Source organism: Alteromonas sp. KS69, assembly GCF_003989595.1.
Taxonomy (GTDB): domain Bacteria; phylum Pseudomonadota; class Gammaproteobacteria; order Enterobacterales; family Alteromonadaceae; genus Alteromonas; species Alteromonas naphthalenivorans.
This window is the reverse complement of record NZ_PYHU01000005.1, coordinates 173015-230685: the sequence shown is the minus strand read 5'-3', so window position 1 is coordinate 230685 and position 57671 is coordinate 173015. Positions and strand designations below refer to the sequence as shown.

Annotated in this window: 51 protein-coding genes and 2 tRNA genes (2 of these 53 running past the window's edge); 31 read left to right on the top strand and 22 right to left on the bottom strand. The window is 43.4% G+C overall.

Going from position 1 to position 57671, the window contains the following annotated elements; all coding sequences use genetic code 11:
* The 8 genes from C7Y69_RS04345 to C7Y69_RS04310 form a co-directional block, all read left to right on the top strand.
* Positions 1-261, top strand: partial view of a transposase gene (locus C7Y69_RS04345; protein WP_041452569.1) — the 3' end only. The gene continues 687 nt to the left of window position 1, outside the view; 261 of the gene's 948 nt are visible here — the last part of the coding sequence; its start codon lies off the left edge, out of view; its stop codon occupies positions 259-261.
* Between the two features lie 362 nt (positions 262-623).
* The gene (locus tag C7Y69_RS04340; protein WP_013784993.1) at positions 624-1880 is read left to right on the top strand and encodes an efflux RND transporter periplasmic adaptor subunit; all 1257 of its coding nucleotides are present in this window, start codon (positions 624-626) and stop codon (positions 1878-1880) included.
* Between the two features lie 18 nt (positions 1881-1898).
* Positions 1899-2633 (top strand): ABC transporter ATP-binding protein, encoded by a 735-nt coding sequence (locus tag C7Y69_RS04335; RefSeq protein WP_013784992.1) that lies wholly within the window; start codon positions 1899-1901, stop codon positions 2631-2633.
* A 1-nt stretch (position 2634) separates the two neighbouring features.
* Positions 2635-3948, top strand: a complete 1314-nt coding sequence (locus C7Y69_RS04330) for an ABC transporter permease (RefSeq protein ID WP_126871921.1) — start codon at positions 2635-2637, stop codon at positions 3946-3948.
* A 10-nt stretch (positions 3949-3958) separates the two neighbouring features.
* Positions 3959-5167 carry an ABC transporter permease gene (locus tag C7Y69_RS04325; protein ID WP_126871920.1) on the top strand — a complete coding sequence of 403 codons (1209 nt, stop codon included), beginning with the start codon at positions 3959-3961 and terminating at the stop codon, positions 5165-5167.
* Positions 5168-5189: 22 nt separating this feature from the next.
* Positions 5190-6533 carry a sigma-54-dependent transcriptional regulator gene (locus C7Y69_RS04320; protein ID WP_126871919.1) on the top strand — a complete coding sequence of 448 codons (1344 nt, stop codon included), beginning with the start codon at positions 5190-5192 and terminating at the stop codon, positions 6531-6533.
* Positions 6530-7918: a sensor histidine kinase gene (locus C7Y69_RS04315; protein ID WP_013784988.1), complete on the top strand. Its 1389-nt coding sequence runs from the start codon at positions 6530-6532 to the stop codon at positions 7916-7918. Before C7Y69_RS04320 ends, C7Y69_RS04315 begins: the two co-directional genes overlap by 4 nt.
* Before the next feature lie 275 nt (positions 7919-8193).
* Complete coding sequence (locus C7Y69_RS04310) at positions 8194-8319, top strand: DUF3149 domain-containing protein (protein ID WP_013784987.1); 126 nt, start codon at positions 8194-8196, stop codon at positions 8317-8319.
* A gap of 84 nt (positions 8320-8403) precedes the next feature.
* Here C7Y69_RS04310 and smrB read toward each other — a convergent pair whose 3' ends face one another.
* Complete coding sequence (gene smrB / locus C7Y69_RS04305; RefSeq protein ID WP_013784986.1) at positions 8404-8997, bottom strand: endonuclease SmrB; 594 nt, start codon at positions 8995-8997, stop codon at positions 8404-8406.
* 88 nt (positions 8998-9085) lie between these two features.
* Here smrB and prmB point away from each other — a divergent pair, with 88 nt between their 5' ends.
* The 4 genes from prmB to C7Y69_RS04285 all read left to right on the top strand — a co-directional run bounded on the left by prmB (position 9086) and on the right by C7Y69_RS04285 (position 13096).
* Positions 9086-10021: a 50S ribosomal protein L3 N(5)-glutamine methyltransferase gene (prmB, locus tag C7Y69_RS04300; RefSeq protein WP_013784985.1), complete on the top strand. Its 936-nt coding sequence runs from the start codon at positions 9086-9088 to the stop codon at positions 10019-10021.
* 9 nt (positions 10022-10030) lie between these two features.
* Entirely contained in the window at positions 10031-11149 is a 1119-nt protein-coding gene (aroC, locus tag C7Y69_RS04295; RefSeq protein WP_013784984.1) for a chorismate synthase, read from the top strand.
* Positions 11150-11263: 114 nt separating this feature from the next.
* The gene (locus C7Y69_RS04290; RefSeq protein ID WP_013784983.1) at positions 11264-12439 is read left to right on the top strand and encodes an MFS transporter; all 1176 of its coding nucleotides are present in this window, start codon (positions 11264-11266) and stop codon (positions 12437-12439) included.
* A 192-nt stretch (positions 12440-12631) separates the two neighbouring features.
* On the top strand, positions 12632-13096 hold the full coding sequence (locus tag C7Y69_RS04285; protein ID WP_126871917.1) for a hypothetical protein: 465 nt from the start codon (positions 12632-12634) through the stop codon (positions 13094-13096).
* Positions 13097-13194: 98 nt separating this feature from the next.
* Here C7Y69_RS04285 and C7Y69_RS04280 read toward each other — a convergent pair whose 3' ends face one another.
* The 4 genes from C7Y69_RS04280 to sodB form a co-directional block, all read right to left on the bottom strand.
* A complete protein-coding gene (locus tag C7Y69_RS04280) occupies positions 13195-14709 on the bottom strand; it encodes a SpoVR family protein (protein WP_126871916.1) in 1515 nt (504 codons plus the stop codon).
* A 3-nt stretch (positions 14710-14712) separates the two neighbouring features.
* Positions 14713-15999, bottom strand: a complete 1287-nt coding sequence (locus C7Y69_RS04275) for a YeaH/YhbH family protein (RefSeq protein ID WP_126872076.1) — start codon at positions 15997-15999, stop codon at positions 14713-14715.
* Positions 16000-16042: 43 nt separating this feature from the next.
* The gene (locus C7Y69_RS04270) at positions 16043-17965 is read right to left on the bottom strand and encodes a PrkA family serine protein kinase (RefSeq protein WP_126871915.1); all 1923 of its coding nucleotides are present in this window, start codon (positions 17963-17965) and stop codon (positions 16043-16045) included.
* A 241-nt stretch (positions 17966-18206) separates the two neighbouring features.
* On the bottom strand, positions 18207-18788 hold the full coding sequence (sodB, locus tag C7Y69_RS04265; RefSeq protein WP_013784978.1) for a superoxide dismutase [Fe]: 582 nt from the start codon (positions 18786-18788) through the stop codon (positions 18207-18209).
* Positions 18789-19298: 510 nt separating this feature from the next.
* Between sodB and C7Y69_RS04260 the strand changes: the two genes are divergently transcribed.
* The 4 genes from C7Y69_RS04260 (at position 19299) to C7Y69_RS04245 (ending at position 24284) form a co-directional block, all read left to right on the top strand.
* Positions 19299-19649, top strand: coding sequence for a Grx4 family monothiol glutaredoxin (locus C7Y69_RS04260; RefSeq protein ID WP_013784977.1), 351 nt, complete (start codon positions 19299-19301; stop codon positions 19647-19649).
* 293 nt (positions 19650-19942) lie between these two features.
* A complete protein-coding gene (locus C7Y69_RS04255) occupies positions 19943-22504 on the top strand; it encodes a TonB-dependent receptor plug domain-containing protein (RefSeq protein WP_126871914.1) in 2562 nt (853 codons plus the stop codon).
* Between the two features lie 147 nt (positions 22505-22651).
* Positions 22652-23212, top strand: coding sequence for an RNA polymerase sigma factor (locus C7Y69_RS04250; RefSeq protein ID WP_013784975.1), 561 nt, complete (start codon positions 22652-22654; stop codon positions 23210-23212).
* A 1-nt stretch (position 23213) separates the two neighbouring features.
* Entirely contained in the window at positions 23214-24284 is a 1071-nt protein-coding gene (locus tag C7Y69_RS04245) for a FecR family protein (protein ID WP_126871913.1), read from the top strand.
* Here C7Y69_RS04245 and C7Y69_RS04240 read toward each other — a convergent pair.
* Positions 24260-24499 carry a hypothetical protein gene (locus C7Y69_RS04240; RefSeq protein ID WP_126871912.1) on the bottom strand — a complete coding sequence of 80 codons (240 nt, stop codon included), beginning with the start codon at positions 24497-24499 and terminating at the stop codon, positions 24260-24262. The genes C7Y69_RS04245 and C7Y69_RS04240 overlap by 25 nt on opposite strands.
* Positions 24500-24734: 235 nt before the next feature.
* Between C7Y69_RS04240 and C7Y69_RS04235 the strand changes: the two genes are divergently transcribed.
* Complete coding sequence (locus tag C7Y69_RS04235; protein WP_041452975.1) at positions 24735-27569, top strand: TonB-dependent receptor; 2835 nt, start codon at positions 24735-24737, stop codon at positions 27567-27569.
* A gap of 94 nt (positions 27570-27663) precedes the next feature.
* On the opposite strand, the gene C7Y69_RS04230 is transcribed toward C7Y69_RS04235, so the two are convergent.
* Positions 27664-27858 carry a bacterioferritin-associated ferredoxin gene (locus C7Y69_RS04230; RefSeq protein ID WP_013784972.1) on the bottom strand — a complete coding sequence of 65 codons (195 nt, stop codon included), beginning with the start codon at positions 27856-27858 and terminating at the stop codon, positions 27664-27666.
* A 251-nt stretch (positions 27859-28109) separates the two neighbouring features.
* On the opposite strand from C7Y69_RS04230, the gene C7Y69_RS04225 reads away from it, so the two are divergent.
* Positions 28110-28715 (top strand): peroxiredoxin, encoded by a 606-nt coding sequence (locus tag C7Y69_RS04225; RefSeq protein WP_013784971.1) that lies wholly within the window; start codon positions 28110-28112, stop codon positions 28713-28715.
* 178 nt (positions 28716-28893) lie between these two features.
* Here the strand turns inward: C7Y69_RS04225 and rnt are convergent, their stop codons facing one another.
* The gene (gene rnt, locus C7Y69_RS04220) at positions 28894-29550 is read right to left on the bottom strand and encodes a ribonuclease T (RefSeq protein ID WP_126871911.1); all 657 of its coding nucleotides are present in this window, start codon (positions 29548-29550) and stop codon (positions 28894-28896) included.
* Between the two features lie 316 nt (positions 29551-29866).
* Here rnt and C7Y69_RS04215 point away from each other — a divergent pair, with 316 nt between their 5' ends.
* Positions 29867-30673, top strand: a complete 807-nt coding sequence (locus C7Y69_RS04215; protein ID WP_049791830.1) for a flagellar protein MotY — start codon at positions 29867-29869, stop codon at positions 30671-30673.
* A gap of 93 nt (positions 30674-30766) precedes the next feature.
* On the opposite strand, the gene glpQ is transcribed toward C7Y69_RS04215, so the two are convergent.
* Together glpQ and gloA are read right to left on the bottom strand one after the other, a co-directional pair.
* Positions 30767-31789: a glycerophosphodiester phosphodiesterase gene (gene glpQ, locus C7Y69_RS04210; RefSeq protein ID WP_013784968.1), complete on the bottom strand. Its 1023-nt coding sequence runs from the start codon at positions 31787-31789 to the stop codon at positions 30767-30769.
* 50 nt (positions 31790-31839) lie between these two features.
* On the bottom strand, positions 31840-32226 hold the full coding sequence (gloA, locus tag C7Y69_RS04205) for a lactoylglutathione lyase (RefSeq protein WP_013784967.1): 387 nt from the start codon (positions 32224-32226) through the stop codon (positions 31840-31842).
* A gap of 555 nt (positions 32227-32781) precedes the next feature.
* On the opposite strand from gloA, the gene C7Y69_RS04200 reads away from it, so the two are divergent.
* The 4 genes from C7Y69_RS04200 (at position 32782) to C7Y69_RS04185 (ending at position 36943) form a co-directional block, all read left to right on the top strand.
* Positions 32782-32994 carry a cold-shock protein gene (locus C7Y69_RS04200; protein WP_013784966.1) on the top strand — a complete coding sequence of 71 codons (213 nt, stop codon included), beginning with the start codon at positions 32782-32784 and terminating at the stop codon, positions 32992-32994.
* Positions 32995-33160: 166 nt separating this feature from the next.
* Positions 33161-33349, top strand: a complete 189-nt coding sequence (locus tag C7Y69_RS04195) for a hypothetical protein (protein WP_013784965.1) — start codon at positions 33161-33163, stop codon at positions 33347-33349.
* Between the two features lie 189 nt (positions 33350-33538).
* Positions 33539-35206 (top strand): diguanylate cyclase, encoded by a 1668-nt coding sequence (locus C7Y69_RS04190; RefSeq protein ID WP_126871910.1) that lies wholly within the window; start codon positions 33539-33541, stop codon positions 35204-35206.
* A 540-nt stretch (positions 35207-35746) separates the two neighbouring features.
* Positions 35747-36943 carry an alpha/beta hydrolase-fold protein gene (locus tag C7Y69_RS04185; protein ID WP_244360031.1) on the top strand — a complete coding sequence of 399 codons (1197 nt, stop codon included), beginning with the start codon at positions 35747-35749 and terminating at the stop codon, positions 36941-36943.
* A gap of 69 nt (positions 36944-37012) precedes the next feature.
* Here the strand turns inward: C7Y69_RS04185 and C7Y69_RS04180 are convergent, their stop codons facing one another.
* Positions 37013-38413: a M20/M25/M40 family metallo-hydrolase gene (locus C7Y69_RS04180; protein WP_063458284.1), complete on the bottom strand. Its 1401-nt coding sequence runs from the start codon at positions 38411-38413 to the stop codon at positions 37013-37015.
* Between the two features lie 333 nt (positions 38414-38746).
* On the opposite strand from C7Y69_RS04180, the gene C7Y69_RS04175 reads away from it, so the two are divergent.
* A complete protein-coding gene (locus C7Y69_RS04175; RefSeq protein WP_013784961.1) occupies positions 38747-40825 on the top strand; it encodes a S9 family peptidase in 2079 nt (692 codons plus the stop codon).
* Between the two features lie 147 nt (positions 40826-40972).
* Here the strand turns inward: C7Y69_RS04175 and C7Y69_RS04170 are convergent, their stop codons facing one another.
* From C7Y69_RS04170 to C7Y69_RS04125, 10 genes are all read right to left on the bottom strand, one after another.
* Positions 40973-41866, bottom strand: a complete 894-nt coding sequence (locus C7Y69_RS04170; protein WP_126871909.1) for an alpha/beta fold hydrolase — start codon at positions 41864-41866, stop codon at positions 40973-40975.
* A 266-nt stretch (positions 41867-42132) separates the two neighbouring features.
* Positions 42133-42774, bottom strand: coding sequence for an endonuclease III (gene nth / locus C7Y69_RS04165; RefSeq protein ID WP_126871908.1), 642 nt, complete (start codon positions 42772-42774; stop codon positions 42133-42135).
* 97 nt (positions 42775-42871) lie between these two features.
* A complete protein-coding gene (locus C7Y69_RS04160) occupies positions 42872-43564 on the bottom strand; it encodes an electron transport complex subunit E (RefSeq protein WP_126871907.1) in 693 nt (230 codons plus the stop codon).
* Positions 43561-44229 (bottom strand): electron transport complex subunit RsxG, encoded by a 669-nt coding sequence (gene rsxG, locus C7Y69_RS04155; RefSeq protein WP_013784957.1) that lies wholly within the window; start codon positions 44227-44229, stop codon positions 43561-43563. Before rsxG ends, C7Y69_RS04160 begins: the two co-directional genes overlap by 4 nt.
* Complete coding sequence (gene rsxD / locus C7Y69_RS04150; RefSeq protein WP_013784956.1) at positions 44230-45318, bottom strand: electron transport complex subunit RsxD; 1089 nt, start codon at positions 45316-45318, stop codon at positions 44230-44232.
* Positions 45315-47915: an electron transport complex subunit RsxC gene (rsxC, locus tag C7Y69_RS04145; protein WP_126871906.1), complete on the bottom strand. Its 2601-nt coding sequence runs from the start codon at positions 47913-47915 to the stop codon at positions 45315-45317. The genes rsxD and rsxC overlap by 4 nt, the downstream gene beginning before the upstream one ends.
* Before the next feature lie 3 nt (positions 47916-47918).
* Positions 47919-48488 carry an electron transport complex subunit RsxB gene (rsxB, locus tag C7Y69_RS04140; protein ID WP_013784954.1) on the bottom strand — a complete coding sequence of 190 codons (570 nt, stop codon included), beginning with the start codon at positions 48486-48488 and terminating at the stop codon, positions 47919-47921.
* Positions 48488-49069, bottom strand: a complete 582-nt coding sequence (gene rsxA, locus C7Y69_RS04135; protein ID WP_013784953.1) for an electron transport complex subunit RsxA — start codon at positions 49067-49069, stop codon at positions 48488-48490. The genes rsxB and rsxA overlap by 1 nt, the downstream gene beginning before the upstream one ends.
* A gap of 213 nt (positions 49070-49282) precedes the next feature.
* A tRNA-Asn gene (locus tag C7Y69_RS04130) sits at positions 49283-49359 on the bottom strand.
* A gap of 28 nt (positions 49360-49387) precedes the next feature.
* Positions 49388-49464: transfer RNA gene (locus tag C7Y69_RS04125), tRNA-Asn, on the bottom strand.
* Between the two features lie 1171 nt (positions 49465-50635).
* Here C7Y69_RS04125 and C7Y69_RS04120 point away from each other — a divergent pair.
* From C7Y69_RS04120 to C7Y69_RS04100, 5 genes are all read left to right on the top strand, one after another.
* Positions 50636-51925, top strand: a complete 1290-nt coding sequence (locus tag C7Y69_RS04120) for an MATE family efflux transporter (RefSeq protein ID WP_083820195.1) — start codon at positions 50636-50638, stop codon at positions 51923-51925.
* Between the two features lie 28 nt (positions 51926-51953).
* Positions 51954-53969, top strand: a complete 2016-nt coding sequence (gene uvrB, locus C7Y69_RS04115) for an excinuclease ABC subunit UvrB (protein ID WP_013784951.1) — start codon at positions 51954-51956, stop codon at positions 53967-53969.
* Positions 53970-54138: 169 nt separating this feature from the next.
* Positions 54139-55065, top strand: a complete 927-nt coding sequence (locus tag C7Y69_RS04110; RefSeq protein ID WP_057793076.1) for a LysR family transcriptional regulator — start codon at positions 54139-54141, stop codon at positions 55063-55065.
* Positions 55066-55092: 27 nt separating this feature from the next.
* On the top strand, positions 55093-55509 hold the full coding sequence (locus C7Y69_RS04105) for a hypothetical protein (protein WP_312847913.1): 417 nt from the start codon (positions 55093-55095) through the stop codon (positions 55507-55509).
* Positions 55506-55913 (top strand): hypothetical protein, encoded by a 408-nt coding sequence (locus tag C7Y69_RS04100; protein WP_126871905.1) that lies wholly within the window; start codon positions 55506-55508, stop codon positions 55911-55913. The genes C7Y69_RS04105 and C7Y69_RS04100 overlap by 4 nt, the downstream gene beginning before the upstream one ends.
* Positions 55914-55929: 16 nt before the next feature.
* Here the strand turns inward: C7Y69_RS04100 and queC are convergent, their stop codons facing one another.
* A complete protein-coding gene (gene queC, locus C7Y69_RS04095) occupies positions 55930-56586 on the bottom strand; it encodes a 7-cyano-7-deazaguanine synthase QueC (RefSeq protein WP_013784947.1) in 657 nt (218 codons plus the stop codon).
* Positions 56587-56703: 117 nt separating this feature from the next.
* On the opposite strand from queC, the gene queE reads away from it, so the two are divergent.
* Entirely contained in the window at positions 56704-57354 is a 651-nt protein-coding gene (gene queE, locus C7Y69_RS04090) for a 7-carboxy-7-deazaguanine synthase QueE (protein WP_126872072.1), read from the top strand.
* A gap of 31 nt (positions 57355-57385) precedes the next feature.
* Positions 57386-57671, top strand: partial view of an amino acid ABC transporter substrate-binding protein gene (locus tag C7Y69_RS04085; RefSeq protein ID WP_126871904.1) — the 5' portion only. The gene runs 575 nt beyond the window's last position; 286 of the gene's 861 nt are visible here — the first part of the coding sequence; it begins with the start codon at positions 57386-57388; its stop codon lies beyond the right edge, outside the window.

Sequence of the window (57671 nt, the reverse complement as noted above, 5' to 3'; positions counted from 1 at the left end):
GATTCACAAGATAGTAAGGTAAAAGGCTTACCTTTTCGGTTAGATGATTATTTGCAGTTAGTCGATCAAACCGGTAGACAGCTAAGAAGTAACATCAAAGGAGCGATCCCGCGAAATTGCGAGCCTATTTTATCCCGTACTGGTTTAACACAAACAGATTGGTCAGCCGTTGTAAGCTCTATTGAGAGTAACTTCTCCAGTAAGATAAGCTTGGCACTGGTAAAACGAAAAACTGGATTGAGCCCTCAATTAGCCTGCTGAACTTGAATTCGCTATCCCAACTTATGTAATTCAAATCAATAAGTACTGAGGGAGTTAATGCCTGTTTTTTAGTAACCTCAGTAATTCTTCTGATATTAAACGCCACATTTAACCAACCCGTCCGCACAGTATAACCGGACAGAAAAAAGTGTCCGTTCGGACACTTTAATAACCGTTTATCTAATAAAGTCATTATTAATCATTCAGTTAACTTTTGGCGCGTTATTCGTAGTACTAGTTTACACTCCTAACAGAAACTAGATGAATATGTTGCTTTTTCACTTTATCAGCCTACCTATTGTTATTTTTATTATTGTAGTGTTGCTCGCTAATTTTGAGTCAGTAAGTCATGAGGATGTCTTATGATTCAGGATACTAGTAGTCAGGATACCGTTGTTGTAACGCAGCCGTCGCGAAAAAAATGGGTGGGTGTCTTAGCTATACTCTTAATAGTGGGTGTCTTCGGATATTTTTTTCTTTTTTCTAGCTCAACCGCCGGTCTATCTAGCAGTCGTGATTCGCTAAAATTCAGTGTAGTAACAAAAGGCGAACTGATTAGGGATATCGTCACCACTGGCAGAATAATCGCTTCAAATGCCCCGCAATTGTATAGCCCTGAGCAGGGCTATGTACTTTTAAAAGTAAAGCCCGGAGACTCGGTAGAAAAAGGGGATATTGTAGCAATAGTCGATTCTCCCGAACTGCAGAATACTATGAAGCAAGAGCAATCCGCGCTAGCAAGCTTGAAAAGTGATCTTGCTAGGCAAGAGCTTGATGTACGTAGACAGGCACTGTTATTAAACAAACAAGCTGATATTGCTAACGTAGAATTGGTTGCCGCCCAGCGAGAAGAAAAAAGAGCAAAATTGTCAATTAAAGATCACCTCATAAGCCAGATAGATTTAGAAGAGGCGCTAGATAATTTAGCCAAAGCACAAGTGACTTATAAGCACGCCATTAGTGAAATTGAACTAGCAACAGACACGTTAGCCTTTGAGCTTAAGACCACGAAAGAGAAGGTCGCCAGGCAAGCTCTAGTTGTTGATGACCTTACCCGCCAACTTGCCGATTTAACTATTAAAGCCAGCGTGTCTGGTGTCGTGGGGAATGTACTGATTCAGCCGAATGCGCTTGTGGCCAAAAATGAGCCATTAATGAAATTGGTAGATTTAACGGCTTATGAAGCTGAGCTAAATGTTGCTGAAAGCTACGCAAATGAGTTGGGGTTAGGGATGAGTGTTGAATTAAAAGTGGGTGTCCAAAAAGTGATTGGCACACTGGCTTCAATATCCCCAGAAGTTGTCGATAGGCAAGTTATTGCAAGGGTACGCTTCCCTGAAAACAGCGTGCAATCAATTCGTCAAAATCAGCAGGTGTCAGCACGAATATTGTTAGAGAACAAAAGTGATGTACTCAAGGTAGAACGTGGGAGTTTTCTTCAAGCAGGAGGCGCAACGGCCTATTTAGTTACCGGTGATCTGGCCGAGCGAATAGACATTCAGATTGGCGCAACTAGCATCCGAGAAGTCGAAATTCTCAGCGGCCTGGAAGAGGGTGATCAAATAATAGTTTCAAATTACGAACAGTTTAATCAAGCGTCTACAGTACTTCTGCGCTAATAAAAAGGATAAATAGCAATGTTAACCATGAACAACGTAAGCAAAATATATCAGACGAACAGTGTACAAACTCATGCGCTAAGAGATTTTTCGCTAACCGTAAATGAAGGCGAGTTTATTGCGGTAACAGGGCCTTCTGGCTCTGGGAAAACAACATTTTTAAACATTGCTGGTTTGCTGGAACCGTTCACATCAGGCCAATATACCTTAGATGGCGTGGATATCGGTGGATTGTCAGATAATCAAACTGCCGACTTAAGAAACCAAAAAATTGGTTATATATTTCAGGGTTTCAATCTAATACCTGATTTGAATTTATATGAAAATGTCGAAGTGCCCCTGCGTTATCGGGGCATTGCCGCAAAAGAGCGTAAAGTAAGAATTGAACAATGTTTAGAGCAAGTTGGTTTGGCCAGCCGAGCTAAACATTTACCGCAACAGTTGTCTGGCGGGCAACAGCAACGTGTTGCAATCGCACGAGCTCTTGCGGGCAAGCCTCGTTTCTTACTTGCCGATGAACCTACGGGAAATCTGGACAGCCTGATGGCCCGCCAAGTTATGGAGCTACTTGAAGAGATAAACAAAAATGGCGCCACGATTGTAATGGTAACCCATGATGCCGAATTAGCGCGCCGAGCGCCTCGGAATATTCAAGTCGTAGATGGGCAGTTAGCCGACTTTACCTTATATCAGGGTAAGCCGTCTTTAGCAGCCACCCTCGACAATAAAACCGTTGTTGCGTCAGGAGTGTAATATGTTTCTCCACTATATTGATTTAAGTTGGCGAAGCATAAAACGCACGCCCGTCATTAGCTTTTTAATGGTGTTTGCCATTGCCATTGGTATAGGGCTTACTATGACCAGTCTGTCAGTTTATCACATGATGTCGATGGACCCCATTCCCCACAAAAGCAGCGCGATTTATTATCCTCAGCTAAATATTATGGACGATGGTCGTGAGTGGCATTCATCTGACAACCTGCCGTATCAACTTACTTATCAAGATGCCGTTAATCTGTACAACGCAGACATTTCAGTCCCCAAGTCACCTAGTTTTAGAAGTGGCTTCTCTGTACACCTAAATTCGCCCGACGTTAAACCTACCATGGAGCCCGCGCGAATGGTGAATAGAGAGTTCTTTTCTATCTTCGACCGACCTTTTATTTATGGCGCACCTTGGTCTTTACACTCACAAGACACCCATGAATATGTAGTGGTGATATCAGAAAAAATTAATAACCGTTTATTTGCAGGTAAAGACTCGGTTGGCCAACATATTTACCTTGATAATAACAGTTACCGAATTGTGGGTGTCTCAGCCAATTGGGACCACCATGTGAAGTATTATGACGTGAACAACGGTGCGTTTAACTCCTCTGAACAGCTCTATATTCCTTTCGCTATTGGCGCGCTGGAAGAAATTACCACCTGGGGAAACTTAAACGGGTGGAAGCATGAGGGAATTAAGAACTATCAAGATTTAATGCATTCAGAACATGTGTGGATTCAATTTTGGGTACAGTTGAATACGGAAGCAGAGAAGCAACAATTCGCCAATTTTCTTATGACTTACATGGAAGATCAAAGAGAAAAAGGCCGCTTCAACCGAGAAACGTTGGAATACAAGCTTCGAAACGTGACGGAATGGCTGGAGTACAACTCAGTGGTATCTGAAGACAATCGTATTCTGGTGGGGTTGAGTTTTATGTTTCTATTAGTGTGTGTGTCCAACATTTTAGGGTTGCTGCTGGCGAAGTTTTTAAAGCGGGCGCCAGAGGTGGGTGTCCGGAGGGCACTCGGTGCCAGTAAACGTCATATATTTGCCCAGCATATTGTCGAAGTGTCGGTGATTGGGCTAGCCGGTGGCTTGTTAGGAATTGTGATTGCGCAAATTGGGTTATGGGGAATTCGGGTGACCAACAGCTATTATGATGCCCTAGCAACTATGGATGTCTCAATGTTACTCGCTGCGCCAATTATCGCCCTTGTGGCCAGTTTCTTGGCTGGATTGTACCCAGCTTGGTTGGTGTGCAGAACACAACCCGCTATCTACTTAAAAAGCCAATAAGGAGCAGGCTATGTTAGACATTAAACCTATCTTCAATGCAATACGCCGTTCCAAAATTGGCGCCGTGCTTCTGTTACTTCAAATAGCGCTTACCATGGCGATTGTTAGCAATGCTGCATTTATGATTAATGATCATGTTTCGTATCTTCGCGAAGATACAGGGTTCCCAGAAAAGGAAATTTTTAGCTTGTCGGTTATGACATTCGGGACAGACCGCTCCCTCAGCCAACAAGCAGAACTCGATGAAACAATGATTCGAAGCCTCCCTGGCGTAATTGACGCAAGTTTAGTTCAAGCAGTGCCTTTGTCAGGCGGTGGTTCTACATCATCAGTGAGGTTGAAGCCATCTCCAGAGAAATCTAAATCCATCAGCGTGCCTTATTATTATATGGACGAACATGGTTTAAATACCTTCGGTATAAAACTTTTAAAAGGGCGAAACTTTAGGCCAGAAGAGGTTATTGTTGGTAATGACTTCACCGGTAACGGCCCCAACACAATTATTGTCTCTCAAGCCTTTGCCGAAGCATTATTTTCCGATGGTGGGGCGCTGGGAGAAACGGTTTATCTTAAAAATAGACCCCTTGAAATTATCGGAATAGTGGGAACAATGAAAAGCCCTTGGCCTAATGGTATGCGAGATAAAACCACGGCTATTGTGCCGTTTATGGATGTCCAAAATTATCAACATATCCTAGTTCGTACAGATAAAACTGAACGAGCTAACATCATGGCGAACATTGAACAGAATATGTTGGACGTTTACGATAAGCGGGTCATTATTAATGTGGATGGGCTAGATAAAACCAAAGAAAACTATGACGCCACCGATGTGCTCATGATGCGTATGTTGATTGTACTTGTTGTTATTCTTCTACTGGTGACTGCACTTGGCATATTCGGGCTTACGCAATTCAACATTAGCAAACGCACAAAACAAATTGGTACCCGGCGAGCGTTAGGGGCAAGAAAGTCTGCTATCGTAAGGTATTTTTTAGTTGAAAATACCATGGTCTGTATAGCGGGTTTAGTGATAGGGGGATTAGTGGCAGTGGTTTTAGGTGATGTAATGATGAAATCCTACTCTATTTCATCATTAGAACCGGAATTCATTTTGGGTACTGCCGTGTTCATTTTTGTAATGAGCCTACTGGCCGTTATTGTTCCCGCCATGCGAGCCGCTAATATTTCACCCAGTATTGCTACTCGCAGTATATAAGTCGTATTTAAGAAGTGTAGACATGACCAAAGTCTTAATTGTTGATGACAACGCCGCTGTATTAGAGGCGTTATCACTATTGCTAGAAATTCATGGTTACGAAGTGGTGACAGCCACAACGCCAAAAGCGGCGCTGCAGATAGTCAATTACCAAGCTATCGGGCTAGTGTTGCAAGATATGAACTTCAGTGCAGACACAACCTCAGGCGAGGAAGGGCGCGAGCTCTTCTTCGCGCTGCGTCAGTTAAATCCGCTATTACCCATTATTCTCATCACGGCGTGGACAGAGCTAGAACAAGCGGTAGAGTTGGTAAAAGCAGGCGCAGCTGACTACATTCCAAAGCCGTGGGATGATAGTAAGCTTATTACCACCATTAAAAACCTCGTGGCGCTAGGGCAAGCCGCCAGCCAAAATAGAGTGTTGAAGCAACAAGCGGCAAATTTTGACAATACCCGCCAAGCAGCCGTAAGTATTGGGTTGGTGTACGAAAGCGCAGCCATGCAGCGGGTAGTAGATATGTCGGTGCAGGTGGCTAAATCTGATGTACCGGTACTCATCACTGGGCCTAATGGAAGCGGAAAGGAAAAGATTGCAGAACTCATTCAATCTCAATCACCCCTTAATCAGTCAGCATTTGTGAAGGTAAACGCGGGCGCCCTTCCTCAAGAGCTTATTGAAGCAGAGCTCTTTGGCGCAGAAACCGGCGCGTTTACCAGCGCTAACAAAACGCGAATTGTCCGTTTTGAAGCCGCCCACCAAGGAACCTTGTTTTTAGATGAAATCGGCAATTTGCCGCTGTCAGGCCAGGTCAAATTATTGCGCGTATTGCAAACGGGTGAATTTGAAAAGCTAGGGTCGGTGAAAACACAAAAAACAGACGTAAGGATAATATCGGCCACCAATTCTGATTTAACTCGCGACATCGCAAACGGCGCATTTCGCGAGGATTTGTTTTATCGCCTCAATGTCATCGAAATTAATGTGCCGCCCCTTAATGAGCGAGGAGATGATGTGTTGGCCTTAGCAAAGCATTTTTTACCAGGTCGAGATATTAGCCTCACTGGGCAGCAGGCGCTACAAGCCTATGCGTGGCCAGGAAATGTGCGTGAGCTTGAAAATGTATGTCGACGAGTCAGTATATTACATCCAGATGGTACGCTGGATGCTGATGACTTCGGTTTACCCTCTATTAGTGGTGAGGTGAATACAGAGCGAAAAGGCGGAAAAGAGCCCAGCAAATCAGAGATTGAGGCGGCGCTTACAGAATTTAACGGCACTATATCTAAAGTGGCAAGGTACTTAGGGTTATCAAGACAAGCGCTTTACCGCCGGCTAGATAAATATGGAATTGATTATAAATCGTGAGGTTAATTAAAAATAAGCTTCGGGTCGCTGCGCTTTGTGCCACAGCAATAGGTATGGCGCCTATGTTGTATGTAAGCGACCTGTCGGTTGTTCAAAAAGCTTTGCTTGTCCTTGTGTCTTTATGCTTATGTGCACTTGCAGTCAAAGTCTGTACAGCGCCAATAAACAAACAATTAGAGGCGCTTAAAATAGGTTTGCTCAATTTTAAAGACGGTGAGTTTTCGTCAACACTGGCTTGTAAAACAAGCGACGAGTTTAAAACCTTATTCCAGCTTTATAACGATACCGCAGAAACCCTTCGCCGAGAAAAGCAGTGGTTGTATCAACGAGAGCTAATGCTAGATAAAGTGCTGCATAGTTCACCTGACGTTTTATTATTAGTGAACGATCAGAAGCATGTGGTGCTAAGTAACCGCCAAGCCTGCGAGTTCTTCCATCCAACGACTAGGATGGAGGATACTGGCTCTGAGGAAAATGGCGCTGGTGCAAATAAGTTGGGCGCCAGTAGGTTGGGTGCTAGCAGTTCGGGTACCAGAAGCTTGGAAGGTTACACCCTCGGCACTTTACTTAACAATAAACCAGACACGCTAAAAGATGTTTTGCTAGAAAATCGAGAAGGGCTATTCACTTTGCCTCAGGGGGCTAGCGGCATTCAAACATGGCATATGTCTACAGGAACGTTTTTATTAAATAACCAAACTCACCGACTGTATATTCTTAAGCAAATGACGCGAGAGCTTAACCGACAAGAAGTATCGGTGTGGAAAAAGGTAATAAGAGTAATTAGTCACGAGCTCAATAATTCCTTGGGGCCTATTTCTAGCCTATTACATAGCGGCCAAATTGTAGGCCAACAAAATGGTGATGCCCGTCTGGTGCGTGTGTTCCATACTATTGAAGAACGTATCGCCCATTTAAACCAATTTGTTCAAGGGTATGGAAGATTTGCAAAATTGCCTCCACCAGTTTTAGCAACAATTGATTGGGATAAAATAACGGCGCAACTCAGCAATCAATGTGACTTTAAGTTAACCATGCAAGAGGCTGTTGAGGTGAAAGCCGATGCAGTCCAATTAGAGCAGCTATTAATTAACTTACTTAAAAATGCCCATGAGTCGGGAGGCGACCCACAGGATGTGGAGCTCGTCATTAAACAAACGGCTTCTCAAGTTATTATTGAAGTACTCGATAGCGGAAAAGGCATGACGGATAGCGTGATGACGAATGCGCTGGTTCCTTTTTATTCCACTAAAGCTAATGGGAGTGGATTAGGGTTAGCGCTATGCCGAGAAATAACGGATGCGCATAATGGCCACTTAGTAATTCAAAACCGAAAAGATAAGGGATTATGTGTGCGTTTTATTATTGATAAAACGACAAAGTAGCAGGCAAAAAAATAGGGGAACAGACGGGCGTCTGCTCCCCTTACGACGCTAAGCCAAGACCGTTTTTAACCTACGTCGAACAGGCATGTACAATGTATTGCAAATGAGAATGATTTGCAATGGCATTATGGGTTATTTTTAATTTTTTTATACATTGATCTCGATCAACTTCTCTACATCCCTCCTATTTACCGTATTTCAGACTTGATCCAGATCACAAACCTTCGCCAAGAAATCGCTATCATTACCTTATTAACCCTGTGAGGAGAAACACTATGTTACTAAGTATGATTTCAGATCCCGTTGTATGGGGCTCGCTTTTAGGTATTAGTATTATTATTGGAATGGGCGTGTTTTATACCTACCTATTTATGCACAACAGCGCAGAACTTGATAAGTAAAAATTGTTTTGCCTGTAAGTCGCGGCGTTTGACATGAATTAGGTAAATGATAGGTCAAAAACTCAGTAACGATAACTACGTTCACTATCGCTTATATTCTGGCGTGGGCACATCTAGCAACACAAGCAATGCCGCTTGTCCGCCGTATTCAAGTGGTGCTTGATGGAAAGCATTCACGTGTGGATGCTGTATTAAGTAGTGGGGGAGTGCATTTTTTAAAACGCCCTGTCCAAACCCGTGCATAATAGAAACACAATCTACCGACTCTTTTCGGGCGGTATAAATTAATGAGGCTATTTCTGTTTTTGCCATTTCTCGGGTCATACCGTGCAAATCCAGCAGAAACTCAGGGGAATAGTCTCCTCGTCTAAGCTGTTTTAGTACATGTGTTGGCACGCCTTCTCGGCAATACCGCATGGGGCCTTCTTGCGGAAGTACGGCTTGGTACATATCGGAAAAACTAAAACTCGCCGCTACTTGCTTACTGCCTTTTAGGTCTTTAACCCCTGCTAATTGCTTTTTCTTTTCAAGGGCGACTTTCTTATTCGGAACAATCTTGTCCTGCTCCATGGGCTTTACACCTTGCACAGCATCAGCAAATGAGAAGGTATCTTCAATCACTTTTAGCTTCTCAATGCCTTTTTTCATGGCTTTTAGTTCTTTTTTAAATGCTTTCATTATGAACCGATATGCAAATTAACGTGGGCGCAGGCGTTATCTTTGGGTATGATACCAGCTTTCATATTCCTGATGTACCCAAGCTCTTATGACCGACAAGTTTTACTTAGAAGAAGCCATCGAAGATTTACACAGCATACTTGATATGATTCGGTGGGCTACCAGTCGATTTAACGACGCCGCCCTCTATTTTGGTCATGGTACCGATAACGCTTGGGATGAAGCATTAAGCCTTACCATGCAAGCGCTACACTTGCCGCATTCGTTATCTGAGCATGTTGGCGACAGCATGTTGTCATCAAGACTCACAAAAAGTGAGCGCGAAAAAATTGCTGAGCTTGTTTTAAAACGAGTTCAAACCCGTATGCCTCTGCCTTACATTACCAACGAAGCTTGGTTTTGCGGCATGCCATTTTACGTTGATGAGCGCGTGCTTATCCCTCGCTCTCCGTTTGCAGAACTGATTCAAAATAATTTTGAGCCCTTCGTTAAAGAAGCACCGTCGCATATTTTAGATATGTGCACAGGGGGTGGTTGTATTGCTATTGCGCTTGCGCATGCGTACCCCGACTCACAGGTTGATGCGGTAGATATAAGCGAAGATGCCCTTGAAGTGGCCGATATTAATATTCAAGAGCATCAATTAAGTCACCGTGTTTACCCTATTCATTCTGATTTATTTACTAATTTAACCGGGCAGAAGTACGATTTAATCGTATCAAACCCACCTTATGTTGATGCTGAAGACATGGCCGACTTACCTGATGAATATCATCACGAGCCCGAGCTTGCATTAGCAGCCGGAGACGACGGGTTAGAACTTGTGGATATTATGCTGCGTGAAGCACCACAATACCTAACCGATAACGGCTGGTTGTTCATTGAAGTGGGTAACAGCGAAGTGCACATGGACACTCGTTTCCCAGGCCTTGAAGTCATTTGGCTTAGCTTTGAAAATGGCGGGCAGGGGATATTTGCCGTGAACAGCTCAACATTAAAAAACTATTTTAACAGCAAGGATTAATTCTCGATTATGTCAGGCAACAGCTTTGGAAAACTCTTCACCGTTACCACATTTGGAGAAAGCCACGGTATCGCCATTGGCGGTGTTGTTGATGGTTGCCCTCCTGGCCTCACGTTAAGTGAAGCTGATTTACAGGGCGATTTAGACAGACGTAAGCCTGGTACATCCCGTTATACCACCGCCCGTCGTGAAGATGATGAAGTGCAAATTTTGTCTGGCGTGTTTGAAGGAAAAACGACGGGTACCAGTATTGGTTTGTTGATTAAAAACAAAGATCAACGAAGCCAAGACTACTCAAATATTGCCGACCGTTTTCGCCCAGGCCATGCCGATTATACCTACGATCAAAAGTATGGTTCACGTGATTATCGTGGTGGTGGTCGCTCGTCTGCCCGTGAAACTGCGGTACGTGTTGCTGCGGGTGGTATTGCCAAAAAGTATTTAAAAGAAGTGCATGGCGTTGAAGTACATGGCTACCTTTCTCAATTAGGGCCTATTAGCGTTGAAAACGTTGACCATGCGGTGACGAATACCAATCCTTTTTTCTGCCCTGATGAAAGCAAACTCGAAGCGCTAGATGAATACATGCGCGAGCTAAAGAAATCTGGCGATAGCATCGGTGCTAAAGTTTCAGTCGTGGTAAAAAACGTACCAGTGGGTTTGGGCGAGCCAGTATTCGATAGATTAGATGCCGATATTGCGCACGCTATGATGGGCATTAATGCGGTTAAAGGCGTAGAGATTGGCGACGGTTTTGAGGTTATTAACCAAAAAGGCAGTGAGCACCGAGATACGCTTTCACCTGAAGGTTTCCAATCAAACCATGCGGGTGGCGTATTAGGCGGTATTTCAACAGGACAAGATCTTGAAGTACATATGGCACTTAAACCAACATCTAGTATTTCAGTGCCAGGTAAAACCATCAACAAGCAGGGTGAAGAAATCGAAATCATCACCAAAGGTCGTCACGACCCTTGTGTCGGTATTCGTGCGGTGCCTATTGCTGAAGCGATGATGGCGATTGTATTGATGGATCACTACTTGCGTCACCGTGCGCAAAACGCTTCTGTGGTATCGACTACCGTAGCTATTGCAGGTCAGGCAGGTCAGGCAGGTAAAGCTGAATAAGCGCTAACTAAGCGATAAGAAAACAGCGCGTCAGTATAATATACCATCCAGCTTATCCCCTTCATACGCCACAGGTAACGTTACCTGTGGCGCTATCGCATACGGAGTTGTGCAGTGCCATTCGCTAAATTGCCTTTTGCTAACCATAAATCACTCATTGTTCTCGCGTTAACCTATTGGCTGTACTTTGGTCAGTTAGGTGTTTTGGTCCCTTACTTGGGAATATTTCTCGATGGTCGTGGTTTTAGCTCTGCTGAAATAGGGGAGCTTTTTGCAGTGATAACCCTTGCACGTATTTTAGGGCCAGGAATATGGGCGGGCATTGCTGATAAAAAAGGCAACGCGGTGAGTGTGTTAAGGCTGGGTAGTTTTCTTACCGTGGCAACTTTCTGTTCCGTATTCTTGTTCGAAGGATTTTGGGGGCTTACCCTTTCTTTCGGCTTAATGATGATGTTTTGGACCGCGGTACTACCTCAATTAGAGGTTATCACCATGAAGTCAGTAGAAGGCACTAAAGCCAGCTACGGGCTTATAAGGTTGTGGGGAAGCATTGGCTTTATATGCTTAACGGTAGGTGTAGGTAAAGCCTTAGATAGCTTTTCTACTGAAACGCCAGTAATAGCGAGTGTGGGCGTGTTATTGCTGTTGTTCGTGACCACGTTATTCATTCAAGCGCCTAAAGCCAGTGCCGAGAAACACACGGCCGTAGGCAGTATTTGGCAGTACGCCAAACAGCGCCCGTTTGTAGTTTTCATCTTTGCTTCTATATGCTTACAAATTAGCTTCGGAGCCTATTACGGCTTTTTCGCGTTGTATATGCGCGACCTTGGCTACAGCGGTCAGCAAACTGGTTTATTTATCGCCCTGGGCGTACTGGTTGAAGTGGGTATTTTTCTTATTGCTAGCCGTTTAACTGCACGTTTTGGCGTGTGGAATCTGTTATTCGCCAGCTTGTTATTAACCGCACTGCGTTGGTACGCATTAGCATCTGCTGCCGATAGCATGGCGGTGATATTACTCAGCCAAGTTATTCATGCACTCAGTTTCGGGTTAACCCATGCGGTGTCTGTGCACTTCATTCATCAATTTTTACCACCTGCATTTCACAGCCGAGGTCAAGCCATTTATATTAGTGTGGCATTTGGGTTCGGTGGTGCGTTCGGTAACTATATGGCAGGGCAGCAATGGGACCAAGGAGCCAACGCGTACGAAACCTTTGCCACCGCAGCGGTGTTCTCGGCGATAGGGGCGGCTTCCTTGTTTTTCTGTAAGCGTAAGCACCTTATGTAGAAGTTATTCTTATCAAAGACTATTGTTCAAAAGCGCTGCCAAAAATTAGCCTACTTACAATAACTGACTATACTGTGAGAGACGCAACACGAAAAAGGTAGGAAGAATCGATGGCATCATGGAGCGATACTCTGCGCCATAGATATAGGCTTTATTGTCAGCATTCTTCTTGTATTAAAGAGGAGTGTTAGCATGAATACACGCTCTGATATGGTGTGTTATAAAAAGTTTCCCCATGCCGCTTATAGCATTGAGATTGTGGGCTCTACACTTATTAGTGAATTAGTCGGTCAATGGTCTACTGAAATATCAAATAGCTATATTGCTGATGTTAAGCAGGAAGTATCGTCAAAATTTAATAAGCGTTGGCTGCATATCGTGTTATTGGATAAGTGGGATTTGACCACATTTGATGCCATGGACAAGTTTACCGAATACGGAATATGGTGTTACGAAAAGGGTGTTAAAGCAACGTTTTATGTATACCAAACTAACCCCGTCAAACGATACCAACTGGCTAAAATGCTACCCGAACGAGCCAAAGATTACGTCAGCTTTCACGTGCTGAGTATCGATGACGCGTTTCTCTACGCCTCTGAAAATGGTTTTCTTGATGACCCTAAGCCAAATCAAACAATTAAAACACTGAATGCCTGACATACCCCTGCCTTTGCAGCAGTAAGTCAGGCTCCTGTGTGCAACTAAGAATGTGCATATGAGTGATTGCCCCGCATATCAGAAGGTGAAAGGTACAATCATTTACTGGTTCGACACTCGGCCAGTAGGGTAGGAAGCCCGGCACTGTTTTCTTGCTCAAGTCTTACATCAAACTTCCACAATCTATGAAGATGACGCATAACCTCACCTTTGGAGTTTCCTAAGGGAATACCATGTTGAGGAACGTAGCGAAGGGTTAAAGACCGATCGCCTCTTACATCAACGTTATATACCTGAATATTAGGCTCCAAATTACTCAAATTATATTGGGCGGAGAGCTTTTCTCTAATAGTCCGATAGCCGTTCTCGTCGTGAATAGCACTGACGCTTACATAGGAATTACTCGCGTCGTCCTCTAAGGCAAATAATTTGAAATCTCGCATTAGCTTGGGTGATAAAAACTGACTAATAAAGCTTTCATCTTTAAAGTTGTGCATGGCGAAATGCACGGTTTCAAGCCAATCTTTACCAGCGATAGTTGGCAAGTATTCATAATCTTCTTTGGTGGGAGACTGACACACCCGTTTGATATCCATGAACATCGAGAACCCTAATGCATAAGGGTTGATACCAGAATAGTATGGGCTGTTGTAATCGGGCTGCATGACTACGCTGGAATGACTGTGCAAAAACTCCATCATAAAGCGGTCGCTGACTAATCCCTCGTCGTACATTTTATTTAGAATGTGGTAATGCCAAAAACAGGCCCAGCCTTCATTCATTACTTGAGTTTGTTTTTGTGGGTAGAAGTACTGAGATACCTTGCGCACAATACGTACAATTTCGCGTTGCCAGGGTTCTAACAGTGGCGCATTCTTTTCAATGAAATACAGTAAGTTCTCTTGTGGCTCGGAAGGAAAACGTAGGGTGTTTGTATCTTTACTTTTAGGGTTGTGCGGCAAGGTTCGCCACAGCTCATTAACCTGTGACTGCAAATACTGAGCACGTTCTTCTTGACGGGTTTTCTCTTCCTGAAGCGATATTTTTTGTGGCCTTTTGTATCGGTCCACACCGTAATTCATTAGGGCGTGACAAGAATCGAGAATGTTCTCAACTTCCTCTACACCGTGTTTTTGCTCACATTTAGAAATGTACTTCTTGGCAAATACCAAATAGTCGATAATGGAACTGGCATCTGTCCAGGTTTGAAAAAGGTAGTTACCTTTAAAAAAAGAGTTGTGGCCATAGCAGGCATGGGCCATCACCAACGCTTGCATGGTAATGGTATTTTCTTCCATTAAATACGCAATGCAAGGGTCGGAATTAATCACAATTTCATAGGCCAAGCCCATTTGGCCTCTGCGGTACTGTTGTTCGGTTTGAATAAACTTTTTACCAAACGACCAATGGGTATAGTTTAGCGGCATACCTATGCTGGCATAGGCATCCATCATTTGTTCGGCGGTAATAACTTCAATTTGGTTTGGGTAGGTGTCTAGCTTAAACGCTTTAGCAATACGGTCTATTTCTGTTTCATAGTCGGTCAGTAACGAAAACGTCCAATCTGGGCCATCACCTAATTTATGTTTTTGACGCGTTGCACTTACAGACATGGGCTAACCTCCTTGCGTACTCAACTGCTCGGTACGCTTGAATATTTCTCTGAATACAGGGTAAATATCATCCGGTGTTTGAATGTGTTTACATACTATATTGTCGAAAGATTGACTGACCTTTTCGTATTCTCGCCAAAGGGTTTGGTGTTGGCGTTCGGTTATTTCAATATAGGCAAAGTAGCGAGTGGCGGGTAATAGGTTATTAACTAAAAGTGAGCTACATAAAGGCGAATCATCGGCCCAGTTATCGCCATCGGATGCTTGGGCCGCGTAGATATTCCAATTGCCATCGCTAAAGCGTTCGCGAACAATCTCGTCCATGAGCTTCAGTGCGCTAGAAACAATGGTTCCGCCGGTTTCTTGAGAGTAAAAAAACTCTTGTTCGTCGACTTCTTTCGCTTGAGTATGATGCCTGATATACACCACCTCTACATTTTCGTAGGTACGTGTTAAAAATAAATACAGTAGAATATAGAAGCGTTTTGCTACATCTTTGGTCGCTTGATCCATAGAGCCTGAAACATCCATCAAACAAAACATCACCGCTTTGCTCGTTGGGATAGGGCGCTTGTCGTAGTTTTTAAAACGTAAATCGAAGGTGTCGATAAAAGGGACTTTAGCCACTTTGGCTTTAAGTAGTGTGAGTTCTTTTTCAATCTCTTCAATGGCTAGTGCATTGTTAGTAGGCGCAGTCATTAGTATGGCTAACTGTTCTTCTAACTCTCTGATACGCTTTCGGGTAGAACCGGTTAACGCAATTCGTCTTGCCACCGATCCCTTAAGGGAACGAACAATGTCTAAGTTACTCGGCACACCGTCAGTTTGATACCCAGCACGATAGGTTTCATGTTGAATCACTTTATCAAACTGCGTTTTCTTTAAATTGGGCAGCGCCAAGTCGTCGAACAAAATATCTAAATATTCGTCTTTTGAGATGGAGAAAACGAATTCATCTTCTCCGTCGCCGCTATTACCCGCTTCCCCTTCACCAGAACCTTGACCCGCGCCACCTGGTGGGCGGTCAATTTTATCGCCTGCAATGAATTGGTCATTACCGGGGTGGACAATATCTCGCTTGCCCCCTTTTCCGGTATGAAATACAGGTTCAGAAATATCGCGAGTAGGAATGCTTACCTGCTCGCCCGAGTCTAGGTCGGTAACAGAACGTTTACCAACAGCATCGGTAACAGCACGCTTTATCTGTTGTTTGTAGCGTTTAATAAAGCGCTGTCTGTTTACCGTGCTTTTGCCTTTACTATTAAGTCTTCGGTCGATGAAATGCGCCATAACCACCTGCTTGTCATAGGGTGAACCACGAGTAAATAGCCCATTATGAGGCTTTACGAACTCGTAAATACCACTCACACAATAGTCTGACTTGCTTTTGTGTATAGCCTTTTTCCGTCATTCGATTTACAAAGTCGTCATGCTTTTTCTGTTCGTCGGCTGACCCTTTTGTATTAAACGAAATAACTGGCAGCAAATCTTCCGTGTTGGAAAACATTTTCTTTTCAATCACAGTGCGTAATTTTTCATAACTCGTCCACGATGGGTTTTTACCACCATTGTTGGCTCGTGCACGAAGTACGAAATTCACTATCTCATTACGGAAGTCTTTAGGGTTGCTAATTCCCGCAGGCTTTTCGGTTTTCTCAAGTTCAGCATTTAGCGACGCGCGGTCAAAAAGTTGACCGGTTTCAGGGTCACGATACTCCTGATCTTGGATCCAAAAGTCTGCATAAGTGACATAGCGGTCGAAAAGATTCTGCCCGTATTCTGAGTAAGATTCTAAATACGCGGTCTGAATTTCTTTACCAATAAATTCAACATATTTTGGTATCAGATAGCCTTTTAAGAACTCTAAATATTGCTCACTTAAATCAGGTGGAAATTGTTCACGTTCAATCTGCCTTTCAAGCACATAAAACAAATGCACAGGGTTGGCAGCCACTTCTTGATGATCGAAGTTAAACACACGGGATAGTATTTTAAAGGCAAAGCGAGTGGACAACCCTTCCATGCCTTCATCTACGCCTGCATAGTCGCGGTATTCTTGGTATGACTTCGCTTTAGGATCGGTGTCTTTCAAGCTTTCCCCATCATAAACCCGCATTTTTGAGAACAAACTCGAGTTTTCAGGTTCTTTTAATCGAGATAGCACAGTGAACTGCGCTAAGCATTCCAAGGTATCTGGTGCGCACGGTGCCCCTTTTAGTTCACTGCTATCTAGCAGTTTACGGTAGATATGAATCTCTTCACTTACTCGCAAACAGTAGGGCACTTTAACAATGTAAACGCGGTCTAAAAAGGCTTCGTTATTCTTATTATTTCTGAAGGTTTGCCATTCTGACTCATTAGAGTGGGCTAAAATCAGCCCATCGAAAGGCAACGCGGAAAAGCCTTCCGTAGGATTATAGTTACCTTCTTGGGTGGCAGTAAGTAGTGGATGTAGCACTTTAATTGGCGCCTTAAACATTTCTACGAATTCCATCAATCCCTGGTTCGCTTTACACAGTGAGCCTGAATAGCTATAAGCATCGGGGTCGTTCTGTGCGTATTGTTCTAACCGGCGAATATCTACCTTACCTACCAAGGCTGAAATATCTTGGTTGTTCTCATCGCCAGGTTCAGTTTTCGCAATACCCACCTGATCAAGCACAGAAGGGTAGGCACGCACAACTTTAAATTGAGTAATGTCACCATTAAATTCGTGCAGACGCTTACGTGCCCACGGCGACATAATGGTTTTTAGGTAGCGTTTAGGAATACCATATTCTTGCTCAAGTAGATGTCCGTCTTCTTCGGCGTCAAATAAGCAAAAAGGGTGGTCATTTACCGGAGAGCCTTTAATGGTATAAATCGGCACATGTTGCATCAGTTCTTTTAAACGTTCAGCTAACGACGATTTACCTCCACCTACAGGCCCCAATAAATAAAGAATTTGTTTCTTCTCTTCTAACCCCTGTGCGGCATGTTTTAGGTAAGAGACTATTTGCTCAATAGCTTCTTCCATACCATAAAATTCATTAAACGCGGGGTAGCGAGAAATCACGCGGTTTGAAAATATGCGACTCAGTGCGGGGTCCGTCGCGGTGTCTATCATTTGAGGCTCGCCAATGGCACTGAGCAATCGCTCAGCAGCATTTGCATAAGCTGCTGTGTCGTCCTTGCAAATCTCAAGGAACTCCTCAATGGTAAACTCTTCCTGCTTTCGTTCTTCGTATCGGTTTTGGTAATGTTCGAAAATACCCATGAATACCTCTTAAAAAAACGGTTGCCCGTAATTTCAGCTTAGTCGGTATTTAGAAATAGGAAACAAAAATCATAGTAAACTTTTGTATAGACGTGAAATGTTTGATCTAACGAAAAATGGAATTTTTTCGTTAAAATTGAGTCAAATACCCCCATTAGTATTACTTAAAAGTCTGTATATTATTAAATAATGGGCATAAAAAAACCCGCCTAAGCGGGTTTTTGAATTTGTCTGAAAATGATTACGCGAAGTTCGCGCTAGCAAATTCCCAGTTAGCAAGTGCCCAGAAGTTTTCTAGGTACTTAGGACGTACGTTACGGTAATCGATGTAGTAAGCGTGTTCCCAAAGGTCAACCGTCAATACAGGTGTAAGCTCGTCACCAGAAATTGGTGTTTCGGCGTTACTTGTATTCACGATGTCTAGAGAACCGTCAGCCGCTTTAACTAACCAAGTCCAGCTAGAGCCAAAGTTGTTCACTGCTTTATCATTGAATGCTGCTTGGAAGTCAGCGAATGAGCCCCATTTTGCATTAATTGCGTCAGCTAGTGCACCAGTAGGTTCGCCGCCGCCATTTGGACTTAAGCAGTTCCAGTAGAACGTGTGGTTCCAAACTTGTGCTGCATTGTTGAAAACGCCACCTTCAGAAGACTTGATGATCTCTTCTAGGCTTTTGCTTTCCAAATCAGTACCTTCAACTAAACCGTTTAATTTAGTTACGTAAGTAGCGTGATGCTTGCCGTAGTGATAGTCCAGCGTTTCAGAAGAAATATGCGGTTCAAGTGCATTTTTTTCGTATGGTAATGCTGGTAATTCAAAAGCCATATCGGTCTCCATGTTGGTTTAATGTTTTTTAAACAACGTTAATTTAAGCTCGCAATGCCTGTTCAACGAGCCTGTATAAATACTTTATCTAAGATGCTTATTTTATAATAGCAAAAGCATGCTGTAGATGTAGGGGCAAATTTGTATAACTCAATGACAAATTTATGAAAATTCTAAATTCTTGTCTAGTTATAATAATTGCCTTTCAAATCCCCATATCATGAATGCTAGGTTATGCTGCGTAGCCGCTACTTTGCAAACGATAGAAACGAGAGTACTGATAGTAAGTAATATCAGCATTGGATATAAGATCACTTTCATCTTACCAATGCGACTACGCTATATAAGACTACTGCTATCCACAATTGTCGTGGGCACCACGGGTTATATAAATATCCCTTTCAGATGCGGTGAGTATAAACCCATGAAAGAAACTATGATAATATTACCCTTGAATTCTACACGCTCATTCCCACTTATAGGGAATAACTTTTCCGCTGAGAGGACCTGATGGATAACACTGAAACTCAATCCACCGTAGACAGAATTAAGCAACAAATTGAAGAAAACCCTATTCTTTTATATATGAAGGGTTCTCCTAAACTGCCAAGTTGTGGTTTTTCTTCACAAGCATCACAAGCACTAATGGGCTGTGGTGAACCGTTTGCGTATGTAGACATTTTGCAAAATCCAGATATTCGCGCTGAACTACCAAAGTATGCGAACTGGCCAACTTTCCCGCAATTATGGGTAGACGGCGAGTTAGTTGGTGGTTGTGACATTATCATGGAAATGTTTCAACAAAACGAATTGCAGCCGTTAATTAAAGAAACGGCAGAGAAACACAAGACTGAAGAATAAGATTAGAAAGCCGGCGATTAGCCGGCTTTTTTGATTAAAACCCCGCAAAATCACACCACTTTCAATTCCCGTAAATACTAATAGACAGACCAGAAAACAAAATCCTCTATGGTTTGAAAATAAATAATTATTTTGTCCAAAAACGTTTGTTTTATAAGAGTTTACATCTTATAAAACGTGGGTGCTGACAAGTATATGGTCAGCGTTAAAGGTATAAAATAACTATCACTCGCTGCACTTATTACGTTCATGAAAGCGTAGAGGTGACAGGGGGAAAATCCCGGGAAACCACTATGAATACATCGTTGTCTTTATTGACCAAACACGTTCGAGGCGTACTTGCTGCGTCAGCGGCATTTTCTGTTATGGCCATTGCGCCAGTGCACGCCCAAGAGGCGGCCGATGCAGCAGAAGCGAGCGCAGAAGATTATGAACAAATCGCCATTGTAGGTTCACGCGCAGCGCCACGTTCTGTCGCTGAATCTGCGGTACCTATCGATATTATCTCTGATGAAGAGTTTAAAAATCAGGGTGCCACCGATGTTGTCTCTATGATGCAAACGGTTGTTCCGTCGTTTAACGTTAACGACCAACCTATTAATGATGCATCTACCCTAGTTCGTCCTGCTAACCTTCGTGGTATGGCATCAGATCACACCCTTGTGCTAGTAAACGGTAAGCGACGTCACCGTTCTGCGGTAATCACATTCCTAGGTGGTGGCTTGTCTGATGGTGCACAAGGCCCAGATATCTCGGTTATTCCAGCAGCGGCATTAAAGCAAATTGAAGTATTACGAGACGGCGCTGCGGCGCAGTATGGTTCAGACGCCATTGCGGGTGTTATTAACTTCGTATTAAACGATGCGTCAGAAGGCGGCTCATTTGAAGCTCGCTACGGCTCGTATTACGAAGGTGACGGCGACATGATTCAGCTGTCTGGTAATATTGGTATGCCGTTATCTGATAAAGGTTTCATTAACCTTTCTGCAGAATACCGTACTGCCGATGACACATCTCGCAGTGTTCAGCGCGATGATGCGGCAGGCCTAGTGGCTGGTGGAAATACCTTTGTTGCCGACCCTGCGCAAATCTGGGGTTCTCCTGAAATTAAGCACGACTACAAACTATTCGCTAACTTAGGACTAGAGCTAAGCGATACCGCAGAAGCCTATATGTTCGGTAACTTCGCTGAGCGTGAAGTAGAAGGTGGTTTCTACTACCGTAACCCGCACACTCGTGGCGGTGTTTACGCGGCTGATGACGGTTCCCTATTGGTTGGTGACTTAACCGACGACCTTTCAGGTAACTGCCCTACCGACATCATCCCTGGCGACAACGTATTAACTAACGAACGCTACATCAATGAAGTGGCTAATAACCCCGATTGTTTTGCGTTCAACGAAATATTGCCAGGTGGTTTCACACCGCGTTTCGGTGGAACGGTTACCGATATGTCATTGGTATTCGGAACCCGTGGTGAATTAGCGAACGACATCACTTATGACGTAAGTTTGAACTTAGGTGAAAACGAAGTTGATTTTGTTATCAGCAACACCATCAACCCATCACTTGGTCCCGATACTCCGTTCGAGTTTAGCCCTGGTCGTTATACGCAATCAGAGCAAACCCTTGACGTAGATTTCACTAAGCCTTTCGAAATTGGCTTATATGAGCCGTTATTTGTAGCAAGTGGTTTCCAATACCGTCATGAAAGCTACGAGAGTTTTGCAGGTGATACCGCATCTTACGAGATTGGTCCACTAGCCTCACAAGGTTTTGGTATTGGTTCAAATGGTTTCCCTGGTTTAGCGGCAAACAGCCAAGGCTTAGTGTCGCGTCATAACATCGCGTTCTACGTAGATGCAGAAGCGTACATCACTGAAACCTTCATGTTAGCCGGTGCTATTCGTTACGAAGATTACTCAGACTTTGGTGATACGACTAAAGGTAAAGTAGCATTCCGCTGGCAAGCACTTGAAAACATCGCATTCCGTGGTGCTTTCTCAACAGGCTTCAAAGCACCTACGCTGGGTCAAAGTAACGTTCGTAACGTAACAACTGCGTTTGGTACTGATGGCAAGCTTATTGACCGTGCTACGCTTCCTCCTACCGATCCTGTATCTCAACTTAAAGGTGGTGAGCAGCTTACTCCAGAAGAATCTGAAAGTATCACGTTTGGTGTAGTAGCAGACTTTGATAACGGTTTGTTCATTACAGCTGATTACTACAACATCGAATTGACTGACCGAATCAGTACTGCTTCTGGTATTGCGCTTACTGATGAAGATATTGCGATTTTGCTTGATCAAGGTATTAGCGATGCATCTAGCTTCAGCGAAATTAGCTTCTTCACTAATGACTTCGATACGACTACTGAAGGTCTTGATGTTGTAGCTAACTACAGCATGGACATGTTTGAAGGCGAAACTAAGTTCTCGCTCGCGTACAACTGGACGTCCACCGAAGTAGATAGAGCATCTGATAATATTTCAGCTGAACGCATCCGCATGTTGGAAGATAACCTTCCGGCAGTACGCTACAGTGCAACAGCTAACCATACGAATGGTGACTGGCGCTTCCTAGCTCGCCTAAACTATTTCGGTAGCATCTATGAAGATCACCTAGATTCAGCACTACCTATCGATAAAGTAGGGTCTGAAATCACGATTGATTTGGAAATGGCTTATAACTTCACAGAAGAGCTGACCGTAACAGTGGGTGCGAAAAACGCGTTTGATGAGTACCCAGATGAAAACACGCAGTATGCAGGTATTGCAGGTTCGTTGTATCCGACTACGTCTCCCATCGGTATCAATGGCGGTTTCTATTACCTGAGAGGTGTTTACACTTTCTAAAAACGGAAACCAGGTAAAAGGAGGCGTTCGCCTCCTTTTATTTCTCTAAATGCTAAAAATATAAGATTTCATCGTGCAAGCAGACCAATAAATTGGCATGATGGTGAAATAACTGTAAGCAATTTGAAACACCTGCAAAATTTTAATATGACCAGAAAGTCGACAGTCACCGAATCCTTCTTAAAATATCGCGCAAAGCTAATGCGTGCGGTGAGTACTATTGTGGGTGCCGACGATATAGAAGACATCGTTCAAGAAGCATTCATAAAAAGTTATGAAGCTGAGATGAATCAAGAGATTCGCTTTGAACGCACGTACATGCTGAAAACAGCACGTAACTTAGCATTAAACCATGTTGCCAGAGCCGAAAATAAAAATAATCAGCCTATTGATGACATGGACATTTTACCCCACGAACTGGTGGGTTATAGCCTAGAAAAAAATGTAGAAAGTAAGGAGCGCTTCATCCACTTTTGTCGAGCGACAGATACATTGTCTGCGGATGTTAAGCGGGTATTTTTACTTAAAAAAGTATATGGCATGCGCCAAAAAGACATCGCAGAACTCGTTGGTTTAAGCGAGAGTACGGTAGAAAAGCATGTCGCTAAAGGATTAATGTTGTGCTCGAAATATTTAGCCGAGCTATCTAAAGATGACGCCCCCGTGCGCACATCTCGTAATGCGACTCAGGACATAAGCCGTAGTTAACATGAACAATATTCGTCAGTTTTCCAGCAAAGAAGATATCCAAGAGCAAGCCTGCTTGTGGATAAGCCGTCTCGATCGCGAACTTAGCGAAGACGAAAAAACACAGCTAGATGCGTGGCTTGCCGAAAGTCCAAATCATCGCAAGGCACTCATGGAGGCCGCAAGCTTGTGGGATGATATGTCAGTACTTAACGAGTTAAGTGGCTTGTTTCCTCGTCATCAGAACAAAACCGAATCCCATAATCGCCAAAAGCGCCGCGTGGGTATAGTTACTCAAGCTCGCATGAGCGTAGCAGCTGCGTTTTTAGTTATGACTATTGCGGTAGCTGTTGTGGTTGACCGTATTTGGCTAGAAGCGCCAGATGTAGTGGCGCACATGTCTGAGAAAATTGAAACCGGTATTGGTGAACAAAGAAATCTCGTGCTTTCAGATGGCTCTACACTGCTTTTAAACACAAACTCGCGTGTTACCGTCGATTTTTCTGACGATGTGCGAAACATTGTATTGCTAAAAGGCGAAGCGCATTTTGAAGTGGCGCACGATACCACGCGACCTTTCACGGTAACCGCAGGTAATAATACGGTTACCGCAGTGGGTACTGCGTTTAACATGCAGTATGTTGACGACAACGCTTTCGAATTAGTGGTAACCGATGGAAAGGTATTAGTTAAAGACAGATTTAGTGCATTCAGTAGTAATCAGTCACTATTTTCCAAAGCGCCTGTTGAAGGTGAAGGCCTGCTTATGTTTGCGGGTGAAAAAGCCACAGTAAAAGGCGATGTTGATGCCCGCGAGAGTTTATCGCAAAACGACATTGATGATGATTTAGCATGGCAGCAAGGCATGATTGTGTTTAAAGGTGAGCGCTTAGAAGCCGTGCTTGCTGAAATTGGTAGATATACGCAAGTACACTTTCAGATTTCTGACGAATCGCTTAAAAGCCGCCGTGTTGCAGGCTACTTTAAAGTGGGCGATATTGATGGCTTGCTAGCTGCACTTAAAAACAGCTTTAATATTGAATACGAAAAAGTATCCGATACTAGTATTCAGCTTTCGGTTTCTCGAGGATAGTTTAAGGCCGGTGTAGAGCTGCTGTATGGCTCATTCGCAGATAATTCGCAGTTGATGAATAACGGCAATGAATCTAGGTTGAGTGACTCAAAGTTGGTGGCTGAAGGTTGGTGGTTGAAGGTTAATAATTCGACGCTAAATATCACTAAATAACTGACGAATAATACGCGGGTAATGCGTGCCTTAAATACCAGTGCAAATGCATTATTTGGCATAAGCTTAACTATTGTGACAATATAATAAAACAAATAATAAGTACGATTTCTCATCTTGCATCATTTGCGTTCGGCCAATTTTTCTCGTGCAGTAGTGCGCAGCTATAACAGTGTGCGCAAGGCAAGTATTTGCTTTGTGTTAGCCGTTTGTGCTGGTCCTATTCAGGGCGCATTCGCGCAAGAGCCCGAGTCTCAAGCTGGTCAACGTAGCAAACAAGAAAATGCGCCAAGCCCAATAAAGCAGTCTAATCAAACGGCCTTTCAGTTTTCAATTCCAGCCCAAGATGCCGATGACGCGCTAACAGAACTAGCAAAGCAAGCTAATACCACACTCTTATTTCCTTTCGACTTAGCGCAAACGGTTAAAACTAATTCTTTAGAAGGCAACTTCACCCTTAACGAAGCCTTATCAAAATTGCTTGATGGCACCGAGCTTGCTGTGGTGACTGACAGTGCTGGGCAAGTCAGTATTCGTTCTCGCAGTGATGTAGTTGCTCAAAATAGAAAAGACGAGGGTGAAGAGAGTGTTCAAGAAGAAGACACAAGTAATGCGCTTGAGCGCATTGCCGTAGTAGGGACCAGAAGTTCTCCTCGTAGTGTGGTCGAATCGCCCGTGCCACTCGATATTATTGGCTCAGAATCGTTACGTTCACAAGGCAACAGCGATGCCTTGTCGATGCTAAGCACCATGGTGCCTTCTTTAAACGTCAACGATCAGCCTATTAATGATGCTACCAGTTTAGTGCGACCTGCTAATTTACGAGGTATGGCGTCAGATCACACATTACTGCTCGTCAACGGTAAACGCAGACATCGCTCGGCAGTCATTACTTTTCTTGGCGGTGGCTTATCTGATGGCGCACAGGGGCCGGATATTTCGGTTATCCCTGCTTATGCATTAAAACAAATTGAAGTTTTACGAGATGGTGCTGCGGCACAATACGGTTCAGATGCCATTGCCGGCGTGATTAACTTCGTACTTGATGATAGTGATTCAGGTGGCAGCATCGCACTTAAAACGGGTACCTATTCTGAAGGTGATGGTGAGTTATTTCAGATACAGGCTAATAAAGGTTTTCGTTTAGGTGAAAACGGCTTCTTGAACGCCACGGTAGAATATCGACAGCAACAAGGCACATCACGCTCTGTTCAGCGTGATGATGCACAAGGCCTCATTGATGCGGGTAATAGGCTTATAAGCAGCCCTGCGCAAATATGGGGCGCGTTAGATGTTAACGAAGACATGAAAATGTCGGCAAATGCGGGGTGGGACATTGCGCCTAACTACGAAGGTTACGCGTTAGCAACTTATGCCCATCGTGAAATAAGTGGCGGTTTTTACTTTCGCAACCCACAAACCCGAGAAGGTGTCTTTTCTGAAACGAACGAAGAAACGGGCGAGAGTCGCTTATTGGTTGGGGATTTAGACGGTATAGGGCAGGGGATTAGATGCCCCACCATTTTCCTTGATGATACCAATGTATTGGATAACCCCGATTATTTGCGTATTGCCGATAATACCACCGCACTTGGTGCGAACTGCTTTGCCTTTAACGAGTGGTTTCCCGGTGGGTTTACCCCACAATTTGGTGGCACAATCACTGATGCCTCTGTATTTGCTGGCGTCAAAACGGAATTAGATAATGGCTGGGCGATGGATTTGAGTGCCAGTGTAGGGTATTCAGATATCGCTTATCGTTTATCTGGCACCGTTAATCCTTCTCTTGGGCCAGACTCTCCGCTCTCTTTTTCTCCAGGCTCAGTTAGCCAAGTAGAGCGTACGTTTAATCTTGATTTCGCAAAGCTAATTCAATCCGTATTTGAAGAGCCAATTAGTATTGCTATGGGCGCAGAGTGGCGCAGAGAAACTTACTTTCAAAAAGCCGGTGATGATGCCTCTTATGCCGCTGACTCGCTCGCTTTTGACCCCACAACGGGGGCATCGCAAGGGTTCAGCATTGGCTCGAACGGATTCCCTGGTTACCAGCCTCAATCTGCAGGGCACTGGAGCAGAAGTAATTGGGCGGTGTACATAGACTTGGAGTTTTTCTTAAGTGAAGCATGGCAGTTTGGTGTAGCCACCCGCGTTGAACACTTTACTGATTTTGGCTCTACCTTTGATGGCAAGCTAAGTACGCGATATAAGGTTAATGACTTATTTGCCCTTCGAGGCTCTATCAATACTGGCTTTAAAGCGCCGACGGTTGGTCAAAGTAATGTGATTAATGTCACCACGGCTTATAGCGCGAATGGACTAGAAGACCAAGCCACACTGCCGCCCACTGATTTGATATCACAACAGCTAGGTGCAACACCGCTCACTCCAGAAGAGTCGGTTAACTTTAGTTTAGGTGTGGTGATGCACGTAAGTGATACCTTTTTCGCAACCCTCGACTATTTTAATATCCGTTTAATGGACAGGATCAGTACCACGTCAGCAATACCGCTTAGTGAGGCAGACATCCAAGTGCTTAGTGCGAACGGCCGCGACGATGCGGCGAACTACAATGCCGCCAAATTTTTCACCAATGACTTTGATACCCAAACCCAAGGGGTCGATTTAGTGGTTCACTACGACTTCATGGTACAAGATTGGAAGCAGACATTGTTGTTAGCTTACAATTGGACAGACACACAAGTAGAGCGGGTGACCTTGTATCCCACCATGGTTGATGGTGAGATAACCTTAATGCCAAACCTGACAACGCAGCGCATTAGAATGCTAGAAGATAACTTGCCAGCACACAGAGGCAGTTTGACGCTCGAACAGTACATTGGTGACTTTAATTTTACGTGGCGGGCAAACTACTACGGCAAATATTACGAAGACCATCTAGATGCTTCTGCGGGAATGGATATTTATGGAAGCGACACGCTAACGGCAGATGCGCAAGTAGCATGGTTTTTTTCACCGTCGTGGGGAGTTACGCTAGGTGTGCAAAACTTATTTGATACAAAACCTGATAGCAATCCGTTTAGTGGGGAAGTAGGGGCTTTATATCCGCCAACATCGCCAGGGGGGATTAATGGCGCATTCTATTATTTAGGATTGGAATACAGTGTTGATTAACGACACAAAAGTTGATTGAAATAGAAGGTCAGATAAATTTTGGATAGAATCTAAAAAATAGAAACTAGGAAAATACCTAGGAAAAAAGAAAGGGCTAGCCTACGTTTTTAAACATAGAATCATCGATGATGGTTTGATCGATAATCTGTTGTGCCATTTGGATGCACTTGCCACACTGGGAACCAAGTTCCATATGTTCACGCAATTCACGCATGTTACCTACGCCATTACCTTGTACTGCGGCGCGTATGCTTTTATCGGTAACGCCGTAACACATACATACAAACATAAAACACTCCAAATAAGTCTGTAAATGATAATAATTGCTATTTCATTCTAATGCAAGTGAGATTTAGTCGTATTCACACTCAAGAAATCATCAAAAAGGGTGGCCGTTGGTACGATGAGTGAAAAATTAGCAGAAGTAGAGTGCGTTACCGCTTGTTATCTAAGATAAAGTACCAATAAAGAGAGTTAGAAAACGCCAAGTGAAAAGACGTTTTACTTATTATTTAGTTTTTATATAAATTGGAGATATTTATGAGTGTATTAGTTGGCCGTCCAGCGCCGGATTTTACCGCTGCTGCAGTATTAGGTTCAGGTGAAATAGTTGATTCATTTTCACTATCTGAAACCATCAAAGGCAAAAAAGCGGTACTTTTTTTCTACCCGCTAGATTTCACCTTTGTTTGCCCATCTGAACTTATTGCTTTTGATAAGCGTTTTGAAGAATTTAAAAAACGGGGCGTAGAAGTGATTGGGGTTTCTATCGATTCACAGTTTTCTCATAACGCATGGCGAAATACGCCAGTAAACGAAGGTGGCATTGGTCCAGTTCAATATACGTTAGTGGCCGACGTGAAACATGAAATTTGTCAGGCGTATGATGTTGAGCATCCAGAAGATGGCGTGGCATTTAGAGGTTCTTTCCTGATTGATGAAGAAGGCCTAGTACGTCATCAAGTGATTAACGACCTTCCGCTAGGCCGTAATGTAGACGAAATGCTTCGTATGGTCGATGCACTTGCATTCCATCAGGATCATGGCGAAGTTTGCCCAGCAGGTTGGACACAAGGTAAAGCGGGTATGGATGCTTCACCAGAAGGCGTAGCCAAGTACCTTGCAGCAGAAGCTGACAAGTTATAATAGGCCGAAAGTATCTACAAAAGCTTTAAAAGTAAGCACTCAGGCTTGTTAAATAGGCTTTATGCAAATACGTCTACCTAATACTAAAACAGCGCCATTCGGCGCTGTTTTTTATTTCTACTGAATAAATTTTAATTAGAAGCGATTGCAGCTAAGGCAGCATTTCAGACGTTGCTTATCAGCAAGGCTCATCAGGGCTGATAGGTTCACCAGCTAAGGGCCAGCCGCCCAATGCTTTGTAACGATTTACCATAAAGCAAAACAGTTCCGTGGTTTTTTGCGCATCATATAATGCGCTGTGGGCTTCTTTTTGATCAAACTCAATACCTGCCGCACGGCAGGCTTTAACCAAAACAGTTTGGCCTAACGTTAAACCGGCAAGGCTGGTGGTATCAAAAGACACAAAGGGGTGAAAAGGCGTGCGTTTGATATTACAACGAGCGATAGCCGCGTTGACGAAACTTTGGTCGAAGGTGGCGTTATGCGCCACAATCACCGAGCGCTGGCAATCCGCATCTTTTTGCGCTTTACGAATACCTTTGCACAACGACTTCATTGCTTCACTTTCTTCTATGGCACCGCGCAGGGCACAGTGAGGGTCAATGCCGTTAAACTCTAGCGCTGCAGGCTCTAAGTTCGCGTCTTCAAAAGGATCGACATGGTAATGAAAAGTTTGGTCGGGATAAATCAGACCATCTTCTTCCATTTTTACCGTTACGGCAGCAATTTCAAGTAAGGCATCGGTCCCAGCATTAAAACCGGCGGTTTCAACGTCGATAACAACAGGGAAGTAGCCCCTAAAACGATGAGGAAGGGAGTGGTGCAACTCAGACATAGTTTCTCTTAGCAGGTTCTTTGGTTACGTAACAAAGCTGTATCAACATAGAAATGCTACAAAAAGTGCTGGGATTATGGCAAGGATAACCCACGGTATCCAGCCTGAATTTCAATGTGGGGCGTTAGAAACCTGAAATGAGGGCATAATTGATGGTATTAATGGTATAGAAGGCTAAACTTTTCTACACTAAGGACGATATATTCTGTAAGCGCCTTTTCGTTAGGTATGGTTTATCAGTTGAGTGGGTATAGTTGTGAAGCGTAAATTCGGTTTACTTATTCCGTTGTTTTTTACTACGGTCGCAAGCGGTGCTATGCGTCAGTATTCTGCTACGGTAGAAACGTCTAACTGGGAAGTGGTTGATGCATCGCGTTTGCAATGTACATTGAACCATCCTTTACCCGGTTACGGCGATGCCATGTTTACAAGCGTGGCTTCTAAACGGCTTAATATGGAATTTGAGCTAGACATGCATTTATTGCCTAACCGCTTCGATGTAGCTGCTGTTTATTCTGTACCGCCAAAGTGGATGCCGGGTGTAGCGCCTAAAACCATCGCCGATATGACATTGCGCACGCAATATAACGGTGACCTTCCGCAAGACGCTGCATGGACTATGCTAAGTGAACTCGAAAAAGGCTTCTGGCCCACCATTTATTATCAAGACTGGTATAACGAATACGATAAAGTGAGTGTTGCATTAAACGCCAGTAATTTCTCGATGGTGTATCGAGACTTCGTTAAGTGTGTGTCTAACTTATTGCCTTACAACTTCGACGATATTGCCTATACGGTGTTGTCGTATCAGAAAAACAGTACCGAACTGACTAAGTATTCTCAAAAGCGCCTAACAATGATTGGGGAATACCTAAAAGAAGATAGCGACTTAGAGTTAGTATTGCTTGATGGCTATACCGATAGCTATGGCGGGCGATGGAACAACGAACAATTATCTATACGCCGAGCCAATGAAGTAAAAAGCTACTTAACTACCATAGGCGTGCCCGATGACAGAATTCAACTGACGGGGCACGGTGAGAAGCGCCATATAGCAAATAACGATACCCGAGAGTCGCGAGCGCAAAATAGAAGGGTAGTAGTGCGGTTATCTAAATCTTAGGGTTATCTAAAAACTAAGTAAAAAATATAAACAAATTTGAAAAAGCGGCTTAATGGCCGCTTTTTTGTGAAGTGAATAATATATTTGTTGTTGCTATTCGCCTTGTGCTTCAAGCCAGGCTTTTACCGGCGGCACATGGTCGGTAAATACGCCGTCTACGTTTACCACGTGTTTCAGGGTAGAAAGAAGTTGCTCTGCAGTCATACCTGGCGGTAGGGCATCTTGACGGAACGTGTAGGGATGAATAATGAAACCTTCTGAATGGGCATACTCAACCCAAGATGCGGGTATCAGTTTGCCTGTTTCCATCGCTTGGGGGTCTAGTAGTTGGCCTAACCAAGGGCCTAAACCGTCGGCATATTTAGCCACTTCTTTCATGCCTGCTTCACTTTTGATCCAATCGTAGTCTGTGGTTGATTCTCCCCAACTGTTTTCACCTATTAGCATGACCACTTTTCCCGCATAGTTTAGGTCTTTTCTAATGCGCTTTATTTCATCGAAGTCGAAACACTGCAAGTAACTGTTGGCGTCTTTATTGGCAAGATTAAATCGTGTTAGTGATGCAATCACAATCTGGCTAGCATCTACTCCTTGTTCGTTATGCCACGCTGGTGATTTTACTTCCGTATAAACCCCTACATTGGTATTGAACTCTCGATTAAGCTGAGTAATAAGCTCGTAGTGTTCTTCTAAGGTTGCCACGGTAAAATTTGCCGTATTCCCTGTATAGCGTTTTGTAAAAACTTGTTCACCCTTGCTGTTCGCTCGTTCGTGTACTTGCAGAGTACGAAGCTCAGCTAACGTGAAGTCTAAGGCGTAAAAGCGACCATCTTTACGTGCACGCTCTGGAAATACTTGCTCAACATTGGTTACTGTTTCTAAGTGTATGTCGTGCAAGACCACAGCAATCCCATCTTTAGTAATAACCGCATCTTGCTCAATAAAGTCAGGGTTCATGGCAAAAGCAAGCGTGGCGGCTTCTAATGTGTGCTCAGGCAGATAACCTGACGCGCCCCTATGAGCAATAACATCGAAGTCTTTCGCCAATAGTACTGGGCTTGCAAAAATCGAGATAGAAAGCGAGAAAGTAAGTAGAGCGTGACGAATTTTTAGCATGATAGGGCAATATCCTTATTAATAGGGCCGCTGTATTTTAAAATAGAGACTTATTGTTTTGTTTGAATAAGTTCGATGGCATAGCCATCTGGATCGCGAACAAAAGCAATGACAGTAGAGCCGCCCTTTACGGGGCCTGGCTTACGGTATACATCACAGCCATTTTGCTCTAGGTTTTCGCAGAACTGGTAGATATCATCGACTTCGATGGCAATGTGTCCGTAAGCCGTACCTTTTTCGTAAGTGTTGTCACCCCAGTTGTAAGTGAGCTCAAGTACAGTCGTATTAGTTTCTTCGCCATAACCCACGAACGCGAGTGTGTATTCATAAGCTTGGTTTTCAGACTTCCTCAATAGCTTCATGCCCATCAAGTGAGTGTAGAAGTGCAAAGATGCATCAAGATCCTCAACACGAAGCATGGTGTGTAGCATTCTCATTCGACTCTCCCCGTTCTTCTAAGAACATCATATATATCAGTTTACTATGGGTATGTGAAAGGAATGAGACACTAAAGCCCAAATACAATATAGCTGCAAGCACCTATCGGTAAACCGCTAGCAAAAAAGGACAATTAAAAGTTATACATTCCCTTATTGTCTATTTTAAGGTGACGGCGACGTTGTAGTAAATAACACAACTATTCTATCGACATACATATGTGAAATGTCTGTAGTGATTGCGCCTGCCATTGATGGTGAATGAAGGGGGAGGGCACGAGGGTTAAGGTGTGTGGGCGATTGTAATGGAAGTAATACAGTAATATGTTGCTCGATAATAGAAATAAATAGCAATATCGGTAGACTTACCTTACGGAAAGATGTACATTATGCCCGCTTTAGATAATAAAAAGCTTTTTCTACTACTGCCTTGTACCCTTTTATTCTTCAGTTTTACCGAAGTTTTAATAGATATACATTTGCGTTACTAGTAAGTTAAATCTATTGCTATCCGGTGAATTTCACCAATTACTTCAAATATATAAGGTTACAAACATGTCTGATACAGTAAACGGCACAGTTAAATGGTTCAACGAAGATAAAGGTTTTGGTTTTCTTACTCAAGACGGTGGCGGTAAAGACGTATTCGTACATTTCCGTTCAATCGCTTCTGACGGCTTCAAAACTCTTTCTGAAGGCCAAGCGGTTAGCTTCAGCGTAGAACAAGGTCAAAAAGGCCTTCAAGCTGCAAACGTTGTTGTTCTTTAAGTAGAACTTTAAAATACAACGACAAAAGGCTAAGTTTCTACTTAGCCTTTTTTAATTGTGCAGTACTAATATTTTTATTTATTTTTGGTTTGATAAGAACAGAATTTTGAAAGGAATTTTAAAACGAATAAAAAACTAGCAACATTATTATACAAAGAAAAATTATATGTCTCATACTATTAACGGCGCTTCGCTCCGTACACTTCCCCCTATTTCGACAATCTCAGTAAATAACTTCAACGTTGTTTTTACCGATAAAGAGTGTCAAAAGTCAGTTCAATTTCACAACAACAGAGATACTAAAGTATTTTTACGTTGGTTGCTTAATACTACGGTTGAAAGTATTTATGCTTAGCTAATAAGCAGGCTGAAGCAAAATTAATACTGCGTTAAGAGCTCGTGTGTCGCTATTGCCTTACAGAATATTGCGTATAAAAAAGTAAATTTCCTCTTTTATATTATGTATTCTGAGCAAGCAGGTTTATGCTTGATATAGGACAAGTAACAGTTTTGTTGCCCTTTTACCTGCAGACAAGGTTCGATTTTGCTTTCTTACTTTCATTTGGGTGTTTTTTATTTTCTCCTCATGCTGGTGGTAGTCCCCGCATTTGGTCAGGAACCTATATCAGTCGGTGATGATAAGCGTATAATCGCTGATGCTAATGTGTGGCACGAATTAGATTACTCTTTTGATACATCAAATCTCGAATCAAAAAATAAGCTAGCAATTTTAAAAGAGGCTTATGAATACGCCGCGGTTGTGCCATCACTGGGTGGGAAGTCGGGAAGTTACTTTACCAAAGTAGTCTTAGATATTTCACAAAAAGGGCAGTACTTTGTTGTCGTTAATGCCAACTTCATTGATGTTGGTTTAGCTTCATATTCGTCGCCTGTTCAGCCTGAACTTAGCACTCAAGTCTTCTCTCAACTTCTTGATGACAGCTCGCCGCCGGTGCTTCATTTTCAAGCCGTGACGGTGCAAACCGTTATGGCAAATGAGCGAGTAGAATTATGGCTGTTTATTAAGGCCAAGCAGTTTCCTACGCCAGTTTCCATTACTGTGTTAGACAGTACAGAGTTTTATCGTTTCCAAAAATTTAATAACGGTATTTCCATAGCTGGCATTACCACCATGTTCATTTTGTCCTTGCTGGCCTTGCTCATCTATTCTGGGACGAGGAAAAGAGTAGCATTAACCTGTGCAGGCTATTTGGGTATTCACGCTATTGGCTGGATGGCAGCTTCTGGAATGCTAGGTGATATCGTTCATTTCCCATTCAATACCAGTTATTGGGGAATGCTACTTTTTCCTTTCGCTATTGCCTGTGCTGCTCAGTTTGTCTCAGATTTATTTGAGTGCAAAACCGACCACAAAAAGTTGTTCAAATTTCTTAACACTTTGAGTCTAGTAAGCGTTGTATTAGGCGTTGGCATGTGGTTTATGCCATTTTCTATCGCATATTTACTATCTCACTTATTGGCTATGTTCTGGATAGTGGTGACCATAGCGGTGGGTGTGAGCATGATTAGACAGCAAGATTTCCGCGCGAAATATTTTTTGGCAGGCAATCTACTCTACAGTGCATCACTTGGCTACTACATTGCTGCTCACAGCCAGTATTTCGGTGAGCTAGCGTACCCCGAATCTGTTGTTATATTTGCATTGTCGCTAGATTGCTTATGTATTTTGTTGTGCTTAACTGAGTGGTTTAAATTAAAGCAAAAGGAGTTCAATCGAAACCAGTACTTATCGCGCATAGACTCAATGACTCAGCTTGGTAACAGATTCTCTCTAACAGAATGCATTGAAGCCTTAGATGACTACTACGTTATTATTTTCATCGATTTAGATGGTTTAAAGGCCATTAACGATAAACACGGTCATGATGAAGGCGACAAACTTATTATTAAGGCTGCGAGCCTATTGCAACAATCGTTTTACTTTTTGGGAGATATCTTCCGCTCAGGAGGCGATGAGTTTGTAGGGGTATTGCAAGCCGATTCGACCAGAGAAACCCGAAACGTGGCTGATAGCGCCTTATCAATAGTATCGAATGTTTCAATGGAGCTTAGCAAGCAATGGAGTGATGCGGGCGTTAGCTTTGGGATTGCAACAAGCCTTGAGACTAAGGTGCCTTCAGAATGTATATCGTTGGCAGATAAACGTATGTATCAACACAAAGCTAAATCGAAGCATCCGCGCTCTGGCTAGGCGCTTAGTGAAAAGGCTTTTTGTAAGAGTTCTTAATAAGGGCTCAGTGGAAACGCTTAGCCTCTGTAAATAATATGACTTCGCTTTTAGTTTCAGTGCCAACTATTTAAACCGCCAAGCGTGGAGAGCCAAGCTTTATCGTATTAGGTGTTGAACTCAGTAAAAATTACGCATTTCACCATCACAGTGAACATTATCAAGGTTTCTTTGAAGCTTTACGGTGATGCTGAGCGTAAAAAAAAGCGGCTATCATCAAGGCCAAGGGCAGTAAAAAGATTAATTCAGGTCTCATGCTCAACACCCACTGTTTTGTTCACTTAATAGATAGATCAATGATTAATCATGTATTTGCAAGTGGCTCAAGCGTCCAGCCCGCTCAAATGAAAAGTCGCTCGCCTGGGGGGATCGGCTCTCATTTCTGTCTTCCTATGGCGCCTTTTTCCACATCCTTGTTCGCCTCCTTTTCCGACCCCGTTGATTTTGTGGTAACGTAATTAAATCGCACAATTTATCATAACGCATTAAAAGGACTTAACTTTCATGGCGCTGCAGCGAATAAAGGTACTATGTTTTTTTCTACTATCAATCAGCCCAATCTCCTATGGGCAAGATGCTTCTGTAGAAGATGAAACACAAAGCTTCAGTTACACCCTAATTACCGAAAAGCTAACATCGAAGGTATTATCAGAAGAGCGCACTGTGGTTGTTCAACTCCCTAAAAGCTATGCTGAAAACCCAGATAAAAAATACCCTATTATTTACCGTCTTGATGGCGCTACTACGCTCGTCATGTTGAATGCGGTTCTTGAAAGTTTGCAATCTCAGCGGGCGGCGCCAGAAGTTATTGTGGTGGCAATCGAAAACACCGACCGTCTTCGGGATTTATACCCTAACGTAAATAAAGACCCCAGTGGTCCCGTGGGTTATGGCGGCGGAGGTGCTAAGTTTTTACAATTTATCACTTCAGAATTGATGCCGATGGTGGAAAGTAAATATCGGGTGCATGATTTTCGAGTTATTGCAGGTGCATCGGCTGCAGGCGCTTTCTCATTGTATGCAATGCAGCAAGCGCCTGAATTGTTCAATGCTGCCTTAACTTACAGTGCTGCGGTATGGTGGGCACATGGCGCAACGGCAAAGACTACGGTTGAGTTCATAAAGAATAATAAAAAGCTCGATCATTACCTTTATACCGCTATTGGCAACGAAGGTGCGCCCATGCGCCCTTATTACGATGCGATGATTTCAGATATCCGTAAAAACAAGCCGGTGGGGCTACGGTGGCATAACGATGTATTCAATGACGTACCTCATAACCTTGTGACCAATGCAGCAAGCTTTAAAGCGTATTACAGTTTATTTTACTCAGAGTATATGCGCCCGAAAGACTATGATGGTGATTTGAGTTCGATTGAAAAGTATTACGAAGTGGTATCACAGCAACGAGGCGAGAAAATCGAAGCGGCGGAATGGGTAATAAGAGAATTAGGTTATCACTTCGTGACAGAACAAGATTTCGATGAAGCTATAAAGCTATTTCAGTACGGTATTGAACGTTATCCCAATTCGCCTGATGCATACAATGGTCTTGCCTATGGCTACGAGCAGTCAGGCCAGTTTGAAAAAGCACTGGAGCAGGTGAATAAGGCATTAGCGCTAGCTTCATCGGATTACGATGGCTATGACGTTTACGTGGGTAGACGGGAACGGTTATTGAACAAGCTGGGTGAGAGTTAAAGCGCAAATGTAAACGGGCAGGAGAGTTGCTCAGTTGTACTAGCTCAGTCCTAGCCCGCTTATGCCATCTTAAGGCTTTAATGCCACATCTGAATCAGCAATTAAATATATACTTGCTGCATAAGCGGCAATATTTTGCGCTAATTCATTGGGATCAATCTTATCAAGCGTATCATCAGGCGTATGATGTAAATCGAAGTAATCCTGTCCATTTTGGTTTAATCGAATGGTCGGTACACCTTTTTTAGCCAAGGGAATGATGTCAGGACCACCGCCGGGAACATCTGATCCTCCTCTCACTATGCCAAGAGGGGACAATATTTTTCCTACTTCATCCATCAGCAAGGTAGCTTCTGGATTGACGTTTGATACTAACTGCCAAATGGTTTGCGCACCAAAGTCAGATTCGGTTGCCAAAACATGGTTTTGTAGGTTCGCATCATGTTGTTTCGCATAGGCGAATGCACCAAGTAAACCCACTTCTTCTGCACCAAACATTACCACCCGAATGGTGCGCTTGGGGCGAGTCGGTAAATTAGCAATCAACGCGGCAGCTGCGGTAGTGATGGCAACGCCTGCGCCATCGTCAACCGCGCCAGTGCCTAAATCCCAGCTGTCTAGATGGCCACCAATAAGTACGATTTCTTCAGGCTTCTCACTTCCCACTAAATCGAGAACAACATTTCCGCTTTTCACTTCGCCTTTCCATTTTGATTCTGAATGCAGTGAAAGACTTATAGGCTTGCTTAATCCATGTAAGCGGCGAAGGTGATCAGCGTCAGGATTTGAGATAGCGATAACTGGAATATCTGCCCATTTGTCACCGTCTTTACTCATCATCCCTGAGTGTGGGAATCGATGTGAGTCTGAACCGACAGAGCGAACCACCAATGCGCTAGCGCCACCACGCTGCGCATGTTGCCAGCCAATTCTTCGACGTTGATTGGCTTGGCCATAACCTGCGCCGGTTTGGCTTTTAACCATTTTGTCGCCATCGACAAAAGCAATTTTTCCGCTAAGGCTGCCATCCTTAACATCTGATAATGCGTGAATATCTCTAAAATATACTACATCGGCATCAATACTCTCTTTTGATGGAGCGCCACCACCTAAAGCAGTACCGTATAAATCCTGCTGGTAGGGCGAGGTTAGCGATATGTGTAGATGCCCTCTATCCCAAAAAGGCATCGTAAATGGTTCGATACTGACGTTGTCGAATCCCAAACGTTCGCCTAACTTTACCCCCCAGTCTCTCGCGCGTTTCTCAGCTTCAGAGCCTCCCAATCGAGGGCCTATTTCTGTTGTCAGCGATGTCACGATGTCCATACCTAAGTCACTTTTCAGCGCAGTTTCTATAAGGTCGTTCGCAGTTTGTTTTTGTTCGTTTGTTATCACATTAGAAGCTGCCAGTAGCGGAAAACTAAAAAAAGCTACAATAGCGGTAAAAGTGAGGCGTCTAAGTTGATGCATGTGTTCTCCATTAATACTGTTATTTGGGCCGAATTCTTATAGTAACTGCAACGTACCCCAAAATTGTTTTTTATTATTTAAGCGCTCTTTTCTAGTTTTAACGGTTTAGGCCGTAAAGTAATGCGAATTTGCTCGCGTAGAAGATGTTGCCGTTTACAGCTACAGTCTCTTAGCTAAAAGAAGAAAACCCTGAGCGCGACCAGAATATGAAATTCAACCTATAAATACTACTTTTTACATCAAAGGTAAGGTATTTCTACTGTTATATAAGCTATGTTAGACCTTCAATAGTCATTCTATTTATCGAATTAAAACAATTAGAGCAAACGAGCCATGAATAAGAGATGTTTAAGCAAGTCGGCGTTAACACTAGTCATAAGCACATTATTAACTGCCCATTCGGTTTTGGCAGACGAATCTGCAAGTAATACTTTGTCTTTAAAAGACGTATTTAATCTTGAGTATGCTACAAACCCAGTGGTAACACCTGATGGCAAACATGTTGTGTACGAGCGTCGTAGCATGGATATTATGACTGATTCAATGCGACGGAATCTGTGGACAATAGCCTTAGATGGAAGTGCTCATCTGCCTATTCTCTCTGACAGTAAAAACCACTTTAATCCTGTGTTTTCACCTGATGGCGCTAAAATGGCTTACCTTTCAAGTAAAGAAGGTAAGGTTCAAGTTTATCTAAAAGATTTAGCATCAAATAGCACAACTCGCGTAACTGATGTCGCAATGCGCCCGAGCGGTATGAGTTTTTCACCAGACGGTAAATATTTAGCTTTTGCTATGTTTACACCCACTAAAGCCAAACCGTTATTTAATTTAGATTTTAAGCCTAAAGGCGCTAAGTGGGCAGAAACCCCACAGTATATCGACCAAACCAATTTCCAACGAGACGGCATGGGAATGAAACGCCCCGGCAACATGCAAATATATGTTGTGCCAACCATTGGCGGAACGCCAAGACAAATTACTTCTGGGGAACATGACCACGCCGGTACCATAGCATGGTCTGACAATGGTCAACAGATCATTATCTCTGCTAACACCAGCGACGAAGCTGATTTCGATATGCTTAATAGCGATCTGTTTAGCATTGATGTAAAAACGTCAAAGGTGACTAGATTAACTGATATGAGTGGCCCTGAACGAAGCCCTCATTTAAGCCCTAACGGTAATAAAATTGCCTTTGTTGGTAATGAAGATAATGGAAAATCAAATCAGCTAAGCCATTTATATGTAATGAATTCAGACGGCACGGGCATCGAAAACCTGACTAGTGAGCTAGACCGCTCTGTCGGTGCAATTAAGTGGGCTGACAACGGTAAAGGGGTATATTTTAGTTATGATGATATGGGTAAGAAAAGTGTCGCCTATGTTAGTTTGTCAGGTAAAATTTCAACGAAAACAAGTGATTTAGGTGGCACTAGTTTAGGTAGGCCGTACACATCGGGCGATTACGATGTAACCCCTAAAGGTAGCGTTGTTTATACCGCTTCAATGGGCGATCGCCCTGCTGATCTTGCAATAGTGACCAGTAAAGGGAAGGTTAAACAACTGACTGACTTAAATGGTGATGTGTTTGATCACAAAACAGTGAATAAACCAGAGTTGGTGGAACTAAAAAGCAGTGTAGATAATAGAGACTTACAAGCTTGGTTGGTTACCCCTCCTAACTTTGACCCTAAGAAAAAATACCCGCTAATTTTAGAAATACATGGCGGGCCTCACACTGCGTATGGCCCCAGTTACTCAACAGAAATACAATTAATGGCTGCTGCTGGTTATGTTGTTTTATATGGCAACCCTCGTGGGTCTACTTCTCAAGGTGAAGAGTTCGCTAGTTTAATTGATAAAAATTATCCATCACAAGATTATGACGACCTTATGGATATGGTGGATGCCGCTATTGCCAAAGGTTATGTGGATGAGTCTAACTTATTTGTTACTGGCGGTTCTGGCGGGGGGACACTGACCTCTTGGATCATCGGAAAGACCGACCGTTTCAAAGCCTCTGTAGTGGCGAAACCCGTTATAAACTGGACAAGTATGATTGGTACATCTGATATCTATGCGTATATGAGCAAGTATTGGTTTACAGACTTACCTTGGAACGATTACGAGCAATATTGGAACCGTTCGCCGTTATCATTAGTGGGCAATGTAACAACGCCTACCATGGTGCTCACCGGTGAATTAGATGTACGTACTCCTATGTCTGAAAGCGAACAATATTATGGTGCATTACGCTTACAAAGTGTAGATAGCGCACTGGTGCGTATTCAAGGGGCTTATCATGGTATTGCAGCTAAACCTTCTAACTTAGCACGTAAAGTTGGATATATTTTAGCGTGGTTTGACAAGTACAAAGACGACACGAACAGTGAAAAGAAAGAAGACTAGAGATTAGTTTTCTTTAGAAGTAAAGCTTAAAAATAAAAGCCCTACATACTGTTTTAGTATTAGGGCTTTTTACTTTTTAAATGCCGTTAATTTGGCTAAGCATTTGTTGCAAATAAGCTATCTTTTACTAACCGTTTTATTGCTTATTTAATGTTTATTTAAAAAGCTTAAAATATCTTTAGATACACGTTTCACATCTTCCACCATAGGCATATGGCCAAGATCTTCATAAATAAGTGTGTTTGAATTGAGCATCAATTTCCAGTGGGTAAAATCGTCTACCGGTAACAGCTTATCGTTAAGCCCCCATATCAGCATCGACTCAGGATAATCGAAACGGTAATCACGAGAGTAAAAATCCCGCAAGTTGAAAAATTGATGGAACATGTGGGTATATTGCGCTCGCTTATTAATATATTCCCATGCGAGTGCGCGCAAAATAAACTTTGGGATAAATGGTGGTTTAGCCATGATTAAATCATAGAATTTAAAAAAACCCTGTTCAACTTCATGTTCAAAAGGATTTAATTTATTGTCTATCATATTCTGAGCAAATGGTGACTTAGCGCCTGCTGGGTCGATCAATACTGCTTTTTCAATTCGCTTAGGCATTTCATCAAATAGTTTAGCCGCCATCATTCCGCCCATAGAATTACCCACTATGCTGAAGTGCTTAATGTTTAATTGATCTAATAGTGCCAATAACATCTGGCATTGGCTGGGAACAGAATAATCATCATCGGGGTGGTAAGCAGTTTGGCCATGGCCTTTAAGGTCAGGAATAACTAGGTGATATTGAGAAGAGAATCTTTTGGCAAAACGATTCCACACATACTTATCAGCACTGAAACCGTGTATAAGTACCAGCACAGGCTTGTCGCTAGAAAAGTGTTTTGTATTGCTATGGTAAAACACTTCAAGCCCATCAATTGAGCGGCTGTCACAATACAATCTTGCTAACTTAGCTTCTGTACGATTAACAAAATCAAAGATTAATCGACTCAATAGCATACGACGCAGCTTAGTCGATAAAATAATCATCAATCCTACAATAACAGCAGTAATCAATAAAACGATGATAAATAATTCCTAATGATTTCTATATTGGCTTACAACGATGTGCAGACTTTTGCTTTTAGATAGGAGTTTAATTGGAATCTAATGCGTTGACTAGTAACACTATTCGGACGGAGAATTTTCTAACAGGCGGTTAGTATTGCGATAGACGCTTTTGGCAAGTAACTCTTCGCAGGGCGGCAGCTAGCTCTTAGTTAGCTGCCGCTAGCAGGTTAAGCCCCTTGTTTAAGTTACTCAGCATATTCAGTTTTATCTTTAAATTCACACAAGTCTTCAATAATGCAGCTTCCACAACGAGGTTTGCGGGCAATGCAGGTATAGCGGCCGTGAAGAATTAACCAGTGGTGAACGTCTACCTTAAATTCTGCTGGCACTACTTTTAGTAGCTTCTCTTCCACTTTCTCAACGGTTTTACCCATAGCAAGTTTAGTGCGGTTACTTACGCGATAAATGTGGGTGTCTACAGCGATGGTAGGCCAGCCAAACGCGGTATTCAGTACTACGTTAGCCGTTTTACGGCCAACGCCAGGCAGAGCTTCTAAGGCTTCTCGGCTTTCGGGTACTTCACCATCGTACTTTTCAACCAAAATTTCACTAAGGCGATGTACATTTTTGGCTTTTGAGTTAAACAAGCCGATGGTTTTTATATATTCTTTTAACCCGTCTTCACCAAGAGCAGCAATCGCATGGGCTGTATTGGCAACGGGAAAAAGTTTGTCCGTGGCTTTGTTTATGCCAACATCGGTAGATTGCGCCGATAAAGTGACCGCGACCAACAGCTCAAAGGGCGTGGAGAAATTAAGCTCAGTGGTAGGGTGGGGGTTATCGTCCCGAAGTCGGGTTAAGATTTCACGTCTTTTTGTGTTATTCATTTTTATTTAGCTCGTTCTTTTTCCACTCGGGCTTTTCCATTCAGGCTTAGCCATTCAGGCGTAACCATATTCTCTGCCACTAGCCGCTTAGCATTTATTATGCGTCGGCGGTAACACGTGCGCGAGTGGCTTTTTCTTTTACCGTAGTCTCGCGGGCTGCTATTCGAGCATCAATCATATTCTTAAAAGCAATTAAAAGCCCCATGCCCAAGAACGCACCGGGAGGCAATATTGCTAGCAAGAAAGGAGAATCGGTTTCAAATAAGGTGAGTGTCCAGTTACTGGCAATGCTGCCGAATAGCCTGTCGGCACCTGCGAACAAGGTTCCAGCACCTAAAACTTCTCGCATACCGCCAAGCACAACAAGTACGAAGGTGAACCCTAATCCCATCACTAGGCCATCATATGCTGATGCGCCCGCACTGTTTTTAGAGGCAAAAGCTTCCGCTCTACCGATGATTGCGCAGTTAGTAACAATCAACGGAATGAATATGCCCAGCGCAAGGTATAACTCGTAGGTAAAGGCGTTCATTAAAAGCTGCACTATGGTAACAAAGGCGGCAATAATCATAACAAATACAGGAATGCGTATTTCGTTTCGAACAATATTCCGTACCAATGAAACGGTAACGTTACTGCCAATCAATACTAGCGTGGTAGCTAAGCCTAACCCTAGTCCATTTATAAAGGTGGCGGTTACCGCCAGCAAAGGGCATAAGCCTAGAAGTTGCACTAGGGCAGGGTTGTTCTTCCAAATACCTTGGAGGGTAAGGTCGCGATAATCTGTCATTCGCTTAACACCTCATTGGTTGGTAATACGTCATTTTCAATACCGCACATATTAGGAGCGGAAAATAAAGTTTGTTGGTTATCTTGCACGTAAAGCAGTGCATTTTTAACCGCGCTAACCACCGCTCGCGGCGTTATTGTGGCACCAGTGAATTGATCGAACTCACCGCCGTCTTTTTTCACTTGCCATACAGGCAAGGCACTTACTGAAAAGTGTTTTCCGGTGAATGACGTTATCCAATCGCTGATCGACAATTCTATTTTATCACCCAGTCCTGGGGTTTCTTTATGCTCTAACACGCGAACACCAAGCACATTCATTTGCGTATCTACCCCAATGACCAGCGCAATATCACCGCTATAACCATCTGGTGCGGTAGCTTCAATGGCTAGAGCTGTAGGTTCGCCGTTTATCCGTGCTCGATAAACCGTATGAGGTTCTTGGGTGCCTAAATTGGAGCTTACCACCGCCGTGCAATCAGCATAAAGCTCATTGTCATGTAACTCATGCGGCACCACTTCATTTAATATACTAAGCAATTTTTGCTTTTGTTGCTGTGCAATACGTTCGGCTGTACCGTTATAGGTGAGGGCGATGAGCGCAGTACCAATTATCGCAAACGCACTTAGCATCAAACCATTTTTTACTAGCGTCTCTTTTACCATTTACTCTACTCGCCTTGCTTTCTTAGTAACCTGATGCCCGTATGTACGGGGGCGGGTATAGTAATCAATCAGCGGCACGACCATATTCATAATAATGACTGCAAAAGCAATCGCGTCTGGGTAACCGCCAAAAACTCGAATAATAACCACCCAAAAGCCAATGGCTGCGCCATAAATTATGCGCCCTTTTGGTGTGGTTGACGCAGATACCGGGTCGGTGGCAATAAAGAATGCGCCTACCATCACTGCACCGTTAATGAGATGAAAAAGCGGCGATGCATAATGATCGGCATCAATCATATAAAGCAATAATGCAAAAACCGCCACTGACGCCAACATGCTGCCTGGAATATGCCAGCTAATCACTCTTAACTTCACAAGCCACAGGCCGCCGAGTAAATAACTTAAACTTACCCATCCCCAACCTGCACCAGCAGATTGAAATAGCCCCGTGGAAAAAATAGGTCTGAGCAATGATTCTGAGTACGTAATACCCAAGGTTAAGTCAGTTTTTAGGGTGTCGAGCGGTGTGGCCATTGTTACACCGTCTGCCACAGTCCGTAACTGGGTAACATCGTAACCTGTGGTCGAAAAGTCGGTAAAAATAAGTGCCGCAGAGTCTAAGAAGCTAGGTGTTAAGCTAGCTAGGTGCTGCGGGGGTAACCATAAACTCATGGCGGCCGGGAATGAAATTAACAGTACTACATAGCCAATCATCGCTGGATTGAAAATGTTAAACCCTAAGCCACCGTATACTTGTTTGGCGACGGCAATGGCGAAAAATACGCCTGTAATCGTCATCCACCATGGCAGTGTAGGCGGAATGCTAATAGCAATTAGCAGGCCGGTTAGTATGGCGGAGTAGTCGGTTAACGTACGCTCGATAGGGCGTTTACGTAACCAGAGGATAACCCCTTCAAAAACGAGGGCACTGGCGACCGCTAAAAAGGCTTGAATGAGTGTACCCCATCCAAAAAATACGGTTTGAGCAATAATACCAGGCACCATGGCATAAATGACCAAGCGCATGACCTGGCCAGTATCGCGCTTCACTCTTTGATAGGGAGAACTCGATAAGATTAATTTCATGATTGATTGTTCTCACTTTCTGCCGCTGCTTTTTTTGCTTTAGCCTTAGCGACGGCCGCTGCAATACGGCTTTTTTTCTCAAGAGCAGGATCGTTTGCTTCTTCAGATAGTACTGATTGTGGAGCGGTTTGCTCGGCTTCGCTTGTAGGGGTAGGTAACTCGGCTTTCTCTGATACCTTTACCTGCTCAGGCTCAACATCTTGACTAGCAGTGCCTGAATCATCAGTTTGCGTTTTCTGAATTTCCGCTAAACGTTTTTTCGCTTTAGCTTTTGCTACCGCCGCAGCTATTCTGGCTTTCTTGTCATCCGCGGTGTTCGTGGTTTCGTTGTTTGACGCTTTTTCGACATTGTCAACACTACTGTTTGGCCTTTCAAGAGGCTTTTCGTGTTCTGTATCAATATGGCTAGCTTTAGCTTCAACAGTACCTTCAGCATCATCTGACGCTGTTTTAGGCGCTTTTAAATCGCCACGGCTCTGCTGTTTTTGTAATTCTGCTTTCTTAGCTTTTGCTTTAGCAATTGCGGCGGCAACCCGGGCTTTTTTCTCATCTTGCAGTTGCGTTGATGAAGCTGAGGTAGAAGCCTCTTCCTTTGCCTGACTTTGTGGTAAATCGCTTCCAATTACTTCAGCGCTGCTTTCGTCTAGTTGTTGGCGTGCTGCTTTTTTGGCTTTTGCTCGCGCGATGGCGGCGGCAACTTGCGCTTTCTTATCGTCGGCAGCCGTGCTTACATTTTCAGCTTGGTTTTCAACTTGGGTTTCAGTCGCTTGTTGATCTGTCTGTGCTGTCGATTGAGATTCTGAAAAAACTTCATCAGATTTAGGTGCTTCAGACGCCGATTCTTTAAGCTTCTGGGCTTTTTTAGCTTTAGCGCGTGCTATGGCGGCGGCAACTTGCGCTTTTTTATCATCAGCAGGTGAGCTTGCGGTAGTGCTTGTGCTATTTGCGGCTGCAGGTTTTGCGTCAGCTACGCTTGTTTCGTCAGAATTAGCGCTCTGAAGGGCTGCTTTTTTCGCTTTGGCTCTGGCTAATGCAGCCGCGACTTTATCTTTAGAGCTATTTTGCTCTGTAGAAGGGGCTGGTGATGCAGATTGGCTATCGGAATTATTCTTTGCAGCAAGTCGTGCTTCTTTAGCGCGGCGGTGTTTGGCTTCACGCTCTTCTTTTTCCCGTTCTAGGCGCTCGTTTCGCGCTTCAAAACGTTGTTTCGCTTTTTCTGCTTTGTTCTTTTCGTCTCGTTGCAATCGTATTTCAGATTTAGCTTGGCGGTAATAATGAACCAAAGGTATTTCACTGGGGCATACATACGCACAAGCACCACATTCGATACAGTCGAAAAGATCGTAGTCTTCAGCTTTGTCGTATTCTTTTGCTTTGGCGTGCCAAAACATTTGTTGTGGTAGTAAAGAAACAGGGCATGCGTCAGCACACGCACTACAACGAATACACGGGCGTTCGGCGTTATCGTCTACCAGTTCTTTTTTGCTGGGTACTAATAAACAGTTAGTGGTTTTCACCACAGGTATGGTGGCATCCGCCAAGGCAAAGCCCATCATAGGGCCGCCCATAATCACTTTAGGCGACGTTTGCTTTTTAGCTTGGTAGCTGGCTTCTTCTAGCAAGTGCTTTACTGGTGTACCAAGTAAAGCTCGAAAATTAGCAGGCTTAGCTACGGCATCACCGGTTACCGTGACAATACGTTCAATAAGTGGCTTACCGTGTAAAATAGCATCGGCAATGGCAAAACAGGTCCCCACGTTAAACATCATGACGCCAATGTCTGCCGGAAGACCGTTACGGGGCACTTCGCGGCCCGTGATAACTTGAATTAATTGTTTCTCACCACCTGCAGGGTATTTCGTTTCAATAGGTACTACCCGATACGCATCCTTGTCTTGGCAGGCTATATTAAGTGCTTGAATGGCTTCAGGCTTGTTATCTTCAATGGCAATAACAATCGCTTTAGGCTCAATAATATGCGCTAAAATGTCTAAGCCTTGGCGAATCTGCCACGCGTGTTCGCGCATAAGGCGATCATCTGCAGTAATGTAAGGTTCGCACTCAACGCCGTTTAGCACTAAAAACTCAACGGGCTTACTGGTGGCGGTTTTAATATGGGTAGGAAAGCCTGCGCCTCCCATGCCAGAAATGCCGGCTTGGCAGATGGCATCTACAATCGTATTTTTATCTACCGCAGTATAATCAGCTAAAGGTGATAGCTCGCCCCACGTATCTTTATCATCGGGCTTAATGCTAACGCACATTTCCGTAAGACCACTAGGATGAGCAACCACGTGAGGTGCTATAGCAACGATATGCCCCGAGGTGGGCGCATGCACTGGCACAGCGTAAGGTGTTGTAGCATTAGATAGCGCTTGGCCTTTGTAAACATAGTCACCTACGTTTACGCAGCATATACCTTCTGAACCCACATGTTGACGTATAGGCAATGTGAGCAGATCTGGCATTGTTGGCTGCACAATAGCGGCCTTGTTCGACAGTCTCTTTTTATCATCAGGGTGCACGCCGCCTGGGAACGAAAAGAGTTTCCCTGAATTTAGGCGTTCAATAATGTTATCAAAATCTGGGTAGTTCAACGCTTACGACACCATTTTAATTGGAATGTCACCTTTAGGTGATGAGGAAAAATCCCACTTCCATGTTGCTGTGGTTGGTGTAACAGGCACCATATCGATACAGTCTACTGGGCAGGGATCTACACATAAATCGCAGCCCGTACACTCTTCAACAATCACTGTATGCATATGCTTTGCTGCACCTAATATGGCGTCAACGGGGCATGCTTGAATACACTTGGTACAACCAATACATTCGTCTTCTCGAATGAAGGCGACTTTTTTCGTATCTTCTTCGCCGTGAGCCGCATCGAGAGGTTTTGGTTCTACCCCCATCAAATCGGCAAGTTTTTTTATGGTCGACTCACCACCTGGGGGGCATTTATTAATTTCATCACCATTAGCAATGGCTTCTGCATAGGGTTTGCAACCAGGGTAGCCACATTGTCCACATTGAGTTTGGGGCAATATTTCATCGATTTGATCAACCAATGGGTCGCCTTCCACCTTAAATCGAATACTGGCATAACCTAAAATTAAACCGAAGAGAAGCGCAAGCGCGCCTAATGCGATGATGGCGTATGTCATGGTCATTATACTTTCACCAAACCGCTAAAGCCCATAAATGCCAAAGACATAAGGCCCGCCGTTATCATTGCAATCGATGCCCCTTTAAATGAAACAGGCACATCGGCAGCAGCTAAACGTTCTCGCATGGCCGCAAATAGAACTAGCACTAATGAAAAGCCAACAGCCGCACCAAAGCCATAAATAAGGCTTTCCATGAAGTTATGCTGCTCGGTAAGATTCAGCAAAGCAACACCAAGCACAGCGCAATTGGTGGTAATAAGAGGTAGGAAAATACCTAATAAGCGGTAAAGGGTAGGGCTGGTTTTATGCACCACCATCTCGGTGAACTGAACCACGACAGCAATCACTAAAATAAACGCTAATGTTCGTAAGTAGCCAATACCTAAAGGCGCAAGTAGATAAGTCTCTACTAAGTAGCTTGTGGCCGAGGCTAGCGTTAATACAAACGTGGTGGCCATAGACATGCCCATGGCAGTTTCGAGTTTGCTCGACACACCCATAAAAGGGCATAAGCCAAGAAACTTCACCAGCACGAAGTTATTAACTAATACGGTACCAATTAATAGTAATAAAAATTCAGTCATGAAAATCGCAATTCCTACGAGGAATTAGTTGAGTCTCGGCATAATGGCCGTACTCGAAATTGAAACAGGAATAATTTGTCTATTATCGCTTTTTAGGCGCAGATTAACAACTTGATTGAATTAGGGTTATTTAATGAATATATAAGCTATTTCAGGAAGAAAAAAACGTATGAGATAATAGAAGAAGTATAAAGCGGTAATGAGCCAACCAAGTGGCTCCCCCTCCCCGATTCGAACGGGGGACCTGCGGATTAACAGTCCGTCGCTCTAACCAACTGAGCTAAGGGGGAATTGCACTTAAAGTTGTCGATGAAAAGTTGGCTCCCCTTCCCCGATTCGAACGGGGGACCTGCGGATTAACAGTCCGTCGCTCTAACCAACTGAGCTAAAGGGGACCTGCTTTTCAACGGGGCGGAATATTAAAGAGCATCTGGGTTTCTGTCAACAACCTTAATCAATTTTTTATGCTAAGTGGTCAAAAAATAGCTTTTCAGGGGTTTTGTGCTCAAGTTTGCACCAAAACCAAGAAAGTGATGCTTAATTACTGAGCGAGTATTCGTATCGCCGTATTTAACTGTATTATCGAAGGAGTGAATATTAACGAACAGCGACTCGTTTTTTGGAGTAGCAAAATACGAAACCTATATAATAAAATAGAATAAAAAATGTTTTGTATACTGGTATTGTGTACAGTGTTTAATAAATATGTAACCTACGGCTTAGTATCTCAAGGTTAGTCTTCACTTACATAATTAGGAAGGGGTTACCCAGCATAGGGCGTAATTGCTGGGGTAGAGCTACTTATCCACTAATTCTGTGGATAACTATGTTGATAGTTATTAACTTGAGGATAAATTGGTAAGATCATCGTGGTCATGATCGTTAACTTCATATGCCCGTTAGCACTAAAATTAAAATCATTTCAATAACTTATGTGTTAACGCTAGATCTCTTGTTAAGATCTTAATAGATCTGTTGGACAAAAAATATCTTGTGTGTTAATTCGTCGACTATCAGTTACTTTTTCAACGATATAACAGTCAGAAATGAAAGGTTTACATAAATTTTACATTTTGTTCGGCATAGTTCTTAAGGCAACCTAGGGTTAATCGACCGAACGACTGTCTTAAAAGCGCAATCTAGCCGTAATGAAATTGTCATTACAGTAAATTGGCTTAATTTATAAACTAACCTGACAAGGCTTCTAACATTAGCTAGCAAAAAAGTGTGTTCAACGACATCTGCGCCAATGTCTGCCTAAAACGTGTAAATTAGCCATTAGTATTAATTTAAAAGATGCTCAGGTGGCAAAACCGACACCTGACCAAGCCCAAACCTAGCTTGGTCGATTTAACATAGCCAATGTGGTCAGTCTCACATAGACTACTGTCAGCATCTTGTTGTGAGGCAAGTTTAGTTATATACGATAGTCAGTATTTATTAGCGCCAGTTATTTCTACCAATCAACTATTGAGAGGGTTTGTGAAAACAGACGAGTCCCCGAGCCGAGCAGCGAATCTTTTAAACGGTGATATTCCTTCTACCCTAAAACGCATGACAATACCTATGATACTGGGCATGGTCATGATGATGAGTTTCGGGTTAATCGATACCTTCTTTGTCAGTTTACTCGGCACTGAGCCTCTCGCTGCCATTAGCTTTACTTTTCCCGTCACCTTTACCGTTATTAGTTTAAATATTGGGTTAGGCATCGGTACGTCGGCTATTATTGGCAAGCTGCAAGGCAGTAGAGAATTAAGTGAGTCGAAGAATTACGCGACTGGTTCGCTGATGCTTTCTACCCTATTAGTGGGTACGCTGGCGTTAATTGGTTACTTCACCATTGAACCCATTTTTACTTTGCTAAACGCCTCGCCAACATTATTACCCTATATAAGGGATTATATGTCCTTGTGGTACGCGTCGAGTATTTTCCTTTCATTGCCTATGGTGGGAAACAGTGTACTAAGGGCCTGTGGCGACACGCGTACCCCAAGTATTGTTATGGCAACCGTAGGGGGCTTAAATGCATTGCTCGACCCCTTGTTTATTTTCGGTGCAGGTCCGGTTCCCGCAATGGGCATCAAAGGCGCTGCCCTTGCTACGTTATTAGCGTGGATGGTGGGTGCAGTGTGGATACTTTATTTACTGGCGGTTAAACGAAACCTTATTCTGCCCCGACTTCTTTCATTGCTAGAACTAAAGGCAATAAGCGGGGATATATTAAAAATAGGCTTGCCGGCGGCTGGGGCTAATATGCTTACGCCGATAGCTGGTGGCGTAATGACCGCAGTGGTGGCCAGTTATGGTGCCGAAGCGGTAGCAGCTTGGGGAGTAGGAAGCAGAATGGAGTCTATTGCCAGTATTGTGGTACTTGCTCTTTCTATGACTTTACCGCCATTTATTAGCCAAAACGTGGGTGCAAATAGATTTGATAGAGTGCATAGCGCTTATATGGTGTCGTTAAAATTTGTGCTTTTCTGGCAGTTGTTCGTATTTGTTGTTATGTGGGTGTGTTCCGGCTGGATTGCTGTTGCCTTCACCAGCGAGCCGGAGGTGAGCCGACTCATTCAACTGTTTTTAATGATAGTGCCTTTAGGGTATGGCATGCAGGGTATTATTATTTTGACGAATTCTTCGTTAAATGCGATGCACCACCCTTTGAGTGCATTGGCATTGAGTGTTATCAGATTGTTTGTATTTTTTGTGCCAATAAGTATCGCGGGAAGTTACTTTTTCGGTTTAACCGGATTGTATTGGGGAACGGTAGTGGCAAACATTGCCATGGCGACCGTGTCTTTTGTTGTATTTAAAAATACGCTCTCGGTATTTAAACAGGAACAACATGCTACCTAGGTGGCAAGGTAAATAAGGTATTTAATAAATGAGTAAAGGTTTTGAACTTCATTCAAGCTACAAGCCAGCGGGCGATCAACCCGCTGCCATAGAAACCTTGGTGGATGGCCTAGAAAGTGGCTTAGCAGCGCAAACCCTATTAGGTGTTACCGGTTCTGGTAAAACTTTTACCATGGCGAATGTTATTAGCGAAGTTCAAAGACCAACGCTCATTCTGGCGCATAACAAAACCTTGGCGGCACAGTTATACGGGGAAATGAAAGATTTTTTCCCTAACAATGCGGTTGAATATTTTGTTTCTTATTACGATTACTACCAACCAGAAGCATACGTACCAAGTACCGATACGTTTATTGAGAAAGATGCATCGATAAACGATCATATCGAGCAAATGCGTTTGTCTGCAACAAAGGCATTGATGGAACGCCGAGATGTTGTGATTGTAGCCAGTGTTTCGGCTATTTATGGTTTGGGTGACCCCGAGTCGTACATGAAAATGCTTTTGCATTTGCGACAGGGCGATACTATGGATCAGCGAGATATTTTGCGCAGACTTGCCGAGCTTCAATACAAGCGTAACGATTTAGCCTTCGAGCGGGGGACATTCCGTGTGCGTGGCGATGTGATTGACATATTCCCTGCGGACTCAGAGAAACAAGCGGTGCGTGTTGAGCTGTTTGATGATGAAATTGATAAAATTAGTTTGTTCGATCCGCTGACAGGCGCAGTCGACAAATCGGTTGTACGGGCAACGGTGTTTCCGAAAACCCATTATGTAACCCCAAGAGAAAAAATCCTTGATGCCATCGAGCACATAAAAGGGGAATTGAAGTCTAGAAAGGCGCAGCTGCTAGAAATTAACAAACTAATAGAAGAGCAGCGAATTTCTCAGCGTACTCAATTTGATATTGAGATGATGATGGAGCTTGGGTATTGCTCGGGCATAGAAAACTACTCACGTTATCTCTCTGGCCGAGCGCCTGGCGAGCCGCCCCCAACGTTATTAGATTACTTTCCTGCGGATGGCCTCATGTTCATTGATGAATCCCATGTAACGGTTTCTCAAATTGGTGCCATGTACAAAGGCGATCGCTCTAGAAAAGAAACCTTGGTGGAATACGGGTTCCGTTTACCTTCAGCGCTTGATAATCGCCCACTTAAATTTGAAGAATTTGAGCAAATTTGCCCACAAACGGTATACGTATCGGCTACTCCTGGTGAGTATGAACTTAAAAAGACCCATGGCGACATTGTAGAGCAAGTGGTGCGCCCCACAGGGCTGTTAGATCCCATCATTGAAGTGCGCCCCGTCGCTACCCAAGTTGACGACGTATTATCGGAAATTCACAAACGAGTGGCGCTTGATGAAAGGGTACTTATTACTACGCTCACTAAGCGAATGGCCGAAGATTTAAGTGAATACTTAAATGAGCATGGCGTTAAAGTACGGTATTTGCATTCAGATATCGACACGGTAGAACGCATTGAGATTATTCGTGACTTACGTATTGGTAAGTTCGATGTGCTGGTAGGGATTAACCTGCTTCGTGAAGGCTTAGATATGCCTGAAGTTTCACTGGTAGCAATTCTTGATGCCGATAAAGAAGGCTTTTTGCGCGCAGAGCGCTCGCTAATTCAAACGATTGGTAGAGCGGCACGTCACATCAACGGTCGCGCCATTTTATATGGCGATAAAATTACTAAGTCGATGAAAAAAGCCATGGACGAAACTGAGCGTCGCCGTGAAAAACAGATTGAACATAATAAAGCGAATAACATCACGCCGATGCGCTTGAATAAGCCGATTACCGATATTATGGATTTGGGTGAAGGGGCTCATCCAGCGTCCGGTAAAGTAAGGCTTCGCAAAGTAGAAGAGAAGAAGAAACAGAAGAAGGCGGCAAGTGCGACTGAGTTAATGGATCAAATAGCCGAGCTTGAAAAGCAGATGTTTGAATATGCCAGAGAGCTTGAGTTTGAAAAAGCTGCGTCGTTAAGAGACGACGTAGAGGCTCTAAGAAAGCAGGTCGTTGCGTTGTCGTAATGAACTCGTTGGTGATTCTGCTTAGAAAATAATCACGTTAATTTTGTTTAATCGCATATAACAGTATGTTTATCGCAGAGATTCACCTTAAATTGTCGTTGTAATCGAGGCGCCAGTTGCATATAGTTGATACTTAAGTATCTATAACTATACCTATAATGGTGCCTTTATGCTAAATCGTCTTCAAGAGTCGGATATCAAATTGTTACGTGTGTTTTATGCGGTAGCAAGTTGTAATGGTTTCACTGCTGCAGAACCTGTGTTGCGCATGCAACGTCCAAATATCAGTGCTGCAATTAAGAAGCTTGAAGAACGTTTAGATTTGGTATTATGCCACCGCGGTCGTGGTGGCTTTCAAATGACAAAAGAAGGCGAAGTGGTTTTCCAAGAAACCAAGCGTATTTTCAACGCCTTCGATAATTTTGTATTTAATTTGAAATCATTGCACGACGACTACTCAGGTCACATTACGCTAGTGCTTATGGCTGGTCTGCCGCTTTCTATGCATTTAGCGGTGAGTAAAGCCGTTAAAAGCACGATGAAAAAATTTGATGACATCCACGTTAATATCCAAACACGTTTATACAATGAAGTAGAGCATGTTGCCTTATCTGGTGAATGTCATTTGGTGGTATCGACCTACGATATGGTAAAACCCGAATCTGTGACTTTTCATCCTATAGGGATCACCACAGATGGGCGTTTATATTGTTCACCTACACACCCGTTAGCCAAATATCGTGATACTGCATTGCCTGAAAATATTAAAATTGAAGACTATCCGGCCATTGGTATCTCTGGTTTATCTTCAGCAAACTACATCGATAATGAGTCTCGTCTTGCTATTCAAACCTTTTCAGACTCCTTCGACGCTGCAATGTCTGCCATCATGACAGGTGAGTATATTGGTTTGTTGCCTGACTACATGGCAAAAGAGCAGGGCGCAGCGCTAGGGCTAGTACCTATCGCCAATGGCAGCTTGTATAACTTTAGCCACGATCTATTTGTAATGAATGGTAAAAACACGCGATTAAATCCAGTGTTACGGCACTGTATTAAGGAACTCACTTACTTTATAGGCGAAAGTCAAAAGTAGGTTGGGTACGCGAAAATCAAATACTGTATGAAAACGCCTTGTGAAAACAGGGCGTTTTTCGTTTCAACCAAAAAGGAATGGTTTATCTTCTTCTTAGTTAAATTAGTGTCGTTCTTTTTCGGAACGTATTTGTGCTTTTCACTGCATCATTATTTTAATGTCCCAGTAGTGTTGGCCGCTGCTTTTACGGGTTTAGTTGGCAGTTTTTGGCATTGGCCTAAAAAGTATGGCAATCACCCTCAAGCCGCTATTTATGCTGGCGCTTTCGCTGGTATGTGTTCAAGTGCAATTATCACGGGGTGGGAAGCGCTATTATTTATTTCTGTGGTAGGGGCTGGCGTCTATACCCTAACGCGCAATATTTTCGAAGGTTTTGGTGGTCGGCTAGGGGCTATTGCATTTACCGCAGTCAGTAGCCTTATTTTTCTAAGGGCGTTGTTTTGACGGAATTATTAGTTGTTATCACTACCCTTGCCGGCGCGTACACCACTTACCGGTTAGCCAAGCTGCCAAGGTTTAATGTAATTCGAGCGTCCAGTTTACTCACTATTGTATTTTACTTTTCAGTGCTACTTATTCACAACGTACTAATAAGTGAAACTCGTTCATCCGATGCAGCTGAATTTTGGGCCACGGTGTTTTTCGGAGGTAGTTTTGTAGGTATGAGCGCACCACATCGTTTTTCGTATTACTTGCTAACTATTTCGTCGTTATGTTTTGCCGTCATTTTTATGGTGTTGCTGCCATTGCTAGATGGAATTGGTGGTGCACTGGGGTGTAGTGCTTTTATTTCAGTGGCCATAAGCCACTCACTTCGCCTAACGGTGAATAAGCTAAAAGGCGCCTGAGTAGGCGCCAAATCGATTATTCGTAGCTAAGGGGGTCAGTGCAGTGATTCTCTCTGAACGCCTCTAAGCGTTCTTCACAGGCCCCGCATTTGCCGCAAGCTTTCTCTCTTCCGTTATAACACGTCCACGTTTCGCCGTAGTCTAAGCCCATTTTCAACCCGTCGGTTAAAATCGCTGTTTTGCTGTCTTTAATATAAGGCGTCACAATCTCTACCGGGGTGTAATTGGCAATGCGACAAACATCACTCATCTTTTCCACAAACTCAGGTCGGCAGTCTGGGTAAATAGCATGATCGCCAGAATGCGCGCCATAATAAACTTCGTTTGCTTCTAAACTTACGGCATAGCCCACGGCTAACGACAGCAAAATCATATTACGATTAGGCACGACCGTTTGCTTCATGCTAGGTTCTTCGTAATGCCCTTCTGGTACATCGATATCAGAGGTTAGCGATGAGCCACCTATTAAGCTATTAATAGCACTGATATCCACAATTTTGTGAGGCACGTTTAACGATTTACACACTGCTGCCGCATAATCTAATTCTTTCTTATGGCGCTGACCATAATCAAAAGAAAGGGCGTGAACGGTCTTACCATCACGTAAGGCTTTGTGTAAAACAGTGAATGAGTCCATTCCACCTGAATAGATAACAACAACGTTTTCTGACATAGTTTTAAAGTTTTGAGAAATTATGCCCGAATTTTATGTGATCCTTGGTAAAATCGAAACATACAATCGTTAAAGGGTGACATTTTGTCGAAATTAATCACGCTGAACATCAATGAAATGTTCGAAACCATCCAAGGGGAAGGGGCACATACTGGTATCCCGTCTATCTTTGTTCGCTTACAAGGATGCCCTGTAGGTTGCCCATGGTGCGATACCAAACATACTTGGACGCTGGACAATGCCTTGGTAACCACGGCACAACAAGTTATTGATAAGACCAACGAGTCTGAGCACTTTTTTGAAATTGATGAAAACAAGTTATTGTCGCTGTTTTCTGAACAAGGTTATGTGGCAAAGCATGTGGTTATCACCGGCGGTGAGCCTTGTATGTATGACTTGCGCCCACTTACCACGTTGCTACACAACAATGGCTTTTCTACTCAAATAGAAACCAGCGGTACTTATGAAGTGTTGTGTGATGATAGAACTTATGTGACGGTATCACCTAAAATTAATATGAAAGGGGGCATGCCAGTTTTGCTGAGTGCCCTTGAGCGCGCGAATGAAATAAAACACCCTATTGCCATGCAAAAACATATTGATGAGTTAGATGCGCTACTAGCAGATGTATCTTCGTTAGCAGGTAAGCAGGTTTGTTTACAGCCGATAAGTCAGCAACCACGGGCCACCCAACTTGCAGTACAAACCTGTATAGCCCGTAATTGGCGGCTATCCTTACAAACACATAAATATATTGGCATAGAATAAATTACATAAGCGTGAGCAAAGGAGTTCGATAATGGCGTTGAAGTATATAAAAACGGTACTGCTTTTGTGTGCGTTGCTTATATCAACACAAAGTGCCGCGGCGTTGTGGACTATTAATTACCCCAAACCGCTAGATGACTCTGATGCTCGCGCCGAATATCCCATTGCCTTGCTTAAACTAGCCCTTGATAAAACCGGTGTAAATTACGAGCTATTGCCTTCAGATCGTATTCTTCTGTCTTCAAAGGCACTGCGTCAACTGCGCGAAAACCGTGAAGTGAACGTGGTGTGGAGTATGACAGATAGTCAACGTGAAA

Excerpts from the sequence above, each read along its gene's own strand:
- C7Y69_RS04330 (WP_126871921.1), top strand. The coding sequence starts at position 2,635 with ATGTTTCTCCACTATATTGATTTAAGTTGGCGAAGCATAAAACGCACG.
- C7Y69_RS04340 (WP_013784993.1), top strand. The coding sequence starts at position 624 with ATGATTCAGGATACTAGTAGTCAGGATACCGTTGTTGTAACGCAGCCG.
- C7Y69_RS04110 (WP_057793076.1), top strand. The coding sequence starts at position 54,139 with ATGCTAAATCGTCTTCAAGAGTCGGATATCAAATTGTTACGTGTGTTT.
- uvrB (WP_013784951.1), top strand. The coding sequence starts at position 51,954 with ATGAGTAAAGGTTTTGAACTTCATTCAAGCTACAAGCCAGCGGGCGAT.
- C7Y69_RS04185 (WP_244360031.1), top strand. The coding sequence starts at position 35,747 with ATGGCGCTGCAGCGAATAAAGGTACTATGTTTTTTTCTACTATCAATC.
- C7Y69_RS04275 (WP_126872076.1), bottom strand. The coding sequence starts at position 15,999 with ATGGCGCATTTCATCGACCGAAGACTTAATAGTAAAGGCAAAAGCACG.
- queC (WP_013784947.1), bottom strand. The coding sequence starts at position 56,586 with ATGTCAGAAAACGTTGTTGTTATCTATTCAGGTGGAATGGACTCATTC.
- C7Y69_RS04250 (WP_013784975.1), top strand. The coding sequence starts at position 22,652 with ATGACCAGAAAGTCGACAGTCACCGAATCCTTCTTAAAATATCGCGCA.
- C7Y69_RS04255 (WP_126871914.1), top strand. The coding sequence starts at position 19,943 with ATGAATACATCGTTGTCTTTATTGACCAAACACGTTCGAGGCGTACTT.
- C7Y69_RS04230 (WP_013784972.1), bottom strand. The coding sequence starts at position 27,858 with ATGTTTGTATGTATGTGTTACGGCGTTACCGATAAAAGCATACGCGCC.
- C7Y69_RS04215 (WP_049791830.1), top strand. The coding sequence starts at position 29,867 with ATGCGTCAGTATTCTGCTACGGTAGAAACGTCTAACTGGGAAGTGGTT.
- C7Y69_RS04200 (WP_013784966.1), top strand. The coding sequence starts at position 32,782 with ATGTCTGATACAGTAAACGGCACAGTTAAATGGTTCAACGAAGATAAA.
- rsxA (WP_013784953.1), bottom strand. The coding sequence starts at position 49,069 with ATGACTGAATTTTTATTACTATTAATTGGTACCGTATTAGTTAATAAC.
- glpQ (WP_013784968.1), bottom strand. The coding sequence starts at position 31,789 with ATGCTAAAAATTCGTCACGCTCTACTTACTTTCTCGCTTTCTATCTCG.
- C7Y69_RS04325 (WP_126871920.1), top strand. The coding sequence starts at position 3,959 with ATGTTAGACATTAAACCTATCTTCAATGCAATACGCCGTTCCAAAATT.
- smrB (WP_013784986.1), bottom strand. The coding sequence starts at position 8,997 with ATGAAAGCATTTAAAAAAGAACTAAAAGCCATGAAAAAAGGCATTGAG.
- prmB (WP_013784985.1), top strand. The coding sequence starts at position 9,086 with ATGACCGACAAGTTTTACTTAGAAGAAGCCATCGAAGATTTACACAGC.
- C7Y69_RS04225 (WP_013784971.1), top strand. The coding sequence starts at position 28,110 with ATGAGTGTATTAGTTGGCCGTCCAGCGCCGGATTTTACCGCTGCTGCA.
- C7Y69_RS04245 (WP_126871913.1), top strand. The coding sequence starts at position 23,214 with ATGAACAATATTCGTCAGTTTTCCAGCAAAGAAGATATCCAAGAGCAA.
- sodB (WP_013784978.1), bottom strand. The coding sequence starts at position 18,788 with ATGGCTTTTGAATTACCAGCATTACCATACGAAAAAAATGCACTTGAA.
- C7Y69_RS04335 (WP_013784992.1), top strand. The coding sequence starts at position 1,899 with ATGTTAACCATGAACAACGTAAGCAAAATATATCAGACGAACAGTGTA.
- C7Y69_RS04160 (WP_126871907.1), bottom strand. The coding sequence starts at position 43,564 with ATGACAGATTATCGCGACCTTACCCTCCAAGGTATTTGGAAGAACAAC.
- C7Y69_RS04240 (WP_126871912.1), bottom strand. The coding sequence starts at position 24,499 with ATGCCAAATAATGCATTTGCACTGGTATTTAAGGCACGCATTACCCGC.
- C7Y69_RS04195 (WP_013784965.1), top strand. The coding sequence starts at position 33,161 with ATGTCTCATACTATTAACGGCGCTTCGCTCCGTACACTTCCCCCTATT.
- rsxB (WP_013784954.1), bottom strand. The coding sequence starts at position 48,488 with ATGACCATGACATACGCCATCATCGCATTAGGCGCGCTTGCGCTTCTC.
- rsxD (WP_013784956.1), bottom strand. The coding sequence starts at position 45,318 with ATGAAATTAATCTTATCGAGTTCTCCCTATCAAAGAGTGAAGCGCGAT.
- C7Y69_RS04105 (WP_312847913.1), top strand. The coding sequence starts at position 55,093 with ATGAAAACGCCTTGTGAAAACAGGGCGTTTTTCGTTTCAACCAAAAAG.
- C7Y69_RS04170 (WP_126871909.1), bottom strand. The coding sequence starts at position 41,866 with ATGATTATTTTATCGACTAAGCTGCGTCGTATGCTATTGAGTCGATTA.
- nth (WP_126871908.1), bottom strand. The coding sequence starts at position 42,774 with ATGAATAACACAAAAAGACGTGAAATCTTAACCCGACTTCGGGACGAT.
- C7Y69_RS04180 (WP_063458284.1), bottom strand. The coding sequence starts at position 38,413 with ATGCATCAACTTAGACGCCTCACTTTTACCGCTATTGTAGCTTTTTTT.
- rsxG (WP_013784957.1), bottom strand. The coding sequence starts at position 44,229 with ATGGTAAAAGAGACGCTAGTAAAAAATGGTTTGATGCTAAGTGCGTTT.
- rnt (WP_126871911.1), bottom strand. The coding sequence starts at position 29,550 with ATGTCTGAGTTGCACCACTCCCTTCCTCATCGTTTTAGGGGCTACTTC.
- C7Y69_RS04280 (WP_126871916.1), bottom strand. The coding sequence starts at position 14,709 with ATGTCTGTAAGTGCAACGCGTCAAAAACATAAATTAGGTGATGGCCCA.
- C7Y69_RS04320 (WP_126871919.1), top strand. The coding sequence starts at position 5,190 with ATGACCAAAGTCTTAATTGTTGATGACAACGCCGCTGTATTAGAGGCG.
- C7Y69_RS04270 (WP_126871915.1), bottom strand. The coding sequence starts at position 17,965 with ATGGGTATTTTCGAACATTACCAAAACCGATACGAAGAACGAAAGCAG.
- C7Y69_RS04260 (WP_013784977.1), top strand. The coding sequence starts at position 19,299 with ATGGATAACACTGAAACTCAATCCACCGTAGACAGAATTAAGCAACAA.
- C7Y69_RS04285 (WP_126871917.1), top strand. The coding sequence starts at position 12,632 with ATGAATACACGCTCTGATATGGTGTGTTATAAAAAGTTTCCCCATGCC.
- aroC (WP_013784984.1), top strand. The coding sequence starts at position 10,031 with ATGTCAGGCAACAGCTTTGGAAAACTCTTCACCGTTACCACATTTGGA.
- queE (WP_126872072.1), top strand. The coding sequence starts at position 56,704 with ATGTTCGAAACCATCCAAGGGGAAGGGGCACATACTGGTATCCCGTCT.
- gloA (WP_013784967.1), bottom strand. The coding sequence starts at position 32,226 with ATGAGAATGCTACACACCATGCTTCGTGTTGAGGATCTTGATGCATCT.
- C7Y69_RS04175 (WP_013784961.1), top strand. The coding sequence starts at position 38,747 with ATGAATAAGAGATGTTTAAGCAAGTCGGCGTTAACACTAGTCATAAGC.
- C7Y69_RS04310 (WP_013784987.1), top strand. The coding sequence starts at position 8,194 with ATGTTACTAAGTATGATTTCAGATCCCGTTGTATGGGGCTCGCTTTTA.
- C7Y69_RS04120 (WP_083820195.1), top strand. The coding sequence starts at position 50,636 with ATGATACTGGGCATGGTCATGATGATGAGTTTCGGGTTAATCGATACC.